This window comes from Sphaerotilus hippei (genome assembly GCF_003201595.1).
GTDB classification, from domain to species: domain Bacteria; phylum Pseudomonadota; class Gammaproteobacteria; order Burkholderiales; family Burkholderiaceae_C; genus Sphaerotilus; species Sphaerotilus hippei.
The window spans coordinates 1-56,824 of sequence record NZ_QJJS01000009.1 but is presented as its reverse complement, the minus strand read 5'-3'; the positions used below and the strand labels follow the sequence as shown (position 1 = coordinate 56,824).

The window sequence follows — 56,824 nt, the reverse complement described above, 5'->3', positions numbered from 1 at the left end:
GCCTGGCCACCGGCATCCCGCTGCAGACCTCGACCTGGCGCTCGAGCGAATCGATGCCGGTCGAGGCCATCGTGCCGGCCTGAGCCGGCCTTCAGGACGAGCCGGACCTCCAGATCACCCTCGACGCGGTTGAAGGGGCCTGTGATCCGTCGGGTCATGGGGGAGTTCTTCCAGAAGGTACCATCCACGCCAGCAGTGACCCTGGGCCCCGATCCTTCATGCCGCTCCGCCTTTTCCGCTCCGCCCTGTGCCGCCTGACCTGGCCGGCCCTCGTCGGGCTGTCCGTGCTCGGGGGCTGTTCGTCGACCAACAAGGCTTCGGTCTACCAGCAGGAGTCGTTCGACTCGGACACCTACTCGCGCAGTTTCCTGTCCCCGTCGCCCGACACCTGCGAGGCCGCGCGGCGCGCGCTGCTCAGCCAGGGCTACGTGATCGACCGGGCCACGCCCGAGCTGGTCAACGGCCGCAAGAGCTTCCAGCCCGGCGGGGACGCCCATGTGCAGATCCAGTTCTACGTGGTCTGCACGCCGGCCAGCCGCAGCGGTGTCTCGACCATCCTGTTCGTCAACGCGCTGCAGGACCGCTACAGCCTGCGCAAGAGCAACAACTCGGCCACGCTGGGCGTCAGCGCGATCGGCTCGGTGTCGCTGCCGGTCAGCTCCAGCGACGATTCGCTGGTCAAGGTGGCCAGCGAGACCATTCCGGCCGGCGCCTTCTACGACCGCTTCTTCACGCTGGTCGACCGCTACCTGACGCTGCGCGAGCTCGAGGACGCCTCGGACAACGAGGCCCTGTCGCTCAGTCCGCCGCGGGCCTCGGCCGGCAGCACGGCGGTGGCCCCGGCCCCGGTGGTGGTGCCGGTCGCTCCCGCCGCGTCGGGGGTCCGATGAGCGGCGCCTGCTGCACGCGGGATCGCCCCGCGCGGTCGTCCCGGCCGCCGGGCTGGCGGGGCCTGCTCGCCGCCGGCCGGCGCCTGTGCGCGGTCCTGCTGCCGGTCCTGCTGATGTTCGTGGTCGCCGTGCCGGCGTCGGCGGCCGAGGAGTTCCTCAGCCCGGACGATGCCTTCCGGCTCAGCGTGCGGGCCGCCGACAGCGCCACCCTCGAGCTGCGCTGGGAGATCGCGCCGGGTTACTACCTCTACCGCGAGCGCCTGGAGTTCGCCGCCGCACCGGCCGGCGTCACGCTGGGCGCGCCGCGCCTGCCCACCGGCGATCGCAAGTACGACGAGACCTTCCAGAAGGAGCTCGAGGTCTACCACCGCGAGCTGCGGGTGCCGCTGCCGGTCGAGCGGGCCCCGGCGCTGTTCCGGCTGAAGGTGCTCAGCCAGGGCTGCGCCGATGCCGGCCTGTGTTATTCGCCGCGTGAGCAGTTCGTGCGCGTCGAGGTGGCCGACGGCGCGATCCGGCGCGTGCGCCTGCTGGGCGACGACGAGGGCGCGGCCTGGCAGCCCCCGGCCGCCGAGGACATGGCCCTGCGCGCGGACGGCCCCGCGCCGGCGGCTGAGGCGCAGCCGGGGCGCCGAGCGGCGCCCGGCAGCGTCGCCGGCTTCGAGCAGGCGCTGGGTTCGGGCAGCCTGTGGACGGTGGCGGCGGTGTTCCTGCTGGCCGGGCTGCTGCTGTCCTTCACGCCCTGCGTGCTGCCGATGCTGCCCATCCTGTCGTCCATCGTGGTCGGGCAGGGGGGTGAGGCCTCGCGTTCGCGCGGGCTGCTGCTGTCGCTGGCCTACTCGCTGGGCATGGCCGTGGTCTACACCGCCCTGGGCGTGGCCGCCGGCCTGGCCGGCGAGGGGCTGGCCGCGCTGCTGCAGAACGCCTGGGTGCTGGGCGCCTTCGCGCTGCTGCTGCTGGCGCTGTCGCTGTCGATGTTCGGCCTCTACGAGCTGCAGCTGCCCGCGGCGCTGCAGACCCGGCTGAGCGAGCGCAGCGCACGCCTGCCGGGCGGGCGCTTCGGGGCGGTGATGCTGATGGGCGGGGTCTCCGCGCTGATCGTCGGGCCGTGCGTGGCCGCGCCGCTGGCCGGTGCGCTGCTGTTCATCGGCCGCACCGGCGACGTCGTGCTGGGCGGGCTGGCGCTGTTCTCGATGGCCGCTGGCATGAGCGTGCCGCTGGTGCTGGTGGGCGCCTCGGCCGGCGCGCTGCTGCCGCGTGCCGGCGCCTGGATGGAAGGCGTCAAGCGCTGCTTCGGCGTGCTGCTGGTGGCCGTGGCCCTCTGGATGGTCAGCCCCGTGCTGCCGACCTGGGCGGTGATGGGGGCCTGGGGCAGCCTGGCGCTGCTGTGTGCGGTCGGCCTGCGGCTGCTCGACCCGCTCGCGCCCGCGGCGGGCTTCTGGCCGCGGCTGGGCAAGGGCCTGGGCCTGCTGCTGGCGCTGGTCGGGCTGGCGCAGTGGGTGGGGCTGCTGTCGGGCGGGCGTGACCTGCTGCAGCCGCTCGCCCACCTGGGGGTGGCGCGTTCTGCGACGGCGGCGCCGGCCGCCCATGCGCTGCCGTTCCGGCGCATCCGCTCGACGGCCGAGCTCGACGAGGTGCTGCGCAGCGCCGGCCGGCCGGTGATGCTCGACTTCTACGCCGACTGGTGCGTGTCCTGCGTCGAGTACGAACGTTTCACCTTTACCGACGCGCGGGTGCGCGCCCGGCTCGCCGCTGCCGTGCTGCTGCAGGTCGACGTGACGGCCAACGACGAGCAGGACCGCGCGCTGCTCAAGCGCTTCGGCCTGTTCGGCCCGCCCGGCATCCTGTTCTTCGACGCCGGGGGGCGTGAGCAGGCCGAGCACCGGGTCATCGGCTTCCAGGATGCCGACGAGTTCCTGGCCAGCCTGGGTGCGGCCGGGCTCTGAGCCGGCGGGCCTGTCACCCGCGTTTCACCCGGGTGCGCCAGCATGGGCGTCTCGGAAACAGGGGGTCCCGACGATGTGCAGACGTGTCTTGTCGTGGTGCCCGGCCACGGTGCTGAGTGCCGGGCTGCTGGCCGCCTGCGGCTCGACCGACGAGTCGGCGGCCGTGGCCCGCTACCCGGCGATCGAGCTCGACATCGCCCACATCAACGACCACCACTCCCGGCTGGAGGCCACCTCCGGCGTCGAGCTGACGCTCGACGGCCAGGCCACCCAGGTGGAGCTGGGGGGATTCGCCCGCCTGACGACGCTGTTCAACGCCCAGTCCGGCCGCCGCAACCTGCTCAAGCTGCACGCCGGTGACGCGCTGACCGGTTCGCTCCACTACACCTTCTTCAAGGGCGAGGCCGACGCGAAGCTGATGAACACCATCTGCTTCGATGCCTTCACGCTCGGCAACCACGAGTTCGACGACGGTGACCAGGCCACGCGCGACTTCATCGACCAGCTGCACGCCGGCCGCTGCCAGACGCCGGTGCTCGCCGCCAACGTGCTGCCCGCCCACGGCACGCCGCTCCACCCGGACGGCACGTCCCTGGTCCAGCCCTACGTCACGAAGACCTTCGACGGCGTGCCGGTGGGCATCATCGGCATCGACGTCGCGGGCAAGACCGCCCACTCCTCGCGCCCGCTGGCGACGACGCAGTTCCTCGACGAGACCACGACCGCACAGAAGTACATCGACGAGCTCAAGGCCCGGGGCGTGCGCCACATCGTGCTGCTGACCCACCAGGGCCACGACCGCGACCGGGCGATGGCCGCCCGCCTGAGCGACGTGGACGCGATCATCGGCGCCGATTCGCACACGCTGCTGGGCCGCTTCGCCGACCTGGGGCTGAGCAGCTCCGGGGCCTACCCGACGGTGACGAGGAACAAGGACGGCGACCCCGTCTGCATCGGCCAGGCCTGGGAGTACGGCAAGGCCTTCGGCCTGATGAACATCCGCTTCGACCGCCGGGGCGCGGTGTCGAGCTGCACGGGCCAGGCCTCGCTGGTGATCGGCGACAGCTTCAAGCGCAAGGACAGCAGCGGCACCTTCGTCACCGTGGATGCCGCCACCCGGACGGCGCTGGTCGACAGGCTCTCGACCGACACGCGCCTCCGGGTGACGACGCCGGACGCCGGGGCGGCGACGCTGCTGTCGGGCTACACCGCCCGGGTCGCGGCGGAGAAGGACCGGGTGATCGGTGCGGCCAGCGAGTCGCTGTGCCTGGTGCGGGTGCCGGGCGAGCCGGGCACCCGCTCGGGCGGCATCGGCGGCTGCGAGGCCGGCCACACGCTGGCCCGGGGCAGCGACGCGGCCCAGGTCGTGGCCGCCGCCTTCCTGAACGCCAGCCCGCGGGCCCACTTCGCGCTGCAGAACGCCGGGGGCGTGCGCATCGCCGTGCCCGCGGGCCCGATCACGATGGACACCGCCTTCACGCTGCTGCCCTTCAGCAACGTGCTGGTCGAGGTCGAGGTCACCGGGGCGCAGATGGTCGCGGCGCTGGAGGACGGGGTGGCCCACCACCTCGATGCGGCCGGGTCCGGCGGCTCCCATCCTTATGCGGCCGGCCTGCGCTGGAACCTGGACCTGAGTCAGGCCCGGGGCAGCCGGTTCAGCCAGGTGCAGGTCAAGGACCGCACGACCGGCGCCTGGGCGGCGATCGACCCGGTCAGGACCTATGTGCTGGTGACCAACGACTTCGTCGCGGCCGGCAAGGACGGCTACGGCACGCTCGGCCCGATCCACGCGACCGGCGCCTGGGTGGACACCTACCTGCTCTACACCCAGACCTTCGCCGACCACGTGACGTCGCTGGGCACGGTGGGCCGGCCCGCGCGCAGCGAGTATTCGCACCAGACGGTGATCACGAAGGCCGGGGTCATGCTGCCCTGAACCGGCCGTCCTGATGGGTTCCTGATGTCCGCCTTGTTATGGTGGGCACATGTCGATCCTTCTGCCCCGCCTTGCCTCCGCACGCACACGGGTGCTGTTGCCGCTGCTGGCATGGCTGCTGGCCGGCCTGGTGATGGGCGCTCTGGATGGTCAAGTGGCCGTGCCCAGCCTGGCGCTGTTGCTGGTGCTCGCCGGTGCCGTCACGGCGGTGTGGTGGCCGCTGCCTGCATCGATGCTGGCCAGCGCCTTGGCGCTGCTGGCCTTCAACTGGACCTTCGTGCCTCCCCGCCAGACGTTTTCCATCGATCTGCGCCAGGATGCGGTCCTGCTGCTCGTGCTTCTGGCCGTCAACTGGATCATCGCCGCGCTGATGGCACTCCTGCGCCGGCAGGTCGATCTGGCCGAACAAGCGACCCACCAGATCGGCCAGTTGCATGCACTGGGTGGCCGCTTGCGGGAGGCCGATGATCCGCGGGGCGAAGCGCCGTTGCTGGGTACTCAGCTCGAGGCCGTGTTCGACGGTGCTTCGGGGGGACGGGTGGCGCTGATGATGCTGGGTGACGAAGATTGGCCGAAGAACAACGATGACGCTGCCGTCCGATGGCAGGGCAGCCCCGATGCGGACCAGCGTGCCGGGCTGTGGCTGTGTCTGCGGGAAGGCCGGGCCATGGGGCCCGGCACCGGCTGGTACGAGGGCCTGTCGGCCTGGTATCTGCCGATGCGTGCGCATGGTGCCTGTGCCGGGGCCGCGCTCATCGCCTGGACGGATGCCGGAGCACCCCTGTCCCACTGGCGTCTGCATGCCCAGGCGCTGTGTGACCAGGTCGGACTGGCGCTGCATCGCCATCGTGCGCTGCGGGCGCAGCAGCGGGCCCAGGCCCAGGCACAGGCTCAATCCATGCGCAGCAACCTGCTCGCATCGATCGCCCACGACCATCGCACGCCGCTGTCGACCATCCTGGGTGCGGCCTCGGCCCTGCTGGAGCAGTCGGATCGCCTGGACCCTCACCAGCAGCGACAGCTGGCCCAGGTCATCGTCGAGCAGGCGCAGCAGCTGAATCGCCTGACCGACAACACGCTGCAGCTGGCACGCCTGGGTGGTCCGGCGGCCGTGCTTCGGCCGGACTGGGAGTCGGTCGAGGAGATCGTCGGTGCAGCCCTGGGGCGTACGCGACCACGCGATCCCTTGCGGCGGGTGCGCGCGCGCCTGGATCCCGATCTGCCGCTGGTACGCGCCGAAGCCGTGCTCATGGCGCAGCTGCTCGACAACCTGATCGACAACGCGCTCAAGTACAGCCCGCCTGGATCCCCGGTGGAGATCCGGGCATGCGGTCGGGGACCCTGGCTGGTGCTGGCTGTGCGTGACCGTGGCGCTGGGGTGCCACCCGCCTGGCGTGAACGCATCTTCGAGGTGTTCGAGCGCGGAGAGGCTCCGCAACCCGGCACTGGAGCGGGTGTCGGGCTGGCTGTGTGTCGTGCCATCGTGCAGGCCCACTGCGGTGAACTGCGTCTGCGGGCCCGTGGCCACGGCGGCAGCAGCTTCGAGTGCTGGCTGCCCCTGCCGCGTGAACTGCCCCCTGCGTGGCCGGGCGAGGCCGGACTTCCACCCCAGGAGGCCCCATGAGCTTGCGCGTCCTGCTGGTCGAGGACGATCGTGACCTCTGCGCCCTGCTCTGCCAGACCTTGCGGGTCGAGGGCTACGACGTGCTGAGCGCGGCGAGCTTGGCCGAGGCACAGGCGCTGCTGGCGCATGCCGGGCGTCCGGGTGGTGCAGCCGGCCCGGCGATCTTCGACCTGCTCGTGCTCGACCTGGGCTTGCCCGACGGTGATGGGCGCGAGCTGTTGCGCACCGTTCGTCGGCGGCAGACGATGCCGGTGCTGATCATTTCGGCCCGCCATGACGATCGACAGAAGATCATGCTGCTCGACGACGGGGCGGACGACTATCTGGTCAAGCCCTTCAGCATCGGCGAACTGCTGGCGCGCATGCGGGTGGCATGGCGCCACCGAGGTCGTTCCAGCGAAGCGGCCGTGACCCTTTATCGGCGCGCGGGCGTGCACATCGACCTGCACCTGCAGCAGGTGAGTCGCGACGACCGGCTCCTGCACCTGACCCCCACGGAGTACCGCCTGCTGGCGCGGCTGGTCCGCAGTGCCGGCCGGGTGGTCACGCACCGGCAGTTGCTGGTCGATGTCTGGGGCCCTGACTGCAGCGAGCAGACCCAGTACTTGAGGCTCTACATGGGCCAGTTGCGTGCCAAGCTCGAGGCCGATCCGGCCGAGCCACGGTTGCTTCTCACCGAGCCTGGAACCGGCTACCGGCTGGCTCCGCCTGAAGACGATGACATCCATATGCGTTCCTGATGTCCGACGGCGCACGCTGCATACCCGTTCCACTTCCGGTTTCCAGCATGCACGACCGTCCTTCGGGCACCCTCGCCGCGGCAGGCTCGTCCGCCACCTTCTCCGTCGACGCGGGGTCGCGCCACGGCCCTGCGCGCCAGGGTCTGGCCGCTCTCACCCTGGCTGCCCTGGGGGTGGTCTACGGAGACATCGGCACCAGCCCGCTCTACACCGTCAAGGAGATCTTCGCACCAGCCACCGGGGTGTCGCTGACGCCGGAACACCTGATCGGTGCCGTGTCGACCATCATCTGGGCCCTGATGCTGGTGGTGACGCTGAAGTACGTGATCCTCATCCTGCGTGCCGACAACCGGGGCGAAGGCGGCGGCCTGGCCTTGACTGCGCTGGCGGCCGAGGCCGTCCGGTCGCGGCCGATGCTGCGCCACGGCCTGCTGCTGCTCGGGGTGGCCGGAGCCACTCTGTTCTACGGTGACAGCATCATCACGCCAGCCATTTCAGTCCTGGGGGCGATGGAGGGCCTGAAGGTGGTGGCGCCCGGGCTGGAGCGCTGGATCCTGCCGCTGTCGCTGCTGGTGCTGGTGGGTCTGTTCGTGGTGCAGCGCCTGGGCACGGCGGTCGTGGGGCGCCTGTTCGGGCCGGTCATCCTGCTCTGGTTCGTGACGCTGGGGGTGACCGGTGTGCTGCAGATCCTGCAGCAGCCCGCCATCCTTGCCGCACTCGATCCCCGGCAGGCCTGGGTGTTCATGAGCGGGCGCGGGCCGATGGCACTTGCCACGGTCGGCGCGGTCGTGCTGGCGCTGACCGGCGCCGAGGCGCTGTATGCCGACATGGGTCATTTCGGACGCCGGCCCATCCAGCTGGCCTGGTCGGTCCTGGTGCTGCCTTCGCTGGCGTTGAACTACATGGGGCAGGGCGCCCTGTTGATGGCGGATCCTGCCTCGCTCGAGAACCCGTTCTTCCGCCTGTTCCCCGATGAGTTGCTGCTGCCTGCCGTCGGGCTGGCGACCCTGGCGGCCATCATCGCCTCGCAGGCGGTGATCTCGGGTGCCTACTCGATGACGCAGCAGGCGATGCAACTCGGGTTCCTGCCACGGATGCGCGTGCTCCACACATCCGCGCGCGAGGCCGGACAGATCTACATGCCGGCCGTGAACCTGCTGCTGCTGCTGGGTGTGGTGGCGGCTGTGCTGTCCTTCCGGAGTTCTTCCGCACTGGCATCGGCCTATGGCATCGCGGTCACCGTGACGATGCTGATCACGACGCTGCTCACGTATTTTGTCGTCCGGCATGCCTGGAGCCTGCCCGCCTGGCTGTCGATCGGTGCGACGGCACTGTTCCTGGCTCTGGACGTGGTGCTGGTCGCCGGCTGTGCCGTCAAGTTGCTGGACGGCGGCTGGTTCCCGCTGTTGATGGGGGGGCTGCTCTTCCTCGTGATGACGACCTGGTTCCGGGGGCGTCGCCTGATGGTCGAGCGCATCCGCGAGGACGGAGTGCCGCTGGCCGACTTCATCGATCAGCTCGATGCCGCGCACCTCCCGCGCGTGGCGCGCACGGCCGTCTATGCCGTCGCCGATCCCCGGACAGCACCGCAGGCTCTGTTGCACAACCTCAAGCACAACCAGGTGCTGCATGAGCGCAACGTGATCCTGACCGTGCATTTCCGCCCGGTGCCATGGCTGCGTGATGACGAGCGCGTCGAGATCCGCTCGCTGGGTCGCGAGTTCTGGCAGGTCACCGCCGCCTTCGGTTTCATGGAGACACCGGATGTGCCGGCCGCGCTCGTGCGGTGTCGGGAGCAGGGCCTGGGCATTCCAGTGTTCGAGACCAGCTACTTCCTCAGTCGCGAGACGGTGGTGCCCGCACCCGGCTCCGGCATGAGCCATTGGCGCGAGGTCCTGTTTGCCGTGATGAGTCGAAATGCCGGAGGTGTGGCCGGCTTCTTCCGACTGCCTGACAACGCGGTGATCGAACTGGGTACCCGGGTGCAGATCTGACCCGGTCGCACCATTCCATCACTTCAGCCGGGTGCGCCCGCGTGCCCAGGGCGGATGGCTGTTCGGCGCTGGCTTTGAAATCGTAGTACCCGTTGCGGGTGCAACCGTGGTGCATCAGTTGGTCGGCGTAGAGGCGCGGGCGGGTCAGCGCGTCGAGGTCGTCCGGCCCGAACAGGTCGGCGACCAGCGCCATCAGCGTGTCGAGCACCCAGCCCGGATGGGTCGGACAGCCGGCGATGTTGACCACCGGCTATGGCCCGCCCGAGCCGCTCCTTGCCGGTGCCCGACCGCAGCGGGCCACCTGCGCGGCCATCTCGCGGACCGCGTCCAGCGGGCTGCCGCTGGCGCGCTCGATGCGGTCGAAGCCGGATGCCGATCGTACCTGGGCGAGCCGGTCGCCGCGGCGAGCACGCAGCACCGAGGTGCCCGCGCGCAGCTCCAGGCGGCTCAGGCCCCGCTGCAGCGTGCGGCGCATCGCGTCCTGCGAGCGCACCTCGTCGTCGACCACCAGCACCAGCGGCAGGTCGTCGGCGGGCAGGGTGTCGGGGTCGGGGTCGGGTCCATGGGGCCATCGCAGGCGCCGATCGTGCCTTCGCCCCGTCGTCCAGGGGCGGCCGGGTCTGCAGGCCGAGGGTCTTCCCCGGGGGTGTGAGTGTTGTATATGTGTTTACTAAACACATCCGGCTTCCTAGACTCGCCGCATGTGCGCCGCATCGTCTCCCCCGTCCTTCCTTTCCCGTCCGGGGGCCGCATGACGGTCACCATCCGCGACATCGCCGAGGTGGCCGGCGTCTCGATCGGCACCGTCTCGCGGGCGCTGAAGAACCAGCGCGGCCTGTCCGACGAGACCCGGCGCCAGGTGCGCCAGGTCGCCCGCGAGCTCGGCTACGACCCGACCCGCCTGCGTGCGGGCAAGGCCCGCCGGCTGGTGTTCATGGTGCACCGCCAGCACAGCAGCTTCTCGCAGCACCCGTTCTTCGCCCAGGTGATGCACGGCGTGGAGGAGGCCTGCCGCGGCTTCGGCGTGGTGCCGACCGTGCTGAGCGCCGGTCCGGCCGATCCGGTGCGCGAGCTGCTGCGGCTGCACGAGCCCGACGCGCTGATGGCCGCGGGTTATTTCGAGACCGAGCTGGTCGACGTGCTGCGCGGCATGGAGCTGCCGCTGGCGCTGGTCGACCTGTGGCAGCCGGGCTGCCCGAGCGTCAATCCGGACAACGAGCAGGGTGGCTACCTCGCCACCCGCCACCTGCTGGGCCGCGGCCACCGGCGCATCGCCTACCTGGCGGGCTCGCTGGCGCACTTCAGCATCCGCGAGCGGGAGCGGGGCTACCGTCGGGCGCTCTACGACGCCGGCATGCTGGCCGACCCCGACCTGGAGGTGACCTCGCCGCCGGGCATGAGCACGGCCGACGGCGCCGAAGCCGCGATGCGCCAGCTGCTCAAGCTGCGCCGCCGCCCCGATGCGGTGTTCGCCTACAACGACACCGCCGCGCTGGCGGCCATCCGCGTCTGCCAGCAGGCCGGCCTGCGCGTGCCCGAGGACATCGCCTTCGTCGGCTTCGACGACATCCCCGAGGCCGCCTACGGCGCCATCGGCCTGACGACGCTGCGGGTCGACAAGGAGGCGCTGGGTCGCACGGGGGTCGAGCTGGTCATGCAGGGCGAGCAGATGCCGCAGGAGCTGGTGCTGCCGGTCGAGCTGGTGCTGCGCGCGAGTGCGCCGGCCGCGGGGGCCGGTGGCTGAAGCCCGGCCTGCTTCGCCCGGCCTGTTTCGTCCGGCACGTCGAGTGCCGGGCGGGATAGCCCTCTGACGCGGGCCGCCCCCACGAACTAGCCTGTGCGGCCGGGCGATCTTCTTTCCACGCCACGGGGCGCGCGTGCATCGCGGCGCGTCCTGCACCGAACCCTCCCCCGGACCGAACCGATGACCGCCACGCCCGACTTCCGCTCGCCCGAGTTCCTGCTCGGCCACATCCGCCACACGATGGCCTTCTACGAGGGCCGCTGCCTCGATCCGTCCGGGGGCTTCTTCCACTTCTTCAAGGACGACGGCACGGTCTACGACCGCCGCACCCGCCATCTGGTCAGCAGCACCCGCTTCATCTTCAACCATGCGATGGCCTGGCGCCGCTTCGGCGATCCGGCCCACCAGGCCGCGGCGCGCCACGGCCTGCGTTTCCTGCGGACCGCCCATGCGCAGCCGCAGGGCGGCTACGCCTGGCAGATCGACTGGGATGGCGAGCGCCAGGTGGCCACGGTGCAGGACGGCACGAACCACTGCTACGGCCTGGCCTTCGTGCTGCTGGCCCACGCCCACGCGCTGATGGCCGGGCTCGAGGAGGCCCGCGACGGCCTGGCCGCGACCTTCGAGCTGATGGAGGCCCGTTTCTGGGAGCCGGCCCACGGCCTCTATGCCGACGAGGCCACGCCCGACTGGCAGGTCGGCCCCTACCGCGGCCAGAACGCCAACATGCATGCCTGCGAGGCGATGATCGCGGCCTGGGACGCGACGCGGGAGCCCCGCTACCTCGACCGCGCGCTGACGCTGGCCACCTCGATCACGCAGCGCCAGGCCGGGCGGGCGGGCGGCCTGGTCTGGGAGCACCACCACGCCGACTGGTCGGTCGACTGGGACTACAACCGCGATGACCGGACCAACATCTTCCGCCCCTGGGGCTACCAGACCGGCCACCTCACCGAGTGGACCAAGCTGCTGCTGCAGCTGGAGACCCACCTGCCGGCCGAGCGGCGTCCGGACTGGCTGCTGCCGACCGCGCGGCATTTCTTCGACACCGCGATGCAGCGGGGCTGGGATCCGGTGCACGGCGGTCTGGTCTACGGCTTCGGCCCCGACGGGGTGGTCTGCGACGGCGACAAGTACTTCTGGGTCCAGGCCGAGAGCCTGGCCGCGGCCGCGCTGCTGGCGCTGCGCACCGGCGACCCCGAATGCTGGGCCTGGCACGACCGGCTGTGGGCCTACAGCTGGGCGCATCTGGTGGACCACGTCCACGGCGCCTGGTACCGCATCCTCACGCCCGACAACCGCCGCATCAGCGACGAGAAGAGCCCCGCGGGCAAGACCGACTACCACACCATGGGGGCCTGCCACGACGTGCTGCGTGGCCTGGGCGCCTGAGCGGGCGGCGGTGCGATGAAGACCACGTCCCGTCCGCGGCTCAACGCGATCGCCGGCCCCATCCTGGGCGAGTTCCTGATCGGCATGACGGTGGCCATGGCCGGGCTCTGGCTCGCGTCCAAGACCTCGGACGCCGCCGCCGGCGCCTTCGGCATGATCAACCAGGTGCTCGAGACGCTGATGGTGCTGTTCCGGGTGCTGGCCATCGGCGTGGGCGTGGTCATCACGCAGAGCCTGGGCGGCGCCCGTCCGCAGGCCGCGCGCCAGACCGCGCTGGTCGGGCTGGGGGCGAGCACCTGGGCCGGCCTGGTGGCCGCGCTGTGGGTGCTGCTGGCCAACGACTGGACGCTCGACGTGCTCAACGCGCCCGACGCCGTCAGCGCGCTGGCCAGCCCCTATGTGCAGACGCTGGCGCTGGCGCTGCTGCTCGAGGCCTACAACCTGACGATGGCCGCCATCCTGCGGGCCCACCTGCACGCGCGCGACACGCTGATGGTGATGCTGGTGATGCACGGCATCCACCTGCTGCTGGCCTTCGTGCTGATGCGTGGCGTGGGCGACTGGGACGGCCTGGGCCTGTTCGGCTACGCGGCGGCGTTCACCGTCAGCCGCGCGGTGGGGCTGGGCCTGCACCTGTGGCTGTGGCGCCGCCGCATGCAGCTGGCCCCGCGTGCCCGCGACTGGTGGGTCTGCCCGCTGCCGGCGCTGATGCCGGTGCTGCGCATCGGCGTGCCCGGCGCGGCGCTGGAGATGGCCTACCGCATCGCCTTCATGATGTCGCTGGCCGCGGCCGCCCGCCTCGGCGTGGCCGCGCTGGCCACGCAGGCCTACACGCTGCAGACCCTGAAGTACGTGCTGCTCGTCAGCATGGCCATCGGCTGGGCCTGCGAGATCATGGTCGGCCACCTGATCGGCGCGGGCGAGTTCCGCACCGCCCACCGGCTGGTGCGCAAGGGCCTGCGCAACGGCCTGCTCGCCTCGGGCAGCCTGGCGCTGGTGGCCGCGGCCGCGGCGCCGTGGCTGATGCAGGCCTTCACCCGCGACCCGGGCGTGATCGCGGCCGCGCAGACGCTGCTGTGGCTGTCTTTCGCGCTCGAGACCGGGCGGGTGGCCAACCTGGTCGTGCTTGGCGCGCTGCGCTCGACCGGCGACGCGGTCTACCCGGTGGCCGCCAGCATCACCTCGATCGTGCTGGTGCTGGGCGTGGGCTCGGTCGTGCTGGGCCGCCATTTCGGCCTGCCTGGCATCTGGGTCGCCTACGCCGCCGACGAATGGATCCGCGGCATGCTGCTGCTGCGCCGCTGGGACACCCACGGCTGGGTGCAGCACGCCCGGCAGATCTACCACCGGCTGCGCCCGCCCGGCGCGGAAACCCGCTTCTGAGGCCGCAGGCCCGCCGCCGCGGCCTCAGGGCCGCGCGTCGACGAGCAGCCGGGCGTCGAGCTCGCGGATGCGCTCGTCCTGGTAATAACCGCCGTACTCGGTGTAGCGCAGGAAGGGCCGGGCGCACGCGGTGCAGCGCCACGCCTCGCAGCGGTTGTACGGGAAGAAGGCCGGTGCGATCGGCGCATCGACCGACCAGGCGTGCGTGCCGTCCGGGTGGTGCTCGACCAGCGTCGGCTCCTCGTCGTCGGGCCGCTGCAGCGTGCCCACCCGCTGCAGCCGGGCGCGGTCGAAGTCGCCGGGCAGCGACTCCCAGCCCGGGCACACCAGCGGCGCGCAGGCTTGGCAGGCGCCGGCCGGCCGGACCGCGGCCAGCGGCCGCAGCGATTCGAGGTTCAGCAGGGGGAGGGGGGTCGATGCCATGCCGCCATTGTCGCGGCGCCCTGCTCGGGCGGGTGGTCTGCCATCACGAAGCGGTGGCCCAGGACGACGCCACGTCCAACGATGACGCACAGTTCAGTAGCAATTTGATACAAAATGACCGTTCCAGAAACCGGAAAAGTGGTGACGTGTGACCGAAGCCGATCTTGTGTCCGTCGACCGGCAGGCCCAGCTGCGGGTGCGGGTGGTGTCGCAGCAGCAGTTCGGCGAGGCCGAGCGGCAGGCCTGGCTGGCGCTGGAGGCGCGTGCGCTCGAGCCGCACCCCGGCCTGTCGCCGCATTTCCTGCTGCCGGCGCTGCAGCACCTCGAGGCGTCGCGGCGCGGCCTGTTCCTGATGATCGAGCGCCAGACCGGCCACGGCCGTGAGCTGGTGGGCCTGGCGCTGTGCCACGGGCGCACCGCGTCGGCCGTCATGCCCGCACCGCACCTGGCGCTGGACCTGCCCCGGCACGCGGCGCAGGGCGGCCTGCTGGTCGACGGCCGCTGGCTGCCCGAGGTGGCGGTGCAGCTGCTGAGCAGCCTGCCGAGGAACAAGGGCCTGGTGCTGGAGGGCCTGGTCGACGGTGGCGGGCTGCAGCAGGCCCTGGTGGCGGCGGCCGGCGCGCTCGGCCGGCACGTCGAGCAGCGCCCGCCGGTGCCGCAGGGCACCTGCCGGGTGCCCTGGGCGACGCTGCCGTTCGCCCGCACCGTGCCGGCCCGCTCCGAGCCGGCGCAGCGCTGCCACCAGGCGCTGGCCCGGCTCGGCCGGCTCGACTGGCGGCTGCACCAGGGCCCGATCCCTGCGGCCGTGGTCGATGCCTTCCTGCGCCTGGAGCACGAGGGGCCGCACCGCCTGGCCGGCACGTCGCTGCTGTCCAGCCCCGCGGACGAGGCCTTCTTCCGCGACGTGGTGGCCCGCTTCTCGACCGAAGCCCGGGTGGTGTTCGCCGAGCTGACGCTCGACGGCGACCCCGTCGCCTCGCTGTGCCTGTTCGGCTCGGCCGGGCGGCTGCATGCCTTCCGCGCCGGATCCCGCCGTGACCTGACGGCCCGGGGGGCCGAGCTGCTCAACGAGGTCGAGCTGGCCCGTCGCCTGCCGATGCTGCCGGGCGACTGGCAGCTCGCCGAGCCGGCCTCCGGCCAGCCGGTCCCGGCCACCGTGTCGCTGGTGCTGCCGGTCGGGCCCTGGCAGCAGGCGGCGGCCTGGGCCTCGCGGCGGGTGCGCGAGGTCATCGAGCGTGTCGGGGCCGATCGCCCGGCGGATTTCACGCCGGTGGCCGGCGAGCGGGCCCCGGCCGCGGACCCGCCGGCGCGGCGCGGCTGAGGCCGGTTCAGGGCCTGGAGGGTTCGGGGCTGAGCACGGCCATCAGGCGGGAGCCCTGCTGTTTCAGCAGGCTGAGCGTCAGCGCGCCGCGCGGCTCGCCGGGCACGCTGATGCGCAGGCCTTCGCAGACCACGCCCGAGGCGGCCTGCAGGGCCTGCGTGCGTGTGCGCAGCTGCGGCGCCACGCCTTGCAGCACCTGGAACAGGTTGTCGAGCCGGCCATCGGGCGACAGCGGCATCAGCAGGTTGGCGGCCATCGGGTTGAGCATCTCGATGCGCCCGTCGAGGCCGGTCTGCAGCAGGCCGATGGGGGTGCGGTAGAGAAAGCCCAGCAGGTTGTCGAAGGCCTCGTCGCCGGGGCGCTGGGGGCGCTCCCTGCTGAAGGGGTCGGCACGCCGCTCGACGTCCAGCCTGACCTCGATGGCCGTGCCCGCGGCCGGCGCGCTGTCCACCTGCAGGTCACCCCCCAGCGCGTGCACCCGCTCGTGCATGCCCAGCAGGCCGAAGGTGTCGGGCTTGCGCCAGTCCTCGATGGCGATGCCGCGGCCGTCGTCGTGGATGTGCATCACGAGCTGCCTGTCCGCATCACGCCGCAACCGGATGTCCACCTGCCGTGCCCCGGCGTGCCGGGCCACGTTGTCCAGCGCCTCCTCGGCCACGCGGTAGAGGCCGTGGGCCAGGTCCAGCGGCAGTGGCTCGGTGGGGCTCCAGGCGTCGCCGGCCTCGAGGCGGCAGGGGATGCCGGTGTCGCGGGAGAACCGGTCCGACAGCGCCTCCAGCGCCGCCGCCAGGCCGAGGTCCTCCAGCACCGGCGGGCGCAGGTCGTTGACGATGCGCCGGGTCGACGCCATGGCGGTCAGCGCGAGCTGGCTCACGTGGTGCAGCAGCGCCACCGCGCTGGTGGCATCGGCCGGTGCGTTGACCAGGCGCTCGCCCATGGCCGCCAGCTCCAGCCGCATGCCCGCCAGGGTCTGCTGCAGCTCGTCATGCAGCTCGCGGGCGATGCGCCAGCGCTCGTTCTGCTGCGTGCTGTCCTGCGCGGCGGCCCAGCGCCGCAGGTCGGCCTGGGTGCGCAGCAGCGCGGCCTGCGTCAGCTGCAGCTCGGTCAGGTCCGCCCCGGCGACCCAGCCGCCCGCATCCGGCGCGGCAGCCTCCGCAACGTTCGGCCGGGCGGGAGGCAAGGGGCTCATGAGCGCAGCAGCAGCAGGTAACACGTCGGCACGTCCGGCGCGCTGAGCAGGCGCAGGCGCACCGGCGTGGGCCGCATGCGCCAGGTCAGCACGTAGTCGAGGGTCGTGTCCAGCACCGTGCCCCGGGCCATCGCGTCCTCGAAGCGTGAGGCCACCAGGTAGTTGTTCATGCACTGGGCCACCTCGGTGAACAGCGGCAGGCCGACGACCCGGGCCACCGCCAGCCCGCTCAGGCGCGACTCCGTGCTGTTGTAGCGGCTGACGGTGCCATCCGCACCGAAGCCGATCACGCCGAAAGGCAGGCGGTCCAGCGCCGCGTCGTCCAGCGCATGCAGGGCCGGCAGCAGGTCGGGCTGGTCAAAGGACAGTGCGTGGGTCGGTTCCATCGGGCGATCGCCGTTCTCGGGCACACGACGCATCGTGTGCGAGGTGGTGGACAGGGGTGGATGATTCGGTGGCCGTGGTGATGTTAATGCCTCGACGTCGGCCGGCCCCGCTTCGCGAAGCGCCCCGGATCCCGACGCGTCAGGCCGGCTCGTCGCCGGGGTCCGCCATCCGGCGCAGCACCGTGATGAAGGCCTGCGCGGCCGGGGTCGGCGGCTCGTCCAGGCGGGTGATCAGGCCGTAGTCGGGCATGCGGTCGGGCAGCTCCACGGGGATGCGGCTCAGCAGGCCCTTGTGGACGTACTTGTCGACCAGGGCCGCCGGCTGCAGCGACAGCATGTCGGTGATCTGCATCAGCTCCAGCGCGAACAGGAAGGAGGGCGTCTCGACCACGCCGGACGTGGGCGCCAGGCCGGTGCTGCCGAAGATGTCGTCGCAGACCTTGCGCACCGCCGTCGAGGCCGGGTAGAGGATCCACGGCCAGCGTGTCAGCTGGGTCAGCTCCAGATCGTGCGCGCCCCGCAGCGGGTGGTGCAGCCCGGCGACCACCTGCAGCTGTTCGCTCGACAGCCGCTCGTAGCTGAACTGGGCGCGCTGCGACTCGTCGGTGAAGCGTCCGATCATCAGGTCGATGCGGCGCTCGGCCAGCCAGCTGATGAGCTGGTCGCTGCTCTGCTCCAGGATCTTGATCACCAGCAGCGGGCGCAGGCGCTGGATCTCCACCACCGAGGCCGTCAGCAGGCGGGCCGCCGAGCCCGTGATCGCGCCGATGGCCAGGTGGCCATGGCCGCCTTGTTTCAGCGCATTGAATTCGTCGACGAACTTGCGCTGCCCCGCCAGCGCGGCCTCGGCATAACGCAGCGTGAACAGGCCCAGCTCGTTGGGCCGCATGCCCCGGGGCAGCCGGTCGAACAGGCGGGCCTCCAGGATCTGCTCGATGTCCATCAGGATCTTGGTGGCCGCCGGCTGCGTGAGGTGCATCTGCTCGGCGGCCAGCCTCAGGTTGCGCGTCTGGCCGAGCAGGTCCAGCAGCTGCAGATGCCTGAACCTCAGGCGTGCGCAGGCCTGTGCCAGCGACAAGGGTCTACCCGTAGAAAGCTCTGAAGTCATAACGATATGGAATCGATCCTAGCAAAAAAGTCAGTGGACTGATGGGGTCGGCAGACCTAATCTGCGCCTGCGTCGAGACGGTTCCCGCAGAGGACGGACGAGACGCCGAGGGGCAGGACCCTCGTGACAGATCATTCCAACGGAGACATGCATGAAGCTGAAATCCCTCGCCGTGCTCACCACGGTCCTGGCGGCGCTGGCCGGCCCGGCGTCCGCGCAGATCAAGGAACACGTCTTCAAGGTCGGCATCGGCCTGAGCGAAGACCATCCCCAGGCGCTGGCCGTCAAGCACTTCGGCGAACAGCTCGCGGCCCGCAGCGGCGGCAAGATGAACGCCAAGCTGTTCGCCAGCGGCTCGCTGGGCAATGACGTGACCATGACCTCGGCGCTGCGCGGCGGCACGCTGGAGATGACGGTGCCCGACAGCTCCACGCTGGTCTCCATGGTCAAGCCCTTCGGCGTGATCAACCTGCCGCTGACCTTCAACAGCGAGCAGGAGGCCGATGCCGTGCTCGACGGCCCGCTGGGCCAGAAGCTGCTGGCCAAGCTGCCCGAGAAGGGCCTGGTCGGCCTGGGCTACTGGGAGAACGGCTTTCGCCACGTGACCAACTCGCGTCGCCCGATCACCAAGGCCGATGACCTCGCCGGCCTGAAGCTGCGCGTGATCCAGAACCCGCTGTTCCTGGAGACCTTCAGCGCGCTGGGCACCAACGCCACGCCGATGCCCTTCACCGAGCTGTATTCGGCGATGGAGCAGGCCGCCGTCGACGGCCAGGAGAACCCGCCGGCCACCATCCTGGCCAGCAAGTTCTACGAGGTGCAGAAGCACCTGGTGCTGTCGCGCCACATGTACAGCGCCTGGGTGCTGCTGATGTCCAAGAAGACCTGGGACGGCCTGTCGGCGCAGGAGCAGAAGATCGTGCAGGAGGCCGCCCGCGAGGCCACGCTGTTCGAGCGCAGGACCATCCGCGCCTTCGGCGACAAGGCGCTGGGCGAGCTGAAGAAGGTCGGCATGCAGGTCACCGAGCTGCCGGCGGCCGAGCAGGCCAAGCTGCGCGCCAAGCTGCAGCCGGTGCTGGCCAAGTTCGGCAAGGAGTTCGGCGAGGACACCACCGCCGAGCTGATGAGCGAGCTGGCCAAGGTGCGCGGCACCGCCAAGTGAGGCCGCGGGCCGGTCCGGGGTGGCGTCATGCTGCCCGGGCCGGCCCGTGTTCCCAGCGTCTTCCGCGGTGCCTGTGCCCGCTTCTCCGCTTCTGCCTGAGTGGTCCCCGACATGGACAAGCAACCCCGCCGCCCCTTCCGCTCGCGCGACTGGTTCGCCGACCCCGAGCGCTCGGACATGACCGCGCTCTACCTCGAGCGCTTCATGAACTACGGGCTCACGCCCGAGGAGCTGCGCTCGGGCCGGCCCATCATCGGCATCGCGCAGACCGGCAGCGACCTGTCGCCCTGCAACCGCATCCACCTGGACCTGGCCAAGCGGGTGCGCGACGGCATCCGCGACGCCGGCGGCATCCCGATGGAGTTCCCGGTCCACCCGATCTTCGAGAACTGCCGCCGCCCGACCGCCGCACTCGACCGCAACCTGGCCTACCTGGGCCTGGTCGAGATCCTCTACGGCTACCCGATCGACGCGGTGGTGCTGACCACCGGCTGCGACAAGACCACGCCCGCCGGCGTGATGGCCGCATCCACCGTCGACATCCCGGCCATCGTGCTGTCGGGCGGGCCGATGCTCGACGGCTGGCATGACGGCGAGCTGGTCGGCTCGGGCACGGTGATCTGGCGCAGCCGCCGCCAGCTGGCGGCCGGCGAGATCGACGAGGAAGAGTTCCTGCAGCGCGCCTGCAGCAGCGCGCCCTCGGCCGGCCACTGCAACACCATGGGCACGGCCTCGACGATGAACGCGGTGGCCGAGGCGCTGGGCCTGTCGCTGCCGGGCTGCGCGGCCATTCCGGCGCCTTATCGCGAACGTGGCCAGATGGCCTACGAGACCGGCCGGCGCATCGTCGAGATGGCCTACGAGGACCTGCGCCCGTCGCGCATCCTGACGCGCGAGAGCTTCCTGAACGCGCTGTCGGTGCTCAGCTGCGCGGGCGGCTCCAGCAACGCGCAGGTGCACATCATGGCGATGGCCCGCCACGCCGGCGTCGAGCTGCACCCCGAGGACTGGACCACCCACGGCTACGAGCTGCCGCTGCTGCTGGACATGCAGCCGGCCGGTCGCTTCCTGGGCGAGCGTTTCCACCGCGCCGGCGGCGTGCCGGCGCTGATGTGGGAGCTGCTGCAGGCCGGCCGCCTGCATGGCGACTGCCTGAGCGTGACCGGCCGCCGCGTGGCCGACAACCTGCAGGGCCGCGAGACCCGCGACCGCGAGATGATCCGCCGCTTCGACGAGCCGCTGCTCGACAAGGCCGGTTTCCTGGTGCTCAGCGGCAACCTGTTCGACTTCGGCATCATGAAGACCTCGGTGATCTCCGCGCGCTTCCGCGAGCGTTACCTGAGCCAGCCGGGTGCCGAGGGCATCTTCGAGGCCCGCGCCGTCGTCTTCGAAGGCTCCGACGACTACCACCACCGCATCAACGACCCGGCGCTGGACATCGACGAAGGCTGCATCCTGGTGATGCGCGGCGCCGGCCCGATCGGCTGGCCGGGCTCGGCCGAGGTGGTCAACATGCAGCCGCCCGACGCGCTGATCCAGCGCGGCATCACCACCTTGCCCACGCTGGGCGACGGCCGCCAGTCCGGCACCGCCGACAGCCCGTCGATCCTGAACTGCTCGCCCGAGAGCGCGGTGGGTGGCGGCCTGAGCTGGCTGCAGAGTGGCGACCGGATCCGCATCGACCTCGACGCCGGCCGCTGCGATGCGCTGGTCGCGCCCGAGGAGATCGAGCGCCGCCGCCGCGAGCTGCCCGCGCCGCCGATCCCCAAGAGCCATTCGCCCTGGGAGGCGCTGTACCGCGAGAAGACCGGCCAGCTCGTCGACGGCGCCACGCTGGACTTCGCGCTCGACTACCGGCGCATCTCGGAAACCACGCCGCGTCACAACCACTGAGCCCGGCCCTGCCGGCGCGCCCGCCGTCCCTGGCGCAGCCGCTGCATGGCCAGCCGCCTGAAACCTCGAAGGAAATCTCATGAGCAAAACAGCAGCAGCTGCCTCGTCGGCCGGTGCCATGACGCCAGGCCAGGTCCTGCCCGACGACGGCCTGGCCGGCACCCTGGTGGGCCGGGTCTGGATGGTCGGCCCCGTGCCCGGGCCGGCCGTGGTGGCCCTGCGGCCCGACGGCGTGTTCGACCTGAGCGCGCACTACCCGACCATGAGCACGCTGCTCGACGCCGCGCAGCCCGCCGAGGCCGTGCGTGCGGCCGCCGGCCAGCGCCTGTGCAGCGTCGACGAGCTGCTGGCCAACAGCCTGGCCGGCGACCGCAGCGAGGCGCTGCCCTGGCTGCTGGCGCCCTGCGACCTGCAGGTGGTCAAGGCCGCCGGCGTGACCTTCGCGGCCAGCCTGATCGAGCGCGTGATCGAAGAGCAGGCGCGCGGCGACGCCAGCCGCGCCCAGGGCCTGCGCGAGCAGGTCACCGGGCTGATCGGCGCGAGCCTGGCCGACATCCGTCCCGGCTCGCCGCAGGCCATGGCGCTCAAGGCCTTGCTGCAGCAGCAGGGCCTGTGGTCGCAGTACCTGGAGGTGGGGATCGGCCCCGACGCCGAGGTCTTCACCAAGGCGCCGGTGCTGGCCTCGGTGGGCTGCGGCGAGCCGATCGGCATCCGCAGCGATTCGGCCTGGAACAACCCCGAGCCCGAGGTGGTGCTGGCGGTCAACGGCCGTGGCGACATCGTCGGCGCGACGCTGGGCAACGACGTCAACCTGCGTGACATCGAAGGCCGCAGCGCGCTGCTGCTGGGCAAGGCCAAGGACAACAACGCCTCGTGCGCGATCGGCCCCTTCATCCGGCTGTTCGACGCGGGCTTCAGCCTCGATGACGTGCGCCGCGAGACCGTGCACCTGCGCGTCACCGGCGAGGACGGCTTCGAGCTGCGTGGCATCAACACCATGGCCAGCATCAGCCGCGACCCGGCCGACCTGGTGGCCCAGACCCTGGTCGCGCACCAGTACCCGGACGGCTTCATGCTGTTCCTGGGCACGTTGTTCGCGCCCATCGAGGACCGCGACCAGCCCGGCGGCGGCTTCACCCACAAGCTCGGCGACGTGGTCACCATCCACAGCGCCTGGCTGGGCGGCCTGCACAACCGCGTCACCCACAGCGAGACCGCGCCGCCGTGGCGCTTCGGCCTGCGCGCCTTCATCGGCAACCTGGCCGCCCGCGGGCTGCTCAACGGCCTGGCGCTCTGAGCCGGCCTCGACCGCGTCACCGGTCCGCATGACCGATCCGCATGACTGATCCTCGATTCATCTCGACGCCCGCCATGAACCCGACCCTTGCGCCCTCTGCCGTCATCGAGGCCCTGCGGGCCGAACTCGGCCCGCAGGCCGTGCGGGCCGGCGCCGACCTGCCGGTGCGCCACCACAACGATGCCAGCGGCCTGCCGGCCAGCGTGCCGCTGGTGGTGGTGCGCCCGGCCGACACCGCCGGCGTGGCCGCGGCGATGCGCATCTGCCATGCCCACGGCGTGGCGGTGGTGCCGCAAGGCGGCCTGACCGGCCTGTGTGGTGGCGCCCGCGCCGCGCCGGATCAGGTGGCGCTGTCGCTGGAGCGGCTGGTGGGCATCGAGGAGATCGACCCCGCCGCCGCCACGCTGACGGTGCGCGCCGGCACGCCGCTGGAGACGGTGCAGCAGGCCGCGGCCGACGCCGGCTTCTTCTGCCCGCTCGACCTGGGCGCACGCGGCTCGTGCGCGATCGGCGGCAACCTGGCGACCAACGCCGGCGGCAACCGCGTGATCCGCTACGGCATGGCGCGCGAGATGGTGCTGGGCCTCGAGGTGGTGCTGCCCGACGGCGGCGTGGTCACCAGCCTCAACAAGATGATCAAGAACAACGCGGGCTTCGACCTGAAGCACCTGTTCATCGGCAGCGAAGGCACGCTGGGCATCATCACCCGCGTGGTGCTGCGCCTGTACCCCAAGCCGGCCTCGACGCTGGTGGCGCTGTGCGCGGTCAACGGTTACGACGACGTGCTGACGCTGCTGGCCTCCGCCCGCCAGAACCTGGGCCCGCTGCTGTCGGCCTTCGAGGTGATGTGGCCGGAGTTCTGGCAGTTCGCCAACACCCACGCGCCACGCGCCCGCAACCCGCTGGCCGACGACGCCACGCCCTACGGCGCCTACGTGCTGGTCGAGGCCCTGGGCACCGACGAGGCGATGGACACGCCGCGCTTCGAGGCCTGGCTGGGCCAGCTGCTCGAAGACGGCGTGGTGCCCAACGCAGCCATCGCCCAGTCGCTGGCCGACGCCAGGGCCTTCTGGGCGCTGCGTGACGCCAGCGGCGAGTTCCACCCGCTGTGGCCGGGCCACCTGGCCTACGACGTGGGCCTGCCGGTGGCGCGCATGGAGGACTGCGTGATCCGCTGCCGCGCCGCGCTGGCCGAGGCCTTTCCGGGCATCGACAGCTTCTACTACGGCCACATCGGCGACGGCAACCTGCACCTCATCGTCCACCTGCCGGGCGTGCCCAAGCAGCCCAAGGACGCCGTCAACGCCATCGTCTACGGCCTGGTGCGCGAGTTCGGCGGCACGGTGTCGGCCGAGCACGGCATCGGCACGCTCAAGCGCCCATGGCTGGGCCACGCCCGCTCGCCCGAGGAGATCGCGCTGATGCGGGTCATCAAGAACGCGCTCGATCCGCTCGGCCTGCTGAACCCCGGCAAGGTGCTCTGACCCGCCCGCAGCCGCCCCCGCACGCCACCTCGTCGACCCCCCCCCCGAAAGATTCCCATGACACTGCGACTCGCCGGCAAGACCGCCTTCATCACCGCCGCCGGACAGGGCATCGGCCGCGCCACGGCCATCGCCTTCGCCGCCGAGGGCGCGCGCGTGATCGCCACCGACATCAACGCCGAGGCGCTCGACTCGCTGCGCGCCGAGACCGGCTGCACCACCCACCGCCTCGACGTCACCGACGCGGCCGCCGTCAGCGCGCTGGCCGAGGCCACCGGCGCGATCCAGGTGCTGTTCAACGGCGCGGGCATCGTGCACGCCGGCACGGTGCTCGACAGCACCGACGCCGAATGGGACCTCGCCTTCGACCTCAACGTGCGCTCGCAGTACCGCCTGATCAAGGCCTTCCTGCCCGGCATGCTGGCCCAGGGCGGCGGCTCGATCATCAACGTGGCCTCGATCGTCGGTGCGCTCAAGGGCGCGCCGAATCGCTTCATCTACATGGCCACCAAGGCCGCGGTGGTGGGGCTGACCAAGTCGGTGGCCGCCGACTACGTGACCCGCGGCATCCGCTGCAACGCGATCTGCCCGGGCACGGTGATGTCGCCCTCGCTGCAGCAGCGCATGGCCGAGCAGGCGCAGGCCGGCGGCCAGACCATCGAGGCGGTGCAGGCCGCCTTCATGGCCCGTCAGCCGATGGGCCGGCTGGGCCGCGCCGAGGAGATCGCCGCGCTGGCCGTCTACCTCGCCAGCGACGAATCGTCCTTCACCACCGGCACGACCCAGCTGATCGACGGCGGCTGGGCGATCTGATCCTGCCGTGGCCGCCGCGCCGTTGCGGCGCGGTCGGGCCTGCGCTTGCGCTTCTGTCATCGCACGTTCGTGCGCATCCTCACCGACCCGACTGGAACCTCCGATGAAACTCCTCCGCCACGGCCCCAAGGGCCAGGAAAAGCCCGCCCTGCTGCACAGCGACGGCACGGTGCGTGACCTCAGCCCGCTGCTGGCCGACATCGGCCCGGCCCAGCTCTCGCCCGCCGGCCTGGCCGCGCTGGCCAGCGTCGATCCCGCCACGCTGGCCGTGGTGCCGCAGGGCCGCCTGGCCGTGCCCTGGGCCGGCCTGGGCAAGTTCATCGCCATCGGCCTGAACTACGCCGACCACGCCGCCGAAGCCGGCATGGCCGCGCCGGCCGAGCCGGTGGTCTTCACCAAGGCCGCGAGCTGCGCCGTGGGCTGCGAGCACCCGGTGGTGCTGCCGCAGGGCTCGGTCAAGTCCGACTGGGAGGTGGAACTGGGCGTGGTGATCGGCAGCCGCGCGCGCTGCGTCAGCGAGGCCGACGCGCTCCGGCACGTGGCCGGCTACTGCACCATCAACGACCTGTCCGAGCGTGAGTACCAGCTCGAGCGTGGCGGCAGCTGGGACAAGGGCAAGGGCTGCGACACCTTCGGCCCGATCGGCCCGTGGCTGGTGACCGCCGACGAGGTGGGCGACCCGCAGAACCTGGCCATGTGGCTGGACGTCAACGGCGTGCGCAAGCAGACCGGCAACACCCGCACGATGATCTTCACGGTGGCGCAGATCGTGAGCTACCTGAGCCGTTTCATGACGCTGGAGCCGGGTGACGTGATCACCACCGGCACGCCGCCGGGCGTGGGCATGGGCCGCAAGCCCGCGCCCGAGTTCCTGCGGGCCGGCGACGTCATCACGCTGGGCATCGAGAAGCTGGGCGACCAGCGGCAGACGGTGTTCGCCTGGGATCCGGCGCTGATCGACGCCTGATCCACGCCCGATCTGCCGCTCAGCGATCGGCCCAGCGCTCGCGGATCACCAGCGCGGCGGGCAGGTTGGCGATGAAGTGGCGCACCACCTCGGGGTCGAAGTGGCGGCCCGACTGCTCCTGCAGCAGCGCCACGGCGCGCTCGATCTCCCAGGCCGGCTTGTAGGGCCGCACGCTGGTGAGCGCGTCGAACACGTCGGCCAGCGCGACGATGCGCGCCTCGAGCGGGATGTCGGTGCCGGCCAGGCCCTGCGGGTAGCCGCTGCCGTCCCATTTCTCGTGGTGGCACAGGGCCACGCGGCGGGCCATCTGCAGCATGGCGTCGGGGTGCTCGCCGATGATCTCGGCACCCATGGCCGGATGGCGCCGCATGTGGGCCCATTCGGCCTCGTCGAGCGCTCCGGGCTTGAGCAGGATGGCGTCGGGAATGCCGATCTTGCCGACGTCGTGCAGCGCGGCGGCGTTGAGCAGGTCGTCCGCCTGGCTGTCGCTCATGCCCATGGCGCGGCCCACCAGCTGCGCGAAGTGGCTCATGCGCATCACGTGCAGGCCGGTCTCGTTGTCGCGGTATTCCCCCGCGCGCCCGAGGCACTGCACGATGGCCAGCCGGCTGGCGCGCAGCGCCTCCGCGGCCACCAGCGACAGGTGGTTGCGCACCCGGGCCAGCACGATCGGGCCGCTGACCGGCTTGGTGATGTAGTCGACCGCGCCGGCGTCGAAGCCCTCGGCCTCGTGCTGCGGGTCGGACAGCGCGGTCACGAAGATCACCGGCACATGCCGCGTGGCGGCCTGCGCGCGCAGCTGGCGGCACACGTCCAGCCCGCTCAGGCCGGGCATCATCACGTCCAGCAGCACCAGGTCCGGCGGTTCCTGCGCGGCCAGCTCCAGCGCCTTCTCGCCGTCGCGCGCGAAGGCCAGCCGGTAGTCCTTCTGCAGGATCAGGCGCAGCACCTGCAGATTGGCCGGCTCGTCGTCCACCAGCAGCAGGCGAGGGCGCAGGTCCACGGACGGGCGGTCCGCTGGCGAAGTGGGGGGCGTGGTCATGCCATCTCCTGTGCGTGGCGCGTGATCAGGGTCCGCGCCGTGTCGAAATCAAAACCGTCGAGGGCCTCGCGCAGGCGCTCGCGCAGCGGGCCGGGCAGGGCCTCGAGCACCTGGCCACAGGCCGCCTCGGGCAGCTCGCCACGTGCCAGGGCCTCGATCAGGGTCGCGGCCGCGGCGCCGGGCCAGGCGGGCACGGCGTCGGCGGGCTCGGGCGTGGCCACCGGCGCCGGCATGGCGACCTGCAGGGCCGCCAGCCGGGCGTGCAGCGCCTGCCAGGCCCGCGCGTCCGGCGTGTGCTCGTGCTCCAGCGCCGTGCAGGCGGCGGCCAGGTCCACCAGGGCAAAATTCGCGCAGGCGCCCCGCAGCCGGTGGGCGAAGGCCGCGTCCGGGGCCGTCGCTGCCCAGGCCTGCAGCGTGGTGGCCAGGAAGCGCCGCAACTGGTCGCTCCACAGGCCTGCATCGCCCCAGCGGGCGAGCATCTGCGGCCCGTCCACCGCCTCGGGCAGCGGGGGCGTGGCCGGGTCGGCCGTGGCCGGCATGGCGCCATCGACGGGCTCGACCGTCACCCCCAGCACCCGCGCCATCTCGCCCAGCAGCACCGGCCAGTCGATCGGCTTGACCACGAAGCCGTCCATGCCGGCGTCGCCGGTCAGCGACCGGTCGTCGTCGCTGGCGCTGGCGGTGAGCGCGATCACGGGCAGGCGCGTGCTGGCGTGGGCCGCCTCGTGGTCCCTGAACAGCCGGCAGGCCTGCAGGCCGTCGAGGTGGGGCATCTGCACGTCCAGCAGGGCCAGGTCGAAGCCGCCGGCCTTCAGGCGCTCCAGCGCCTCGCGGCCGTCGCGCGCGACCTCGATCGTGTGGCCCATCGCCCCCAGCCGCAGCTCCAGCAGGCTCAGGTTCTCGGGCACGTCATCGGCGGCCAGGATGCGCAGCGGCGGCAGCGCCGCGGCCGCCACGGCCATGGCGGTGCCGCTGCCGCGGGCCGGCGGCCGGCCCTCGGCCAGCGGCAGCTGGATCCAGAAGCGGCTGCCCTGGCCGGGCGTGCTGGTCACGCCGATCCCGCCGCCCATCAGCTCCACCAGCTGGCGGGCGATGGTGGTGCCCAGGCCGGTGCCGCCGAAGCGGCGGGTCATCGAGGCATCCGCCTGCGCGAACGGGTCGAAGATGCGCTCGATGCGGTCGGCCGCGATGCCGATGCCGGTGTCCTGCACCGACAGCTCCAGCGCGCCGCCGTCCAGCGCCCGCGCCGCGAGCGTGACCGAGCCCCGCTCGGTGAACTTGACCGCGTTGCCCACCAGGTTGAGCAGGATCTGCTGCAGGCGCAGCGGGTCGCCGCGGTGGAAGGCGGGCACGGCCTCGTCGATCTCGAGCGACAGCAGCAGGCCCTTGCGTTCGGCACCGATGCGCATCGTTGCCAGCACGTCGCCGCACAGCTGGCGCAGCGAGAAGTCGCGCTGCTCCAGCTCCACCGCGCCGTGGTCGAGCTTGGCGGTGTCGAGGATGTCGTTGAGCAGGCCCAGCAGCGAGCGTGCCGAGCGGTGGATGATCTGCAGGTGCTGGCGCGCGTCGGCGTCGAGCCGGCCCTCGAGCGCCACCTCGCTGAAGCCGATGATGGCGTTCATCGGCGTGCGGATCTCGTGGCTCATGTTGGCCAGGAAGGTGCTCTTGGCCGCCGCGGCCTGCTCGGCGCGGCCCTTGGCCTGGCGCAGGTCCTGCTCCATCGCGTGGCGTCCGGTCAGGTCGTTGATGAACTTGACGATGCGCAGCGGCCGCCCGTCGGCGTCGAGGATGGGGTTGTAGGTGGCGTGGATCCAGATGTGCCGGCCGTCGCGGCCCACCCGCTCGAAGTCGCCGGTGCGGAACTCGCCGCGGCGCAGCGCGGCCCAGTGCTCGGCATAGGCGTCGCTCGCGGCTTCCGGCTCGAGGCAGAGCATGCGGTGGTGCCGGCCGATCAGGGACTCGGTCGTGTGACCCGTCAGCGCCAGGAAGGCCTCGTTGGCGCTCAGGATGTGGCCGTCCAGGTCGAACTCGACCACCACCAGCGCCCGCTGGATGGCCGCCTGCACGCCCTCGATCTCGGCCTGGCGGCGCCGCGCTTCGGTGATGTCGGTCACGAACGCCACGCTCTGCCGTTCCCCGTCCAGGTCGCTGTGGCCGATGGCCAGCCGCAGCATCATCTTCTGGCCGTCGCTGCGGCGGGCACAGCATTCGATCACGCCGGCGAAATGCTCGGCCTGCTGCGCCAGCGCCGGCACCAGCCCGGCCAGGGCCTGACCCACCAGCGCCGACTGCGCGGGGCCGAAGATCAGTTCGGCCGCATGGTTGGCCGCCACGATCACGCCCGCGCCATCCATGCGCACCACGCCGTCGACCGCGGTGTCGACCAGCGCCTGCAGTCGCACCTCGCTGCGCACCCGGTCGCGCTGGAGCTGGCGCTGCACCAGCGCGGCGTTCAGCCCCACGGCCGTGACGCTCACCACCAGCGCGATCAGCGCGACGCCCACGGCCAGCTCCACATGCATCGGCGCCCGTGCCTGCGCGTCGGCGAAGCCGATGAAACGTGCCGCGCCCATCGCGGTGTAGTGCATGCCGCTGATCGCGCCGCCCAGGATGGCGGCCGTCAGCAGCGTGCGCACGCGGTGGTCCAGGCGCAGGTCGCGCCTGAGCGCATGGTGCAGGAACAGCGCCAGCATGGACAGCGCCACCGCCACCACGAGGGACGCCACGAACCAGGCCGGGTCGTAGCGCAGCTGCGCCGACGAGCGCACCGCGGCCATGCCGCCGTAGTGCATCAGGCCGATGCCCACGCCCATCCACACCCCGCCCAGCATCAGCTTGCGCACCGACACCCGCCGGCGGGTGAGCCCGCGCAGCGCCTCCCAGGCCGCGCCCAGCGAAGGCAGCATCGAGCCCAGCGTCCACAGCGGGTCGTAGTCCACCCGGTTGCAGAACTGGAAGGCCAGCATGCCGATGAAGTGCATGGTCCAGACCCCGCCGCCCAGGCTGAGCGCCCCGGCCGCCAGCGCCGCCACGCGCAGCTGGCGGTTCGGCGTCTCGCGGGCCCGGTCCGACAGCGACAGCGCCACGTAGGACGTGATCACCGCCATCAGCACCGACAGCCCCACCAGCCACGGATCGTGGGTGCTGTCGAGCAGCAGGTCGGGCGAGGAGCGGTCGAGCAGAAAAAAGGAGGCCAGCAGGTCCATGAATCAGCGAACGTCAAGCCTCGGGATCGAGGCGTCGGCGCGAAAGTCGCCCGACGGCGCGCCGATCCATGGCGTGTGGCCAGTGTCCGCCGTGACCGGGGGCCGTGATGGCTCGATCATCCCGGCGGAAAGGCCGCTTTCCTGGATCACGGTGGGCTGACGTGGTGCTGACCATCCTTCGTCGGGCAGCGGCGCGGTGGGCGTCGCCCGGTGAGGCTGCCTCCGTGCGCGCCGATCAGTACAGCGCCGCGAACTTCTCGATCAGCGGCGTCGGCCCGGCCAGGATCAGGTGGTCGCCGGGCTTGATCTCGGTCTCGGGCTTGGCGTAGATGAAGTCCTGGTGTCGGCGCTTGATGCCCACCACCGTGATGCCGTGCTTGCTGCGCACGTTCGACGCGGCCAGGCTCTTGTGGTGCGTCTCCATCGGCGCGCGCGTCTTGGCGATGGCAAAACCGTCGTCGAACTCGATGAAGTCCATCATCTTGCCCGTCACCAGGTGCGCCACGCGCTCGCCCATGTCCGCCTCGGGGTAGACCACGTGGTGCGCGCCCACCCGCTCGGCGATGCGCCCGTGCTGCGGGCTGTTGGCCTTGGCCCAGATGTCCTTCATGCCCATCTGCGCCAGGTTCAGCACCGTCAGCACGCTGCACTCCAGGTTGGCGCCGATGCTCACCACCGCGTGCGAGAAGTCCGTCACCGACAGCTGTTGCAGCGCCTGCAGATCGGTCGAATCGGCCCTGACCACGTGGGGCAATTCATGCGCCAGCTCCTGCACCACCGCCTCGTCGGCGTCCATGGCCAGCACCTCGTGCCCTGCGGCCACCAGCGCGCGCGCCACGGCGGCGCCGAAGCGCCCCAGGCCGATCACGACCACGCTGTCGCTCTTCTTCAGATGGGACTTATCCAACAATCGGTTTCTCCTCGGGATATCGGTACGCCCTGGGTACCTGGTTGACCGCCAGCGCCAGCGCCAGCGTGACCACGCCGACGCGGCCGGCGTACATGAGCGCGATCAGCACGCCCTGGGCGGCGGGCGGCAGCTCGGCCGTGATGCCGGCGGACAGGCCCACCGTGGCAAAGGCCGACACCACCTCGAACATCAGTTTCTCCAGCGGCAGGTGGTCGGCCATCGGGATGATGAGCAGCATCCCCAGCGACACCGCCGCGCCGCTGAGCACCAGGATGGACAGCGCCTGGCGCTGCACCTGCGTGCCGATGCGCCGACCGCGCAGCTCCACGTCGGCCTGGCCGCGGATCTCGCTCCAGACGATCAGCAGCAGCAGGAACACCGTGGTCACCTTCACGCCGCCGGCCGTGCCCGCGCTGCCCCCGCCGATGAACATCAGCACGCAATGCAGCACCAGCGACTCCATCTCCAGCGCGGCGATGTCCACCGCGTTGAAGCCCGCCGTGCGCGCCGAGACCGAGGTGAACAGCGCCGCCAGCCACTGGTCCGCCCAACCCAGCGCACCCAGGGTCTTGGGGTTGTCGCGCTCCACCAGCCACAGCGCCAGCGTGCCCCCCACCACCAGCACCACCGAGCCCCACACCGTGAGCGTGGTGTGGATCGACCAGCGCGCGTGCCGCTTGCGCCGGTGGGCCCACAGCTCGGTGATGACCGGAAACCCCAGCCCGCCCACCACGATGGCCAGCATCAGCGGCGCCAGCACCCAGCCGTCCGTCACGTGGCGCATCACGTTGTCGGGCCAGGTCGAGAACCCCGCGTTGTTGTAGGCCGACACCGAGTGGAACGCACCCTGCCACAGCGCCTCGCGCCAGCCCAGACCCATCGTCGTGGCGAAGCGGGCCGCCAGCCACAGCGCCACCACGCCCTCCACCAGCACCGTCACCACCAGCACCATGCGCGCCACCGAGCGCACGTCGCCCAGCGAGAGCGCGTGGGTTTCCGACTGCAGCAGCAAGCGCGTGCGCAGCTTCATGTGCCCGCCGATCAGCAGGCCCATCAGCGTGGCCGAGGTCATCATCCCGAAGCCGCCCAGCTGGAACAGCGCCATCACCAGCCCCTGGCCCAGCGGGCTCCAGTAGGTGCCGGTGTCCACCACCACCAGCCCGGTCACGCACACCGCCGAGGTGGCCGTGAACAGCGCCGTGAGCCACGGTGCGCTCTGGCCGCTGGCGCTGGCCCAGGGCAGCATCAGCAGCGCCGTGCCCACCGCGATGGTGGCCAGAAACGCCAGGGCCAGCACGGCAGCCGGGTGGGTGGGAATGCGGTTCTTCATGGACAGGAGCACGGGCTGCGGGGCGCCAGTCTAGCCAGTGTCTGATGCAGGGATGTCCGCTTGGCAAGCCTGAACCGCCCCGGTTTCTGTGAATCGCCGCTGTCGGGGCGTTGCCTGACCGCCGTACCGGCATTGGCCGCTTCAGGCTGGCTGCTGTCGCTCGAACTTGCCAGTTGAACGTTCGCTATCGATGTGACCGGTCATTCCAAGCGTCAGTCAACCTGCAACTGAGCCGGGAAACACGAGGCAGAAAGTGGTGATGCCGTTGCTCGAACTGGCTGTCACGGCACCGCCATGGGCCGCCATGATGGCTTGGGTAATCGACAAGCCCAGGCCGGCACCGTCGGAGTCCGGGTGGCTGCGTGATTTGTCCACCCGGAAGAAGCGGTCGAACAGCCTCGGCAGCACCTCGGGCGAAATGGTGACCCCTTGGTTGGTGAGGCTCAGCGTGGTGTTCGCACCCTGCTGCTCGATCATCACCGCCACCTCGGCATCGGTCGGTGAGTGCCGCAGCGCATTGGACAGCAGGTTGCCGATCGCACGCCGCAACATCAGCCGGTCGCCCATGACCACCGCTTGGCCGGTGAGTGATAGCCGGATACGCTTTTCATCAGCCACCGCATCGTAGAACTCGAACAGCGCCTGTGTTTCCTGGTCCAGCGATATCGCTTCCGGGTTGGGCAATTCGATGCCGTGTTCCGTCTTGGCCAGAAACAGCATGTCGGACACCATGCGGGCCAGCCGCTGGAACTCTTCGGCGTTGGAGGCGAGGATGTCCTGATAGGCGTTCGCATCCCGTTTCTGGGCCAGTGACACCTGGGTCTGGGTCAGCAGATTGTTGATGGGGGTACGCAGTTCGTGCGCCAGGTCGCTGGAAAACTCCTGCAGCCGCGCGAAGTCGGATTGCAGGCGCTCCAGCATGTTGTTCAGGCTCTGCGCCAGGTCGGCGAACTCCGCCGGCACCGCTTGCACCGGCATTCGCTGGTCCAGCTTCTGAGCCGTGACGGTCATGGCGCGCTCCTTCATCACCCGCAGCGGCGCCAGCCCTCGGCGCGCCGCCCACCAGCCCAGCAGGCCACTGACCAGGATGGCGCCCAGCAGGTACAGCATCAGCGTCTGACGCAGCGCCTGCAGGAAGTGCGCATGGTGTGCCGTGTCCACTGCGATCCTGAGCTGCATCGTCGCTTGCGAGGCGACGTCGGGCAGCGCAGGGGCCTCGGCCTGAGCCGACAGCCCTCTGAGCGTTTGAGGCCCCACTGACCAGTCCACCGGATCGGCCCCCGAGTCCGCGGTGGGCAGGCCCTTGGGAAAGCTGGCAGCCTCCTGTCCATACACCAGCCGATCACCTTGTCGCAGATCGACAAAAAGCCCATGGTGGCTGTTCAGCAGCTCATCCAGCCGGCCGGACAGTTCGACCTGCGAAGGCGACTCCCGGACGATCTTCTGGACCAGTCCGATCTTGTCTTTGAGGTAGTCGTGATCCAGTTCGACAAAGTGCCGCTCGGTGGCCAACGACACCAGGACGCCCATGCCGACCAACACCGCCGCGGACACCAGGGTATAGAACGCGGTCAGCCGCGCGGTGAGCGAGAGCCGCCCCGGCATCAACGTGCGCCCTCGGGGGCTTCCAGCACATACCCCATGCCACGAACGGTCTGTATCAACCGCGGCTCGAACGGGTCGTCCACCTTGGCCCGCAGGCGGCGCATGGCGACCTCGATCACGTTGGTGTCGCTGTCGAAGTTCATGTCCCAGACCTGGGACGCGATCAGGGAGCGGGGCAGCACCTCGCCCTGCCGACGCATCAGCAGCTCCAGCAGGCCGAACTCCTTGGCGGTGAGGTCGATGCGCTTGCCGGATCGGCTCACGCGTCGGCGCAGCAGGTCCAGTTCCAAGTCGGCCACCTGCAGTGTGGTGGCCTCCATGCCCGATCGGCCTCGGCGCAGGATGGTGCGCACCCGCGCCAGTAGTTCGGCGAACGAAAACGGTTTGACCAGGTAGTCGTCTGCGCCCAGTTCCAGCCCCTTGACGCGGTCCTCGACCTGATCGCGTGCCGTGAGGAACAGCACGGGCATTTGCCGTCCCTGGCTGCGCAGGTTCTTGAGCACCTGCCACCCGTCCATGCCTGGCAGCATGACATCCAGGATCACCAGATCGTGGTCCCCCTCCAGGCCATGGTGCAGACCGTCCACACCGTTGGTGACGAGTTCCACGGCAAAGCCGGCCTCGCGCAGGCCTTGTCTGAGGTAGTCACCCGCTTTGGGCTCATCTTCGACGATCAGAATTTTCACGTTCACGTTCTCCTGACCTCGAGTTTGCCCGTATCGAGGCGGGCGCGACAAAAGCTGACATTTTTGTAATCTGACCGACAGGGAAGTGACGAACTCGCCTCGCCAGAATCCGCACCACTTGATCCGCATCAAAAGGAGCGATTGCAGTGAAACCTTTGTTCAGTTATCGAGCCACAAGCCAGCTGCTGGTGGCAGGCCTGTTGGTCGTCCCATTCGCGCTGGCTGCGCAGACGGCCAGCCCGACGCAGGAGGCCGACTGGCGCCGTGCCAATGACGCAGTGGGAGTGTTCAAGCGCGGCCATGCCGACGTACTCAAGTGGGAGCAGACCAACGTGAGCGTCGCCGCCGTTACGCCGAGCAGCACCATGGGAGTTGCCATCCCCACCGCAGAGGTAGCGGTTCGCATGGCCTGGATGGTGCATCGCGATCTGGCCCGTGCGTTGGCTCGGTTGGGTCCTAAGCACGAGCAACTGATCGCTGAGGGCCGTTGGACGGAACTCGACCCCAGCCTGCAGCGCCGCGTCGAAGATACCGGCGAGGTGCTGGAGGTGGCTGCGGCGGGGCGCAAAGCCTGGATTGACGCTGTGGCCGCCCAGCAGGTCCTGAAGCATCAGCGTGACATGCTGGAGGCTGCCCAGGCGGCCTATGAGCTGGGGCAGCGTATGGTGACGGTGGGCAACTGGAGCAAGCTGCAACTGTCTCCCGTACAACTGGCCGCCTCCAACGCACGCATGAATATGAGGCGAGCGCAGCAAGCCGCCGCCCAGGCGCAGGCCAATCTGGTCAAGACGATGGGGCAAACGGGTCTTCAGGATGGCTTTGTGTTGCCAGACCAGTTGCCTGCCATCCCGGCGCAACCCATGGCGGCAGCGGACCTGCAAAAGCGCGGTGATGCTGTTCGCAACCAGTTGCCAGATGCAGAAAGCCTGCGCAACCGTGCGCTATCGAAGTCAGCCATGAACGTTTATTGGGCCGCCCACACCTTGGCGCAGGACAGCCAGGGCGACATCCTGAAGACCCGTGAGTTCATCACCGAAGAGACTGTGCTGCACTACAACGGCATGCTCAAGAGTGTCTGGGACCTGCTGGACGAGGTGCGCAACCAGTCTCAGGCCACTGTGGATGCAATCGGTGCACAGCGCGACTTCTGGCTGGCCGAGGCCGATCTGCAGTGGGTCTTGCAGGGCGGAGAGCCCGACAGTTTTGTGAATCTGGGCGGCGCCGGTGGCGAGGCTCCGGCAGCAGCAGCGCATTGAAAGGACACATCACATGACCAACACCCCTACCAACTCCAGACGACAGTTCTTCGCCGGTGCCGCCGCCTCCGTGGCCGGCCTGGCCGTGGCCCGCTCTGCTTTGGCTGGCTTGCCCGAGCCGGTCATCCAGACTTCGGTCGACACCGCGCCGCCGCTGGTGCCACAGTCCGGCCGACCCTACAACCCGGTGGTCACGCTCAACGGCTGGACGCTGCCCTGGCGCATGAACAAAGGCGTCAAGGAATTCCACCTGGTGGCCGAGCCGGTGGTGCGCGAGGTCTCGCCGGGCTTCAAGGTCAACATGTGGGGCTACAACGGTCAGAGCCCAGGCCCGACCATCGAGGTGGTGGAGGGCGACCGCGTGCGCATCTTCGTGACCAACAAGCTGCCCGAGCACACCACCATCCACTGGCACGGCCAGCGCCTGCCCAGCGGCATGGACGGCGTGGGGGGGTTGAATCAGCGCGCCATTCCAGTGGGCAAGACTTATGTCTACGAGTTCGAGGCTCGGCGCCCTGGCACCTTCATGTACCACCCGCACGCCGACGAGATGGTGCAGATGGCCATGGGCATGATGGGCATGTGGGTGACCCACCCCAAGGCCAAACACCCGCACATCAGCGAGGTGGACCGCGACTTCTGCTTCCTGCTCAACGCCTTCGACGTGGAGCCTGGCAGCAAGACGCCCAAGGTCAACACCATGACCGACTTCAACATCTGGTGCTGGAACAGCCGGGTGTTCCCAGCCATCGACACGCTCAACGTGCGCCTGAACGACCGCGTGCGCATCCGGGTGGGCAACCTCACCATGACCAACCACCCGATCCACCTGCACGGCCACGAGTTCCTGGTCACAGGCACCGACGGCGGACCGACCCCACCCAGCACCCGCTGGTACGAAGTCACCACCGACGTGGCCGTGGGGCAGATGCGCCAGATCGAGCTGATCGCCGACGAAGAAGGCGACTGGGCCATGCACTGCCACAAGAGCCACCACACCATGAACGCCATGGGCCACGATGTGCCGACCATGATCGGCGTGGACCACCGGGGTCTGGTCAAGAAGATCCAGAAGGTCGCGCCCGACTACATGCTCATGGGTGAACGCGGCATGGCCGACATGGGCGAAATGCAGATGCCGATTCCCGACAACACAGCGCCCATGATGACCGGCACCGGCCAGTTCGGCCCGCTGGAAATGGGCGGCATGTTCACGGTCTTCAAGGTGCGCAAGGACCAGAAACCAGGTGACTACGAAGACCCGGGGCCGTACAAGTTCCCGGAGGGCACCGTGGCCTACGAATGGAACGGAGCACTACCCCCGACGCCGCGCCCTGCGGCCAGCGCTGACACGACACCGGCTGCCGCCACCGCGATCAAACCCACCGCCAAGGGCATGTCCCACTGAAATGCGCCATTGCACGCCTCACCACTGTTTTCCCTCAACCGGTTCCCCAACCAAAACCCAAAGGACAACCATGAAATCCCTCAAGTTCAACTTCGCTTCCCGCGCCGGCTCCGTTTTCGCTGTTGCAGCATTGGCCGCATCGGCCGCTTTCGCTGGTGGCACCCATGGCGGTGGGCACGATGAATCGCCTATCGGTGAACCGGGCGTTGCAGCCAATGTCACGCGCACGATCGAGGTGGACGCCGCAGACAGTATGCGGTTTACGCCGTCGAATGTGTCGGTGAAGAAAGGCGAAACCATCCGTTTTGTCATCAAGAATTCCGGCAAGGTGCCGCACGAGTTCAGCCTCGGCACGGAAAAGGAACTCAAGGAGCACTACGAAGTCATGAAGAAGTTTCCGACCATGGAGCACGAAGAAGCCAACAAGATCTCGCTCAAGCCTGGCAAACAGGGTGAAGTGATCTGGCGCTTCACCAAGCCCGGTGTGGTGAACTTCGCCTGCTTGCATGTGGGTCACTACGAGGCCGGTATGAAAGGCCAGGTCAAGGTGGCTGTCAAGTAACTGGATTTCGATCAAGCACAGCATTTGCTTCACCCACTCAAGGAGTAACAATGAATTTGAAACTGGTTCTGAGCACCACCGCATTGGCCATCTCGGCCCTGACCGGCAATCCTGTGTTTGCGCAGATGAACATGGACCACGGGAAAATGGGCATGGCGGCAGCACCCGGCATGACCGACGGCGAGGTGCGCAAGATCGACAAGGACGCCGGCAAGATCACCATCAAGCATGGAGACATCAAGCACATGGATATGCCCGGCATGACCATGGTCTTCGTGGCCAAGGACAAGGCCTTGTTGGACAAGACCAGCGTCGGCGCCAAGATCCAGTTCATGGCCACCAACGAAAACGGTCAGATGACGGTGACCGACATCCAGCCAGCGAAGTGATTCTTCAGCGCGTAGGTTTCCTCCGTTCAACTGCGGTCGTCCTGGCACTCGCCGGGACGACCGCAGCCTTTCTATGGTGGCGATCTGCGGACCGCTTCCAGCCAGTTCCTGTCGGGATGCTTCGCATGGATGACGCCGCGATGCTCAAACAGGGGGCGCTGATTTATCAGGCCCGCTGCGCGAGCTGCCACGGCGTCCATCTGGAGGGGCAAGCCAACTGGCGCGAAAGAGGCGCCGATGGGCGATTGCCTGCACCTCCCCACGATGCAAGCGGCCACACCTGGCACCACCCGGACGATGTGCTGATTCGCATCACCAAGGAAGGGGTGGCGAAGGCCGTTGGCATGCCCGACTACGCCACCAACATGCCCGCCTTTGGCGATTCGCTCAGCGATGCCGACATCGTGGCCGTGCTGTCCTGGATCAAGTCCCAGTGGCCTTCCGAAATCCGGTCCCAGCACGACGAGCTCAACCGCCAGGCGAGCCAGCGTTCGCAACGCTGAACCTGACTTTTTTGTCATCTCCGGGTCATCTTGGCGACCCGGGCCGATTCCTACAGTGACGCCATGGCATTTCGCTATGCGTTCTGTCACGAAAGGAAATCGACATGTCCGCCTTGATCCGAACCCTTCTGTCCGTGGCTGTCGCCGGTGCGGCGTTCTCGGCCGCAGCGCAGCAACCAGCCGACCACGCCCAGCACCACCCTTCCACCCCGGCGGCCAGCACCGCAACCCAGCCGGCCACACCCCAGGCAAGCATGCCCATGGGCATGTCGTCGATGCCGCAGATGCAGCAACACATGCAAGAGCACATGGCCACGATGCAGTCGTTGCGCACAAAGATGGCGGCCACCAAGACACCGGCCGAACGCGAGGCGCTGATGGCCGAGCACATGAAGGCCATGCAAGAGGGCATGGACATGATGAAGGCCATGAAGCCCATGGGCGGTATGGCTGGCATGTCGGGCATGCATGGAATGGGTGCCCCGGGCGCGGCCACGCCGGACCTGACACAGCGTCATCAAATGATGGAGATGCGCATGGACATGATGCAAAACATGATGGAAATGATGATGCAGCGCATGCCGCCATCGCCCGCCAAACCCGGCGCCCAGTGATCGCGCCGACGTTCTGACGCTGTTCCTGTTTTCGTATTCAGTTCAGGAGATTGTGTGATGTCGATTTCTTCACGGCGGCAGTTTCTGGGCGGCATGGGCGCGCTGGGGGCAGCAGCAGCCTGCCCGGGCGCCTGGGCCGCCTCAGCCACGCCGTCAGGCCTTTCTACCGACGAGGTCCTGCGCCTTGAAGCGCAGGCGACGGGCTTCTCCAACCCCTTGCGCCTGCCGGGCACCAGTGGCCTCTTCGGGGTGCTGCCCGTGACGGACTTCAAGGAGGTCCATGTGGTCCGCAGCGAGATCGAGGTGCTGCCGGGGCAGCGCACCCCCGTCCTGGCCTATGCCGTGGAGTCGGGCGGCAAGAAATTCCTCAACCCGGCGCTGCTGGCCCGACAGGGCGATCAGATGCGGGTCAAGCTGATCAACCGCATCGATCAGCCCACCGTCGTTCACTGGCACGGCCTGAGCGTGGATTCGCGCAACGACGGCAACGGGCTCCACGTGGTGGCACCGGGTCAGCAGATGGACTACGCCTTCACCGTGCAGGACCGGTCCTCGATGTACTGGTACCACCCCCATGCGCACGGCTTCATTCCCCGGCAGGCTTACCACGGGCTGGCCAGCCTGTTCTTCGTCGAGGACGACGACGAGGCCGCCCTGCGCAAGGAACTGGCGCTGGCGCTGGGTGAGTCCGAGATCCCGCTGGTGCTGCAGGACAAGGAATTCGATGCACAGGGACGTCTCCAGTACGCGCCCAGCGCCGCCCAGTCTTTTGGTGGCTGGGTGGGCAGCCGGCTGATGGTCAACCTGACCGAGCGTCCGGTGCTCAAGGCGGGGCGCCGCATCGTGCGCTTTCGCATCCTTAACGGCAGCAACGCGCGCAGCTACCGGCTGGCGTTCCTGCAACAAGGCCGAGCCCTGGGCTTTTACTTGGCGGGCACGGACGGTGGATTGCTGGCCCAGCCCGTGCGCATCGAACAGACCTTCCTTTCGCCCGGTCAGCGGCTGGATGTGCTGGTGGACTTCCGGGAAGCCGAAGGCGGTCGGCCGGTGACCCTGGCCTCGCTGCCTTTCGACCCGATGCACCAGGAGGGTGGACACGATATGGCGGCGATGGACCACAGCCAGCACGGCGCGGCCCTCGGTGCCGCCGCGCCCGCCGCCATGGCGATGGAAGGCGATGCGAGGGCACTGATGCGTATTGACCTGGCGGCAGCCGGAGTGCCCTATGACCGGCGCATGCCCTCCCGGCTGTCCAGCCTCGCCACACCGGTCGAACCGGCGGGCACGCCGCGCCGCATGCGGCTGGGTCACGACGGCCAGGGCCACTGGACCATCAATGGCGGGGTGTTCGACCACGCGACCGTGGCGTTGACCGTGCAGCGGGGCGCGCGCGAGACCTGGTTGATCGAGAACGCCGAACGCAGCATGCCGCACCCCATGCACCTGCACGGCTTTTCGTTCCGGGTGCTTGAACGCCGGGGCAGCCCGGCACAGATCCGCCCCCTGGCCGGCGCTCGCGGCCTGCTGCCGCAAGACCTGGGGGTGGTGGACACCCTGCAGGTCTGGCCGGGCGAGTCGGTGAAGGTCGCCATCGACTTCTCGCACCCCCACGCCGGCGATCAGGACTATGTCTTTCACTGCCACACGCTGGAACACGCCGAAGCGGGAATGATGCTTCGCTACCAGGTCAAGGCTTGAGGAACCCACATGAACATCCGAAACTATCCCATGCGATTCACCCTGTTGTCCGCCTGCCTCGCCCTGGGCGGGATCTCCGCCGCCCTGGCCGCGCCCAAGGTGTACGTCGCAAATGAAACCGACGGCACGGTCAGCGTGATCGCGACCGACACCCGCCAGACCGTGCGCACCGTCACCGTCGGCGCAGGCGCGCACAACGTCCAGGCCACCGCCGACGGGCAGCGGGTCTGGGTGACCAACAACGGAACGCCACCGGCCGACGCCGGCCACGCGGGCCACCAGGGGATGTCGGGCGCCGCACACGCCGCCATGACCACTCCTGGGGAGGTCTGGGCCATCGACACCGCCACCGACACGGTGGTTGGCAAGGTGCCGGTCGGCAAGCATCCCGCGCACGTGGTGGTGTCCCCGGACGGCCGCTGGGTCTACGTGGCCAACGGTAGTGACAACACCGTCAGCGTGGTGGACGCCGCGGCGATGAAGGAGGTGGCCACCATCGCCACCGGGGCGTTCCCGCATGGCATCCGGCTGAGCCCGGACGGGCGGCAGGCCTATGTGGCCAACCTCAAGGGCGGCACCGTGTCCGTCATCGACACGGCCAGTCGCCAGCAGGTCGCGAGCATTCCCGTGGGCCGGGGGCCGGCCCAGGTGGGGTTCACCGGCGACGGGCGCCTGGCGTTCGTGTCGCTGTCGCAGGAGGACCGGGTGGCCGTCATCGACCCGAAGACCCACGAAGTGGTGCGCAAGGTCCCCGTCGGAGACGGTCCCATCCAGCTGTTTGCGACCCCGGACAGCCAGCGCCTGTTGGTGGCGAACCAGGGCAGCCGCAAGAACCCCGGGCGGACGGTGAGCGTGATCGACTTGACCTCCTTCAAGGTCACCGCCAGCATCCGCACTGGACGGGGTGCGCACGGGGTCGTGGTCGATGCGGACGGTCGGCAGGCCTATGTGAGCAACCTGTACGACAACACGGTCACCGTGATCGACCTGGTCGCGCACAAGCCGGTCGCCACCGTGCCGGTGGGTGCCGGCCCCAACGGCATCAGCGTGACCCCATAGGAGCAGGCCCATGCATGCGCCGCACCACCACCACCCGGTCGCCGATTCGCACGCAGCGGCGCCTGCGGTGCCCCTGCCAGCGGGCACGGTCTACACCTGCCCCATGCATCCCGAGATCCGCCAGCCGCACCCGGGCAACTGCCCCAAGTGCGGCATGACGCTGGAACCGGTGATGCCGGAGGCCGAGGAACAGGACAACCCGGAACTCGCGGATTTCCAGCGCCGGTTCTGGGCCACCCTGCCGCTCACGGTGGTGGTCACGGTGCTGGCGATGGCCGGGCACCGGCTGGGCTGGTTCGACATGGCGGTGCAGAGCTGGGTCGAGCTGGTGCTGAGCGCGCCGATCGTCCTGTGGGCGGGCTGGCCCTTCTTCGTGCGGGGGTGGCAGTCGGTGGTGCACCGCAGCCCCAACATGTGGACCCTGATCGGCCTGGGCACGGGGGCCGCGTTCGTCTACAGCGTCGCGGCCACGGTCGCACCGCAGGCCTTCCCTGCCTCGTTCCAGTCCATGGGGCGGGTGGCGGTGTACTTCGAGGCCGCGGCGGTGATCATCTCGCTCACGCTGCTGGGTCAGGTGCTGGAGCTCAAGGCTCGCTCCCAGACCTCGGCCGCCATCCGTTCCCTGCTGGGGCTGGCGCCCAAGACGGCGCGGCGGATCGGCTCCGACGCGAAGGAAGAGGACGTGCCGCTGGCGCATGTGCACGTCGGCGACCTGTTGCGGGTGCGCCCGGGCGAGAAAGTGCCGGTGGATGGCGTGGTGGTGGAAGGCCGCAGCGCCCTCGACGAATCCATGCTCACCGGCGAGCCGCTGCCGGTCAGCAAGCAGGTGGGGGACAAGCTGATCGGTGCCACGCTCAACACCAGCGGGGCCCTTGTCATGCGCTCGGAGCGCGTGGGATCGGCCACCGTGCTGTCCCAGATCGTGCAGATGGTGGCCATGGCCCAACGTTCGCGCGCGCCGATGCAGCGCATGGCCGACCAGGTGGCGGGCACCTTCGTGCTGGCCGTGGTGGGCATCGCGGCGCTCACCTTCCTGGGCTGGGGCTGGCTGGGACCGGAGCCCAGCTGGGTCTATGCGTTGATCAATGCGGTGGCGGTGCTCATCATCGCCTGTCCCTGTGCGCTGGGCCTGGCCACGCCCATGTCGATCATGGTGGCCACCGGCCGCGGCGCCGGCCACGGCGTGCTGTTCCGCGACGCGGCGGCCATCGAGAACCTGCGCAAGGTCGACACCCTGATCGTGGACAAGACCGGCACCCTGACGGAAGGACGGCCCACCTTCGAGCGCGCCCTAGGCGTGGCGGACTACACGGATGCGGAGGTGCTGCGGCTGGCGGCCAGCCTGGACCAGGGCAGCGAACATCCGCTGGCGGCCGCCATCGTCGCGGCGGCCAGGCAGCAGGGGCTGGTGCTGGAGAAGCCCGCGCAGTTCGACTCGGCGTCGGGCATTGGCGTGCACGGTGTGGTGGGCGAACGGGCGCTGGCCTTGGGCAACACGGCCCTGATGGATCAACTGGGTGTGGACGCCGCAGCACTGGCGAAAGAGGCAGAGTCTCTGCGCAGCCAGGGCGCCAGCGTCATGTACCTGGCCGTGGACCGGCAACTGGCGGGCCTGCTGGCGGTGTCGGACCCGGTCAAGGCCACCACCGCCGAGGCCCTGGCATCGCTGCGCAAGGCAGGCATCCGCGTTGTGATGGCCACGGGCGACGGTCTGACCACGGCGCATGCGGTGGGCCATCGCCTGGGCATCGACGAGGTGCACGGCGAGGTCCAGCCGGCCGACAAGCTCCGGCTCGTGGAACGGCTGCAGGCCGAGGGCCGCGTGGTGGCCATGGCGGGGGATGGCATCAACGACGCGCCGGCGCTGGCCCGCGCCGATGTGGGCATTGCCATGGGCACCGGCACCGACGTGGCCATGAACAGCGCCCAGCTCACGCTGGTCAAGGGGGATCTGCGCGGCATCGCCACCGCGCGCGAACTCTCGGTGGCCACCGTGGCCAACATGAAGCAGAACCTGGGGTTCGCCTTCGTCTACAACGCCCTGGGCATTCCATTGGCCGCCGGGCTGCTGTATCCCTTCACCGGCTCGCTGCTCTCGCCCATGATCGCCGCGCTGGCCATGAGCCTGAGTTCGGTGTCTGTCATCGGCAATGCGCTGCGCCTGCGCAACCGATAAAGGACAGATTCATCACCCAGGAGGGCACACGCCATGGACATCCTTGCGCACGGACTGTGGGCGGGCCTGGGCGCCGCGGCCTGGCACCAGCGCCGGCCGCTGGACCGCCGCACCGTCGGGCTGGCGGTGGGGCTGGCGGTGCTGCCTGATCTGCCCCAGTTCGCACCACTGCTCGCACTGGCGTTGTCGTCGATGGATGGCTGGCGTGTGCTGCTGGCCTACGCCAATGCACTGCCCGGGTACGAGCCACCGCTATCACCGATGCTCGCCGGCCTGACCCACCACCTGCACTGCGTGATGCACAGCGCGTTGGTGGCGGGCGCAGTCACATGGGGTCTCTGGCTCTGGTTGGGCCGCTTCTGGCTGCCGCTGTGGGGCTGGTGGTCCCATGTGCTGATCGACGTGTTCACGCACTCGGCCGATTTCTATCCATCACCGGTTTTCTATCCGGTGACCTACTGGGGGTTGGATGGCGTCGCTTGGAACACCCCGAGGTTCATGGTCACCAACTACCTTGCCATCGCCGTGGCAGCCATGGTTGTCTTTCATCGGAGGTCTCGAACACGATAAGCGGTCCTGAAAGCCATCAACCGTTCTGGCGCGGTGTCGTACCCAGCTCACAGCGGGAAAAGACTTTGACACGCGGCAAAGTCTTCAAGACTTGTGGCCCACGGAAAGAGAACCCCGGGCCAACCCGACCGCCTGATGCACTTCTTGAGGCCGGAGCCCTACGTCCGTGGGGCGATAGTCCCGTCGACGCCAGCGTCAAATTTCTGTCTGTTCGGATATTTCAAGGGCGTCATCGACTTCGATACCCAGATACCGCACGGTGGACTCCAGCTTGGCATGCCCAAGCAGCAACTGCACAGCTCGAAGGTTTTTGGTGCGCCGATAGATCAGCGTCGCCTTCGTCCTTCGTATGGAATGCGTCCCATAGTCGGCTCGGTCAAGCCCCAGTTCGTCAACCCAGTGCCCCAGAATTCGCGCGTACTGCCGCGTGCCCAAATGGGGCGATTCATGAAGCCTGCTGGGAAACAGGAAGTCATCTGATTTCAATGAGGCCTGCTTGATCCAGTTCTGCAGGGCATCACGGGTGCCCGCCGTGATTTCGAACTGCACTGGTCGCTGTGTTTTGTGTTGCATGACGATGGCTCGCGTGGCCATCTGGTCGCCGTGGCGCACATCACGGACCTTGAGTGTCACCAGGTCGCAACCACGCAGCTTGCTGTCTATGCCAAGATTGAAGAGCGCCAGTTCGCGAACCCTGCCTTCAAGCTGCAGGCGCACGCGCAACGCCCAGATATCTTTCAACTTGAAGGGAGCCTTCTGGCCAACGATCTTGCCCTTGTTCCATGGTGCATGTTGAACAGCGGAGCCTGAGGTTTCCATGATGGACTCCCATCAAGTTGAGGGTCACAGAGCATGCGCCGGCTCAAGTTCAGGGTGTTGCGTTAGGGACGCTCTGCAGAAATCGCCACCCAGCGTGCTTGACCGCTGAACCCAAGGCCATGTGATGCCACGAACGCTGGAAACGGGTATCGGAGGTGGCCTTTGCCACCCGGTGCGCCGTTTCCGGACGCACTCATGCCCCGACTCCTGCCAATTGGCGCCGCGCCATCCACAGATTGGCCAGCGCAAACAGCGTGTGCAACTGAGCGGTGTTCTTCGCCAGTCCGCGGTAGCGCACCTTCACATGCCCGAACTGGCGCTTGATCACCCGGAACGGGTGCTCGACCTTGGCCCGGATGCTGGCCTTGAGTTGCTCGATGCGCTCGGTCAAGGCGTCGATCGGCTGGCTCGGGTTGAGCGTCTTGCGCTTGCCCGGGCGCATCGCCACATGCCAGGTCACTTCCGGTTTGGCATCGGCCCGCTTGTGAGCGCCCTGGTATCCGGCATCGCCGAACGCCACGGTTTCCTCGCCTTGCAGCAGGCTGTTGGCCTCGACCACGTCGCCCACACTGCCCGCCGTGCCGCGCACGGTGTGCACCAGGCCCGACTCGGCGTCCACGCCGATGTGGCACTTCATCCCGAAGTACCACTGCTGACCTTTCCTGCTTTGCTTCATCTCCGGATCGCGTTCGCCGTTGGCGTTCTTGGTCGAACTGGGTGCCGCGATCAGCGTGGCGTCGACCACCGTGCCCTGCTTGAGCAGCAGGCCCCGGGCGCCGAGCAGGTCGTTGACGGTCTGCAGGATCTGGGTGGCCAGCTTGTGCTTCTCCAGCGCGTGACGAAACCTCAGGATGGTCGATTCGTCGGGCACGCGGTCGTCCCAGCCGCCCAGCCCGGCGAAGTCGCGAAACAGCGGCACGTCGTGCAGCGCATCTTCCATCGCCGGGTCCGACAGGTTGAACCACTGCTGCATGAAGTGGATGCGCAGCATCGCCTCCACGGGAAACGGCGGGCGACCGCGCCGACCTTCGGGCAGATGCGGCGACACCAGCGCCACCAGATCCGCCCACGGCACGACCTGCTCCATCTCGCCGAGGAACTCCCGCCGGCGCGTGCGTTTGGTGGACTGGCCCAGGCCGAGGCTTTGTTGTTTCATGGGGGCAATCGTCTCAGGCGTTCACGACAGGAGCAAGCACGTCGGATGGCGATTTATGCAGACCATCCTTAGGTCAAGTTCGAACTCGTCTGTCCACTCATGGTTCTGGGACTGTGTACGCCATTTGTGTCGGAGTGAATGACTGTTCTACGGACAACAGCGGGTATTCGGATCAGTGCAGCGAGGGACGGCAATCGCTGCCAAGCAGCCATCACCAGCGGCACGATCAGCGGCCACAGCGGGTCGAACCCAACCATCTTCACCTCTCCCAGTCACTTCACCTTGATGGACGCTGACCGGCGCCGATGGCATCGTCGATGCATGACTCGCTCCGGTCTTTGCAGTCCGCGCGAGCTTCATCGGCTGCGAGCTGGCAGCCAGCGCATGCGGTCGCTGAACGGCACTTTTTCGCATTTTGGGTTGCCGGGCGCTCCAAGCGGATCCCGCCCGGCAAGAATGGCGAGATTCCAAAAATGTGCTGTCGGGGAGAGCGCCATGTCCAGACGTCGCAAGTCGAGTCTGCTTGAAGGTCTGCTGGGGCTGGTGGCCTTGTTGCCCTGGTGGTTTGGCACGCGGGTGGCCGATGGACGCGGGGAGCGGCAGTGACGTTGCCCGAAGGCCTTTACGAGTTGCTGCTGACCGAGCGTCAGCTGGCCGGTCTGGATGCCGCGCAGTCCGATGTGGCGGCCTACGACGGTGGGCGTTTTGAGCTGGTGCTCGATGCGTTGACGCGGCAGCTCTCCGGCACGCTGGCCGATGCAGGCGGGCAGGATGGGGCGGCGGTGCTGCGCCAGGTCGAGATCGTCAACGCGCTGCTGGGCTTGCTGCGCCAGCGCCTGCAGGCGCAGCGGCCTGCGGATGCCGAAGCGGTCGAGATGATCGCGACGCCACCGCAGGTCCTGCGCTCGATCCGGCATGACCGGCAGTTCCCGCAGGCGCCGGAGCTGGGTTTGGCCGTGCCCTGGCTCTTCACGGCGGGCAAGGGGTCGCCGTCCTTGCTGCAGGAGATCCGCAAGGAGCTGGCGTCGGCGGATCAGGTGGACATCCTGGTCAGCTTCATCACGGTGTCGGGCGTGCGCAAGCTGCAGGACGTGCTGCAGCAGATCACCGCCAGCGACGCCCGAGGCGGGCTGTCGACCCGTTTGCGCATCCTGACCACCACCTACACCGGTGCCACGGAGGCGCGTGCGCTGGACGAGCTGGCCCGGCTGCCGGGTTGTGAGGTGCGGGTGTCACTGGATGGCCGGCGCACCCGGCTGCATGCCAAGGCCTGGCTGTTTCACCGCCGCAGCGGGTTCGGCTCGGCCTACGTCGGAAGCGCCAATCTGTCGGGGGCGGCCCTCACCGGTGGCCTGGAGTGGACGGTGAAGCTGACGCAGCGCGCCCAGCAGGTGCTGTTCGATCGGGCCTCGGCTCACTTCGAAACGCTGTGGGCGGACAGCGAATTCCAGCACTACGACCCCGATGACGCCGGTCATCGACAGGCGCTGGTGGCCGCGCTGGGCCGGGAGACTTTTGGCAGCGAAGGGCCGGTGGCCCTGTCGTTCTTTGATCTGCAGCCCAAGACCTACCAGCAGGACATGCTGGAGCAGCTGGCCATGGAGCGGGCGCACGGGCGGTGTCGCAACCTGGTCGTGGCGGCCACGGGCACGGGCAAGACCGTCGTGGCGGCGTTCGACTACCGGCGCACCTGCACCCAGGAAGGCGGTCGCCCGCGCCTGCTGTTTGTGGCCCATCGCGACGAGATCCTGCGCCAGGCCTTGCGGACCTACCGTGAGGTGCTGCGCGACCCCGAGTTTGGTGAACTGCTGTCGGGTGGGGTGCAGCCTGAACGCCTGGACCACCTGTTCGCGACGATCGACAGCATCACCAGCCGCCAGCTGATCGATCGCATGGGGCCGGAGCACTGGCACACCATCGTCATCGACGAGTGCCACCGTGTGGCGGCCGAGCGATTTCACGCCCTGGCCACCGAGGTCCGCCCTCGGGTGCTGCTGGGTTTGACCGCCACGCCCGAGCGCAGCGATGGCCAACCGATCGCCCCGTATTTCGACATGCGCCCGGACGGCGCGCCCGCCGTGGAACTGCGCCTGTGGCATGCGCTGGATCTGCAGTTGCTGGCACCGTTCGAGTACTACGCCTGCGACGACGCCACCGACTTCTCGGCCGTGCCGTGGAGCCGACCGGGTGAACGGGAGGTCATCGACCAGCTGGTGACGGGCAACGACATCCGTGCCCGGCTGGTGATGAACGAGTGGCGACGGCTGGCGTCGGACGCGCGTCGCTGTCGAGCGCTGATGTTCTGCGTGTCCGTGGCTCACGCGCAGTTCATGACCGATCGTCTGAATCGAGCGGGATTGCCCGCGGCCTGTGTTGTCGGGGAGACGCCGCTCGATGAGCGCCGGCGGGCACCACAACGCCTGGCCAGCGGTGAGCTGTGTGTGCTGGTCACCGTCGACCTCTACAACGAGGGCGTGGACATGCCGGCCGTGGACACCTTGCTGCTGCTGCGGCCGACACAGAGCGCCGTGCTGTTCCAGCAGCAGATCGGCCGTGGCTTGCGGCTGGCGCCCGGCAAGGAGAGTTGCCTGGTGCTGGACTTTGTCGGCCAGCACCGTGCCGACTTCCGCTTCGACCGTTTGTTGTCCGGCCTGACGGGCCTGTCGCGCCGGGAGCTGCTGGCGGGTGTGGAACAGGGCTTTGGCAGCCTGCCGCCGGGCTGCCACATCCATCTGCAGCGACAGACACGTGAACAGGTGCTGCAGGGGTTGCGTGCGCTGACCGTGCAGAACTGGCGGCGCCTGAAGACCGAGCTGCAGGCTCATGTGGCGCTGCGTGGGCGCACGGCGGTCACGCTGGCCGGTTTTCTCCAGGACCAGGCGCTGGAACTGGACGATGTCTACCGCGCGTCGACCGGTTCCGGGCGCAGTGGCTGGACCAACCTGAAGCGTGAGGCTGGTTTGCTGGCCGCGGAACCCGGGCCTGAGGATGAGTATTTCAGTCGCCGCTTCGCGGACCTGCTGCACGTTGACGACCCACGCCGTCTGGGGGTCATCGAAGCCGTGGCCACGGACCTGGCGGGCGCACGACGGGCCGTGGCCGAGGCCCCCGGCGCGGTGCAGATGCTGGCCTACCAGATCGATGGCCGCCAGGAGCAGCGGGGCCATGCGGCGGAGTTTGTCGAGCGGCTGCATGCGCAGCCCGGCATCGCCGAAGAATTGCGTGAACTGACCGCCTGGCTGCAGGCCCGCTCGACATTGCCCGATGCGGCGCTGCCCGGCCTGGAGGACACCACGCTGGTCCTGCATGCGGGCTACGGGATCCGCGAGATCCTGACGGCGGTGGGCTGGCTCACTGCCGAGCGGCGGAGCCCGTTCCAGGCCGGTGTGCTGGTGCTGGCGGCCCGACGCACCGAGCTGCTCTTCGTGACACTGGACAAGAGCGAGGGCTACCACGACCGCATCGCCTATCACGACTACGCGATCAGCGCCGAGCGCTTCCACTGGCAGACCCAGAACAGCGCCGGACCAGACACCACCGCCGGGCGCCGCTACCTTCATGGTGCCGAAGACGGATGGCAGTTCCAGCTCTTTGTCCGCGCGCGCAAGGGTGATGCCTATCGCGCCTGTGGGCCGGTGGTGCTGGAGTCGGCCGAGGGAGACCGCCCGATGACCATCCACTGGCGCCTGGTCCGGCCGATGCCCGCCAGGCTGTTCCGCGAGTTCAGCGTGCTGCGGGGGGTGTAGCCATCGGGTGGCTCAGGTGACGCGCCGCATGTCTGTCTGTCGCGGTGCCAGCAAGGGCCGGCCGTGGTGCCGCAGTGCGAACTCGAGTTCACCGCCAGCGAGCAACCGGTCAGCACAGGTCCGGGTGGCGGCGGCACGCGACACTGCGCGCTTCACGCAGGTGCTGAGCTCCTTGAGCCGACGACCGGCGTTGCTCGCGGTAAAGGAATGGGGCCAGCACCAGCTTCAGAACGCCCGCTGCGGCCAGGATCCACAGGGCCGGCACGAAGCTGTGCGTACGGTCGCTCACCAGCCCGAGGGTCAGTGGGCCGAGCGCCCCCAGGCCATAACCGACCGCCAGCACGAAGGACGTCCACGAGTTGGCGTGGTCGGCGTCGGCGGCGTTGTCCAGCGGCAGTGTCATTCCCAGCGAGAACGATCCGCCGATGCCCAGCGCCAGAAGCGCGATGGGCAGCCAGCCTTGCGCATGTGGCGCGGCGATCAGCCAGCCGATGCCCAGCAGGAAGGCACCGGCAAACCCGGCGATCTGCCAGCGGCGGTCGGGGCCCGTGCGCCAGAGCGCCGGCATCGGATTGGCCAGCATGAAGACGGTGGTGAAGCCGGCCAGCATCCATCCTGCCTGGGCTGCAGAGGCGCCGAACGACTGGCTCATCGGCACCAGCCAGGCGAGCAGGCCGAAGAACAGGAAGTTGTTGGCTGCAAAGTACAGCGCCACCAGCCAGCCCCTGAGCAAGCGCGCGGGGTGCCGGTTCGCGGGGTCGGGTCTTGCCCGTTCAGGCCGCGGTTGCGCATCTTCAGAGCGCGATGCATGAAGCCAGGTCGCGATGGCGACCAGACCGGGCACGGCCCAGATGGCGGTCGCCGCGCGCCATCCACCGCTGAGCGCAGCGACGGGCCCTGTCAGGGCGGCGGTGACCGTGCTGCCCAGGCCCAGCGACGCCGCATACACGCCCATCAGCAGCGCCGCGCGGCCCGGGTGGTGGGCCTTGACGAAGCCGGCCATCAGCGCGCCGGCGATGGCAATGCCCGCGCCGACACCCGCCGTGCTGACGAACAGCCAGCCCGGGGACGCGGCAGCGGCGCGCAGCAGCGTGGCCAGACTCAGCACCACGAGCGCTGACAGCACCACGCGGCGGCGCCCGAAGCGTCTGGACAACCAAGGCGTCGGGATGGCCAGCAAGCCCATCAGCAGCGTCGGGATCGCGGTCAGCAGCGAGGCCTGCGCGTTGCTGAGGTGGAACTCGCCGCGAAGCTGTCCGAGCACCGGGCCCATGGACACGATGCCCGGGCGAAGGCTGGTGGCGACCAGCACCAGGACGACGATGGCCGCCGGGAGGCTGAGGCCGGCCGGGGTGGCGGCGCTTCGGCTTTGCGCGCGCCGCGCATGGGAAAGGGGCAACGCCGGCGGCGTCGCCATCAGAGCGGGCATGAGGCTGTCCTTTGCCGACCGACTACTAGACCGGTCGTCTATGAAGTGGGATGAAAAGAAGGCGCTTCGCGGGAAGCGCCTGGCATCGGGGCTCAGCCCGGCAGTTGCAGCAGCCGACGTGTGGTGGCCATGGCCACATCGAAGGGCTGGGCATTGCGCGCCACCTTCGCCAGCACACTCGCCCCCATCCAGAGCTGGTACAGGCTTTCCGCCAGCTCCGCCGGGTCCGCGTCCACGGTGAGCGACCGGTCTGCCTGCCCTGCCTGGATCGCCCGGGCCAGACGGGCCACGATGCCGGAGGTGCCCAGTTGCATGGCCGTGCGCATGGTCTCGGACAGGTCCGCCACCTCGGCGCCGAGCTTCACGGCCAGGCATTTGCCCTGGCAATCCTGATGCGACTGGCCGTCACGCCAATCGCCAAAGTAGGCCAGCAGGCGCTGTGCGTTGGACGATCCGGTGCGGCCGAGCGTGCGATCCATCTCCGCCAGGTACTGGTCGAAGTAGGTGGTGAGCAGGGCCTGGCCGAACGCGTCCTTGGACGCGAAGTAGTGATAGAAGGAGCCTTTGGGGACGCTGGCGGTCGTCAGGATCTCGTTGATGCCGACCCCGGAAAAGCCCTTGCTCGCCATGATCCGTTGACCGACGGCGAGGATGCCGTCGCGGACGTCCGAAGATTCGTGTGTGCTGCTGGCCATGGTCACATCCTAGTCGAGATTAGACCGGTCGTCTAAATGAGGGGCCTGACACCCGATGGCCAGGCCCATGCCGCCTCACTGGTGGCCGGTGCGGGCGACGGGGTGTGGCGTGGCCATGGGGAATCCTTCGAGCGTGGACTGGGGCGGGGTGGCGTCAGACGGCCGCAGCGAGCTGGGTGAGCAGCACCTGGGCCGCCTCGGCCGACGAGCCGGGGTTCTGGCCCGTGATCAGCAGGCCATCGGTGACGACGTAAGACCCCCAGTCGGCGCCCTTGGAGTAGGTGCCGCCCTGGGCGATGAGCATGTCCTCGACCAGGAAGGGCACCACATCGGTCAGGCCCACGCCATCTTCCTCGGTGTTGGCAAAGCCGGTGACCCGCTTGCCTTCCACCAGGGGGCGGCCGTCGGGCGCCTTGACGTCGCGCAGCACGCCAGGGGCGTGGCAGACCAGCCCGACCGGCTTGCCCGCGGCGATGAAGGACTCGATCAGCGCGATGGAGTGCGTGTCCACCACCAGGTCCCACAGCGGGCCATGGCCACCGGGGTAGAAGACCGTGTCGAAATCGGCTTGGGTGACGCTGTCGAGGCGCACGGTGCTCGCCAGTTGCGCGGTGGCGTCGGCATCCTGCTCGAAGCGGCGGGTCAGTTCGGTCTGGAACATCGGCTCGTTGCTCTTCGGGTCCAGCGGCGGCTGTCCACCCAGGGGCGAGGCCAGCACGATTTCAGCGCCCGCGTCCTTGAAGGCGTAGTACGGAGCGGCCAGCTCTTCGAGCCAGAAGCCGGTCTTGCGGCCGGTGTTGCCGAGTTGGTCGTGCGAGGTGAGAACCATCAGAACTTTCATTGCTTACTCCACTTGATAAAGAATAGACCGGTCGGCTAGTAACCGGTTTCAAAAAAAGCACTCCATGGGAAGTGCGGAAAGATCCTGCTGTCAGACCGACTTTGCGGCCCGTCTCTGACAAGGCATGGTGCAACTATATGTCGAATTAGACCGGTCGTCTAGTCATGTTTGCAAATACAGGTTTGTGCTTGCTGCGCCGCAGCGACGCGCTTCCAACCTGGGACAGCTCAGCATCGGGACGGGCGTGACCATCAACGTGATCGCTCGCAGGACCGGTGTGTCGCATGGTGCAACCCACCGGTCCCGCCAGAGCCGCCAAGCCTGCAGCGGCAGTTCCCATCAACCGGGCTCGCGCTGCCACTTCTGGGTTCTTCCGAAAAGGGACACGCCGAGATACCCGCGAACCGCCAGCGTCTTTCCATCATCTTCCAGCGCGAAGCTGCAGCGGTACACGGAGCCCGTGTTCGGGTCCAGGATGTCCCCTCCGCCGTACTTGCCATGGTCGAGCCGGACGTTGCGCATCAGCACCAGACCGACGAAGGGCTGATCCTTGCGCTCATCCGTGCAGGCGGTGCACTTGCGGCCGTTCTCGCTTGCCGTGAGGCTGCGCTCGATGCGCGCGGAATATCCACCATCGGCTTGATAGACACGAACGATGCCGCGAGGCTGTCCGGTCTTGTCATCGATGGTCCGCCACAGGCCGATCGGAGAAGACACCTTTTCGGTACTCTGGGCCTGTGCCGTGGTGAGCAGCAGAGCTGCGGTGATGGGCGTGACAAATCTGCGCATGGGTTGCTCCTGGTTCCTGGTGTGAAGGGATGGAAGATCACGCCGTACCTGCTGGTGGGTGGGCGGGCGGAATGTCGTGGTGTCGATGGGACGCAGCCTGAGGCTTGCACTTGCGCTGCGGTTCGGCGGCTCAAGCGCCTCCCATGTCCCTGAGTCCTTGCGCCCGGGTCATGACGGGCCGGTACCCGAGTTCCCGCTGCGCCTTGGTGATGTCCAGCGTGAAGGGCTCACCGATGAGTCGCAGCATCTGACGCGTGATGGGCGGCTCGCCCTTGCGCGAGAAGGTCCTCCAGATCCATTCCATGACCGTCGCCATGAGCCAGGCAACTGGCAGCGGCGCCGACGCCTGCGGCGGATCGATGCCACGGGTCATCAGCAGCCCGCTGATGACCTCCTTGAGCGTGCTGTCAGCGTCATCGCTCACGAAATACGCTTCGCCGCCGCGACCCTTCGTGATCGCCAGTTCCAGCGCATGGCAGACGTTCTCGACGTGGGCGGTGGACATGGCCTGAGATCCATCTCCCACCCACCGGAACTGGCCCGCTTTCACGGTCTCGGCCATGTGCTCCAGGGTTGGCATTCCGGCCCCCCAGATCATGGGCGGACGCACGACGACCGTCTCGAAGACGTCAGGACGATTCGCACCCAGCACCATGGCCTCGCTGCGGGCCTTGGACACGCTGTAGGGCGCCCACCCTCGCTCCTGGCGTGGAAGCGACTCGTTGGCTCGCAGCATCGGCGTCGGGTCGCCCATCACCACGGCCGCCGCACCCAGTTGCATGAATCGCTTGACGGATGTGGCGGCAGCCGCTTGCAGCAGATTGGCCGTGCCCTTGACGTTGGACCGTTCGAACTCGGCAGGGTCACCCCACAACTTGAAGTGCGCCGCCACATGGATGACCACGTCACAGCCGCGGCAAGCGTTCGTGAGCGAAGCCGCGTCGTCCAGGGAACCGGTCACGGCTTGCGCACCTCGCCTCTCTACAATTCGCGCGGCATCTGAGCTGCGTGCCAGTGCACGAACCTGCCAACCTTGAGTGATCAGACGTTCGATCAACCGGCTTCCGACGAACCCGGAGCCGCCTGTGACCATGCATGTGGATGCCATGAAGTGCCTATCTGTATCGTTGATATACAGATCTTATATCGATGATACAGATGGGTCAAGCGATCCAGAATTCCAGAGATGACGATGAACAACGAAACTGCAATCCTGGACGCTGCCCTGACGGTGCTTGAGGCGCAAGGCCCTGGTGGCTTGACCACGCGTGCGATCTGCGAGGCGGCGGGTGTCAAGTCTCCGACGCTCTACCACTACTTCGGCGACAAGGACGGTCTGGAGCAAGCGCTCGTCCGTCGGGGGCTGGCTGACTTCATGCGGCGCAAACAACAGTCCACCGCCGTAGAGGACCCTTTGGAACAACTCCGCGCAGGCTGGGATGTCGCGCTTGAGTTCGCGCTCAAGCGCCCGGCGCTCTATGCGCTGCTCTCACTGCATGTGCGAAGTCAACCGGCGCTGGTTGCCGAGGCCTATGCGCTGATGCAATCACGGGTTCAGCGTCTGGTGGATATGGGCCGCCTGCAAGGGCCGGTCGACGCTACGGCGCGTGCCGTCTGGGCGGCTTCCCAGGGGGCGCTCTCCTTGGTGCACCTGGGTGCCTCGCGCAAGGAAATTGAAGCAGTCAGCGACTTGCTGTTCAAGTCGGTGATGAAAGGGCTTTCACCAGCCGCTCCGTGAGTGGATCGTCCCGGATTTGCAGTGGCCCCGGGGCGGTTCACCACCGCCAACGGCCCATTGCGTCGAGATATTCCGCCGTCGGCGGGATAGCGATAACACCCCGCTCACCATGAGCAGCCGCGAGATTGCCGAGCTGACCGGGAAGCGCCACGACCACGTCCTGCGGGACATCCGCGAGATGCTGGATGACCTCGGCGGAGATGTCCCCAGTTTTGGGGGCATCTCCCAGGACGCCTATGGCCGCCCGCTCAAGGTCTTCAACCTCCCGCACCGCGAGACCATGATCCTGGTCACGGGCTACTCGGTGGTCCTGCGCGCCAAGGTCGTCGACCGCTGGCAGGAGCTGGAAGCTAAGGTGGCCGCCCCGGCCGCCCCCGAAGCGCTACGATCCAAGCCGGACCCTCGGTCGGTAAGGCTCAGGTAAACGACGCACCGCAATGGGGCGTCAGTGCATACAATCCGGCCGCTTCTCTAAGCAGTTAAAGGAAGATGCGATGCAAGCTGACGGCAAGGTGAAAGTTTTCTATTACTGGGAACACAAGTCCGGCGACATGTACCCCCGTCCCTCCGTCCTGAGGGCGCCCCTGGATGTCATCCGGGACGTCATCAAGGCCGAGCCCATCGCGGATGTCTGCTTCGAGGTGTCGGCGGAAGAGCTGGACGAGAACCGCATGTACAAGCGCAAGGCGACAGCCTGGGGTGGATAGGCGGCCGGCAAGGTGGCCGCTCCCAAATTTTGGGGAACGGTGAGCCGGGCTTCGTGGCGAAGGACGCGGCGCGCCTGGACGATGACGAAAAAGCGGATGTGGTCATTAGAGCGTGTTATGAACTTTCCCCCGGGCCGTGGTGGGCCAGAGCTAGCCTGAAATCGTGACCAGAAAACCCTACCCGAGCGACATCAGCGAAGA

At 68.9% G+C, this 56,824-nt stretch carries 49 protein-coding genes and 1 pseudogene (1 of these 50 cut by a window edge); 31 read left to right on the top strand and 19 right to left on the bottom strand.

From position 1 onward, the window contains the following. The 7 genes from C7444_RS11045 to C7444_RS11015 all read left to right on the top strand — a co-directional run. Positions 1-83, top strand: the 3' end of a protein-coding gene (locus C7444_RS11045) for an EAL domain-containing protein (protein ID WP_110400920.1). Its footprint begins 2,992 nt before the window's first position; the window shows 83 of its 3,075 coding nt (coding positions 2,993-3,075); its start codon lies off the left edge, out of view; the stop codon is at positions 81-83. A 135-nt stretch (positions 84-218) separates the two neighbouring features. After that, complete coding sequence (locus tag C7444_RS11040; RefSeq protein WP_110400919.1) at positions 219-890, top strand: DUF2242 domain-containing protein; 672 nt, start codon at positions 219-221, stop codon at positions 888-890. Further along, on the top strand, positions 887-2,833 hold the full coding sequence (gene dsbD, locus C7444_RS11035) for a protein-disulfide reductase DsbD (protein ID WP_110400918.1): 1,947 nt from the start codon (positions 887-889) through the stop codon (positions 2,831-2,833). Before C7444_RS11040 ends, dsbD begins: the two co-directional genes overlap by 4 nt. Positions 2,834-2,906: 73 nt before the next feature. Beyond that, positions 2,907-4,769 (top strand): bifunctional metallophosphatase/5'-nucleotidase, encoded by a 1,863-nt coding sequence (locus tag C7444_RS11030; RefSeq protein WP_110400917.1) that lies wholly within the window; start codon positions 2,907-2,909, stop codon positions 4,767-4,769. A 49-nt stretch (positions 4,770-4,818) separates the two neighbouring features. Continuing rightward, entirely contained in the window at positions 4,819-6,393 is a 1,575-nt protein-coding gene (locus C7444_RS11025) for a sensor histidine kinase (protein WP_110400916.1), read from the top strand. Next, on the top strand, positions 6,390-7,133 hold the full coding sequence (locus tag C7444_RS11020; protein ID WP_110400915.1) for a response regulator: 744 nt from the start codon (positions 6,390-6,392) through the stop codon (positions 7,131-7,133). Before C7444_RS11025 ends, C7444_RS11020 begins: the two co-directional genes overlap by 4 nt. A 47-nt stretch (positions 7,134-7,180) precedes the next feature. Next, positions 7,181-9,127 carry a potassium transporter Kup gene (locus C7444_RS11015; RefSeq protein ID WP_110400914.1) on the top strand — a complete coding sequence of 649 codons (1,947 nt, stop codon included), beginning with the start codon at positions 7,181-7,183 and terminating at the stop codon, positions 9,125-9,127. Between the two features lie 43 nt (positions 9,128-9,170). On the opposite strand, the pseudogene C7444_RS20590 reads toward C7444_RS11015, so the two are convergent. Next, positions 9,171-9,377 (bottom strand): annotated as a pseudogene (locus tag C7444_RS20590) (NADH-quinone oxidoreductase subunit B family protein); the annotation flags it as partial. Then, positions 9,378-9,641: a hypothetical protein gene (locus C7444_RS11005; protein ID WP_211317529.1), complete on the bottom strand. Its 264-nt coding sequence runs from the start codon at positions 9,639-9,641 to the stop codon at positions 9,378-9,380. A 237-nt stretch (positions 9,642-9,878) separates the two neighbouring features. Here C7444_RS11005 and C7444_RS11000 point away from each other — a divergent pair, with 237 nt between their 5' ends. The 3 genes from C7444_RS11000 (at position 9,879) to C7444_RS10990 (ending at position 13,646) form a co-directional block, all read left to right on the top strand. Then, on the top strand, positions 9,879-10,871 hold the full coding sequence (locus C7444_RS11000; RefSeq protein ID WP_110400913.1) for a LacI family DNA-binding transcriptional regulator: 993 nt from the start codon (positions 9,879-9,881) through the stop codon (positions 10,869-10,871). A gap of 180 nt (positions 10,872-11,051) precedes the next feature. Beyond that, positions 11,052-12,263, top strand: a complete 1,212-nt coding sequence (locus C7444_RS10995; protein ID WP_110400912.1) for an AGE family epimerase/isomerase — start codon at positions 11,052-11,054, stop codon at positions 12,261-12,263. 15 nt (positions 12,264-12,278) lie between these two features. Continuing rightward, positions 12,279-13,646, top strand: a complete 1,368-nt coding sequence (locus C7444_RS10990; protein ID WP_110400911.1) for an MATE family efflux transporter — start codon at positions 12,279-12,281, stop codon at positions 13,644-13,646. A 24-nt stretch (positions 13,647-13,670) separates the two neighbouring features. Here the strand turns inward: C7444_RS10990 and C7444_RS10985 are convergent, their stop codons facing one another. Further along, positions 13,671-14,069, bottom strand: a complete 399-nt coding sequence (locus tag C7444_RS10985; RefSeq protein WP_110400910.1) for a hypothetical protein — start codon at positions 14,067-14,069, stop codon at positions 13,671-13,673. Between the two features lie 166 nt (positions 14,070-14,235). On the opposite strand from C7444_RS10985, the gene C7444_RS10980 reads away from it, so the two are divergent. Further along, positions 14,236-15,390, top strand: coding sequence for a GNAT family N-acetyltransferase (locus tag C7444_RS10980; protein WP_110400909.1), 1,155 nt, complete (start codon positions 14,236-14,238; stop codon positions 15,388-15,390). Between the two features lie 7 nt (positions 15,391-15,397). Here C7444_RS10980 and C7444_RS10975 read toward each other — a convergent pair whose 3' ends face one another. The 3 genes from C7444_RS10975 to C7444_RS10965 form a co-directional block, all read right to left on the bottom strand. Next, complete coding sequence (locus tag C7444_RS10975; protein WP_110400908.1) at positions 15,398-16,579, bottom strand: sensor histidine kinase; 1,182 nt, start codon at positions 16,577-16,579, stop codon at positions 15,398-15,400. Further along, positions 16,576-16,965, bottom strand: coding sequence for a PAS domain-containing protein (locus C7444_RS10970; protein ID WP_110401019.1), 390 nt, complete (start codon positions 16,963-16,965; stop codon positions 16,576-16,578). The genes C7444_RS10975 and C7444_RS10970 overlap by 4 nt, the downstream gene beginning before the upstream one ends. Positions 16,966-17,104: 139 nt before the next feature. Then, a complete protein-coding gene (locus tag C7444_RS10965; RefSeq protein WP_110400907.1) occupies positions 17,105-18,073 on the bottom strand; it encodes a LysR substrate-binding domain-containing protein in 969 nt (322 codons plus the stop codon). A gap of 151 nt (positions 18,074-18,224) precedes the next feature. Between C7444_RS10965 and C7444_RS10960 the strand changes: the two genes are divergently transcribed. The 6 genes from C7444_RS10960 (at position 18,225) to C7444_RS10935 (ending at position 25,689) form a co-directional block, all read left to right on the top strand. Continuing rightward, positions 18,225-19,235: a TRAP transporter substrate-binding protein gene (locus C7444_RS10960; RefSeq protein WP_110400906.1), complete on the top strand. Its 1,011-nt coding sequence runs from the start codon at positions 18,225-18,227 to the stop codon at positions 19,233-19,235. A gap of 111 nt (positions 19,236-19,346) precedes the next feature. Next, positions 19,347-21,128, top strand: a complete 1,782-nt coding sequence (locus C7444_RS10955; RefSeq protein WP_110400905.1) for an IlvD/Edd family dehydratase — start codon at positions 19,347-19,349, stop codon at positions 21,126-21,128. Positions 21,129-21,207: 79 nt separating this feature from the next. Further along, entirely contained in the window at positions 21,208-22,425 is a 1,218-nt protein-coding gene (locus tag C7444_RS10950; RefSeq protein ID WP_211317528.1) for a fumarylacetoacetate hydrolase family protein, read from the top strand. Between the two features lie 41 nt (positions 22,426-22,466). Beyond that, the gene (locus C7444_RS10945; protein ID WP_245909514.1) at positions 22,467-23,909 is read left to right on the top strand and encodes an FAD-binding oxidoreductase; all 1,443 of its coding nucleotides are present in this window, start codon (positions 22,467-22,469) and stop codon (positions 23,907-23,909) included. A gap of 57 nt (positions 23,910-23,966) precedes the next feature. Beyond that, the gene (locus tag C7444_RS10940; RefSeq protein WP_110400902.1) at positions 23,967-24,722 is read left to right on the top strand and encodes an SDR family oxidoreductase; all 756 of its coding nucleotides are present in this window, start codon (positions 23,967-23,969) and stop codon (positions 24,720-24,722) included. A 103-nt stretch (positions 24,723-24,825) separates the two neighbouring features. Further along, positions 24,826-25,689 (top strand): fumarylacetoacetate hydrolase family protein, encoded by an 864-nt coding sequence (locus C7444_RS10935; protein WP_110400901.1) that lies wholly within the window; start codon positions 24,826-24,828, stop codon positions 25,687-25,689. A 19-nt stretch (positions 25,690-25,708) separates the two neighbouring features. On the opposite strand, the gene C7444_RS10930 is transcribed toward C7444_RS10935, so the two are convergent. From C7444_RS10930 to C7444_RS10905, 6 genes are all read right to left on the bottom strand, one after another. Next, positions 25,709-26,731, bottom strand: coding sequence for an HD-GYP domain-containing protein (locus tag C7444_RS10930; protein ID WP_110400900.1), 1,023 nt, complete (start codon positions 26,729-26,731; stop codon positions 25,709-25,711). Next, positions 26,728-29,937 carry an MHYT domain-containing protein gene (locus C7444_RS10925; RefSeq protein WP_110400899.1) on the bottom strand — a complete coding sequence of 1,070 codons (3,210 nt, stop codon included), beginning with the start codon at positions 29,935-29,937 and terminating at the stop codon, positions 26,728-26,730. Before C7444_RS10925 ends, C7444_RS10930 begins: the two co-directional genes overlap by 4 nt. 235 nt (positions 29,938-30,172) lie before the next feature. Further along, positions 30,173-30,844 carry a potassium channel family protein gene (locus C7444_RS10920; protein WP_245909513.1) on the bottom strand — a complete coding sequence of 224 codons (672 nt, stop codon included), beginning with the start codon at positions 30,842-30,844 and terminating at the stop codon, positions 30,173-30,175. Continuing rightward, complete coding sequence (locus C7444_RS10915) at positions 30,837-32,177, bottom strand: TrkH family potassium uptake protein (RefSeq protein ID WP_110400897.1); 1,341 nt, start codon at positions 32,175-32,177, stop codon at positions 30,837-30,839. The genes C7444_RS10920 and C7444_RS10915 overlap by 8 nt, the downstream gene beginning before the upstream one ends. Positions 32,178-32,393: 216 nt before the next feature. Beyond that, positions 32,394-33,782 carry a heavy metal sensor histidine kinase gene (locus C7444_RS10910; protein ID WP_110400896.1) on the bottom strand — a complete coding sequence of 463 codons (1,389 nt, stop codon included), beginning with the start codon at positions 33,780-33,782 and terminating at the stop codon, positions 32,394-32,396. Further along, entirely contained in the window at positions 33,782-34,468 is a 687-nt protein-coding gene (locus C7444_RS10905) for a heavy metal response regulator transcription factor (protein ID WP_110401018.1), read from the bottom strand. The genes C7444_RS10910 and C7444_RS10905 overlap by 1 nt, the downstream gene beginning before the upstream one ends. Positions 34,469-34,614: 146 nt before the next feature. Here C7444_RS10905 and C7444_RS10900 point away from each other — a divergent pair, with 146 nt between their 5' ends. From C7444_RS10900 to C7444_RS10855, 10 genes are all read left to right on the top strand, one after another. After that, positions 34,615-35,724, top strand: coding sequence for a TolC family protein (locus C7444_RS10900; RefSeq protein WP_146219374.1), 1,110 nt, complete (start codon positions 34,615-34,617; stop codon positions 35,722-35,724). 13 nt (positions 35,725-35,737) lie between these two features. Continuing rightward, complete coding sequence (locus tag C7444_RS10895) at positions 35,738-37,132, top strand: multicopper oxidase family protein (protein WP_110400894.1); 1,395 nt, start codon at positions 35,738-35,740, stop codon at positions 37,130-37,132. A 70-nt stretch (positions 37,133-37,202) separates the two neighbouring features. Continuing rightward, positions 37,203-37,694 (top strand): cupredoxin domain-containing protein, encoded by a 492-nt coding sequence (locus C7444_RS10890; RefSeq protein ID WP_110400893.1) that lies wholly within the window; start codon positions 37,203-37,205, stop codon positions 37,692-37,694. 50 nt (positions 37,695-37,744) lie between these two features. Further along, a complete protein-coding gene (locus C7444_RS10885; protein WP_110400892.1) occupies positions 37,745-38,083 on the top strand; it encodes a copper-binding protein in 339 nt (112 codons plus the stop codon). A 125-nt stretch (positions 38,084-38,208) separates the two neighbouring features. Further along, on the top strand, positions 38,209-38,586 hold the full coding sequence (locus tag C7444_RS10880; RefSeq protein WP_310732628.1) for a c-type cytochrome: 378 nt from the start codon (positions 38,209-38,211) through the stop codon (positions 38,584-38,586). A 104-nt stretch (positions 38,587-38,690) separates the two neighbouring features. Beyond that, a complete protein-coding gene (locus tag C7444_RS10875; protein WP_110400890.1) occupies positions 38,691-39,200 on the top strand; it encodes a hypothetical protein in 510 nt (169 codons plus the stop codon). A 57-nt stretch (positions 39,201-39,257) separates the two neighbouring features. Further along, the gene (locus C7444_RS10870; protein WP_110400889.1) at positions 39,258-40,898 is read left to right on the top strand and encodes a multicopper oxidase family protein; all 1,641 of its coding nucleotides are present in this window, start codon (positions 39,258-39,260) and stop codon (positions 40,896-40,898) included. 9 nt (positions 40,899-40,907) lie between these two features. Beyond that, positions 40,908-41,957, top strand: coding sequence for a YVTN family beta-propeller repeat protein (locus C7444_RS10865; RefSeq protein ID WP_244908973.1), 1,050 nt, complete (start codon positions 40,908-40,910; stop codon positions 41,955-41,957). A gap of 10 nt (positions 41,958-41,967) precedes the next feature. Then, positions 41,968-44,133, top strand: a complete 2,166-nt coding sequence (locus tag C7444_RS10860) for a copper-transporting P-type ATPase (RefSeq protein WP_110400888.1) — start codon at positions 41,968-41,970, stop codon at positions 44,131-44,133. 33 nt (positions 44,134-44,166) lie between these two features. Continuing rightward, a complete protein-coding gene (locus C7444_RS10855; protein WP_110400887.1) occupies positions 44,167-44,703 on the top strand; it encodes a metal-dependent hydrolase in 537 nt (178 codons plus the stop codon). 195 nt (positions 44,704-44,898) lie between these two features. Here the strand turns inward: C7444_RS10855 and C7444_RS10850 are convergent, their stop codons facing one another. Then, positions 44,899-45,522, bottom strand: a complete 624-nt coding sequence (locus tag C7444_RS10850) for a tyrosine-type recombinase/integrase (RefSeq protein WP_110400886.1) — start codon at positions 45,520-45,522, stop codon at positions 44,899-44,901. A gap of 193 nt (positions 45,523-45,715) precedes the next feature. Continuing rightward, positions 45,716-46,678, bottom strand: coding sequence for an IS5 family transposase (locus tag C7444_RS10845; RefSeq protein ID WP_110400885.1), 963 nt, complete (start codon positions 46,676-46,678; stop codon positions 45,716-45,718). A gap of 602 nt (positions 46,679-47,280) precedes the next feature. Between C7444_RS10845 and C7444_RS10840 the strand changes: the two genes are divergently transcribed. Next, on the top strand, positions 47,281-50,424 hold the full coding sequence (locus C7444_RS10840; protein ID WP_110400884.1) for a DEAD/DEAH box helicase: 3,144 nt from the start codon (positions 47,281-47,283) through the stop codon (positions 50,422-50,424). Positions 50,425-50,533: 109 nt separating this feature from the next. Here C7444_RS10840 and C7444_RS10835 read toward each other — a convergent pair whose 3' ends face one another. From C7444_RS10835 to C7444_RS10815, 5 genes are all read right to left on the bottom strand, one after another. Then, on the bottom strand, positions 50,534-51,853 hold the full coding sequence (locus C7444_RS10835; RefSeq protein WP_211317527.1) for an MFS transporter: 1,320 nt from the start codon (positions 51,851-51,853) through the stop codon (positions 50,534-50,536). A 92-nt stretch (positions 51,854-51,945) separates the two neighbouring features. Continuing rightward, positions 51,946-52,548: a TetR/AcrR family transcriptional regulator gene (locus C7444_RS10830; RefSeq protein ID WP_110401016.1), complete on the bottom strand. Its 603-nt coding sequence runs from the start codon at positions 52,546-52,548 to the stop codon at positions 51,946-51,948. Between the two features lie 154 nt (positions 52,549-52,702). Next, the gene (locus C7444_RS10825) at positions 52,703-53,389 is read right to left on the bottom strand and encodes a type 1 glutamine amidotransferase domain-containing protein (protein WP_110400883.1); all 687 of its coding nucleotides are present in this window, start codon (positions 53,387-53,389) and stop codon (positions 52,703-52,705) included. 339 nt (positions 53,390-53,728) lie between these two features. Then, positions 53,729-54,178, bottom strand: coding sequence for a DUF2147 domain-containing protein (locus C7444_RS10820; RefSeq protein WP_110400882.1), 450 nt, complete (start codon positions 54,176-54,178; stop codon positions 53,729-53,731). Between the two features lie 130 nt (positions 54,179-54,308). After that, positions 54,309-55,271: an NAD-dependent epimerase/dehydratase family protein gene (locus C7444_RS10815; protein WP_245909524.1), complete on the bottom strand. Its 963-nt coding sequence runs from the start codon at positions 55,269-55,271 to the stop codon at positions 54,309-54,311. Positions 55,272-55,364: 93 nt separating this feature from the next. On the opposite strand from C7444_RS10815, the gene C7444_RS10810 reads away from it, so the two are divergent. The 3 genes from C7444_RS10810 to C7444_RS10800 all read left to right on the top strand — a co-directional run bounded on the left by C7444_RS10810 (position 55,365) and on the right by C7444_RS10800 (position 56,623). Continuing rightward, the gene (locus tag C7444_RS10810; RefSeq protein WP_110400880.1) at positions 55,365-55,916 is read left to right on the top strand and encodes a TetR/AcrR family transcriptional regulator; all 552 of its coding nucleotides are present in this window, start codon (positions 55,365-55,367) and stop codon (positions 55,914-55,916) included. A gap of 109 nt (positions 55,917-56,025) precedes the next feature. After that, positions 56,026-56,340 (top strand): Rha family transcriptional regulator, encoded by a 315-nt coding sequence (locus C7444_RS10805; RefSeq protein ID WP_110400879.1) that lies wholly within the window; start codon positions 56,026-56,028, stop codon positions 56,338-56,340. Positions 56,341-56,410: 70 nt separating this feature from the next. Beyond that, a complete protein-coding gene (locus C7444_RS10800) occupies positions 56,411-56,623 on the top strand; it encodes a hypothetical protein (protein ID WP_110400878.1) in 213 nt (70 codons plus the stop codon). The last annotated feature ends 201 nt before the right edge of the window (positions 56,624-56,824 follow it).

What these genes read in the sequence shown, in the direction of transcription:
- C7444_RS11030 (WP_110400917.1), top strand. Translation starts at nt 2,907, where the DNA reads ATGTGCAGACGTGTCTTGTCGTGGTGCCCGGCCACGGTGCTGAGTGCC.
- C7444_RS10940 (WP_110400902.1), top strand. Translation starts at nt 23,967, where the DNA reads ATGACACTGCGACTCGCCGGCAAGACCGCCTTCATCACCGCCGCCGGA.
- C7444_RS10945 (WP_245909514.1), top strand. Translation starts at nt 22,467, where the DNA reads ATGACTGATCCTCGATTCATCTCGACGCCCGCCATGAACCCGACCCTT.
- C7444_RS10805 (WP_110400879.1), top strand. Translation starts at nt 56,026, where the DNA reads ATGAGCAGCCGCGAGATTGCCGAGCTGACCGGGAAGCGCCACGACCAC.
- C7444_RS10885 (WP_110400892.1), top strand. Translation starts at nt 37,745, where the DNA reads ATGAATTTGAAACTGGTTCTGAGCACCACCGCATTGGCCATCTCGGCC.
- C7444_RS10835 (WP_211317527.1), bottom strand. Translation starts at nt 51,853, where the DNA reads ATGCCCGCTCTGATGGCGACGCCGCCGGCGTTGCCCCTTTCCCATGCG.
- C7444_RS10815 (WP_245909524.1), bottom strand. Translation starts at nt 55,271, where the DNA reads ATGGTCACAGGCGGCTCCGGGTTCGTCGGAAGCCGGTTGATCGAACGT.
- C7444_RS10950 (WP_211317528.1), top strand. Translation starts at nt 21,208, where the DNA reads ATGAGCAAAACAGCAGCAGCTGCCTCGTCGGCCGGTGCCATGACGCCA.
- C7444_RS10990 (WP_110400911.1), top strand. Translation starts at nt 12,279, where the DNA reads ATGAAGACCACGTCCCGTCCGCGGCTCAACGCGATCGCCGGCCCCATC.
- C7444_RS10915 (WP_110400897.1), bottom strand. Translation starts at nt 32,177, where the DNA reads ATGAAGAACCGCATTCCCACCCACCCGGCTGCCGTGCTGGCCCTGGCG.
- C7444_RS10910 (WP_110400896.1), bottom strand. Translation starts at nt 33,782, where the DNA reads ATGCCGGGGCGGCTCTCGCTCACCGCGCGGCTGACCGCGTTCTATACC.
- C7444_RS10985 (WP_110400910.1), bottom strand. Translation starts at nt 14,069, where the DNA reads ATGGCATCGACCCCCCTCCCCCTGCTGAACCTCGAATCGCTGCGGCCG.
- C7444_RS10935 (WP_110400901.1), top strand. Translation starts at nt 24,826, where the DNA reads ATGAAACTCCTCCGCCACGGCCCCAAGGGCCAGGAAAAGCCCGCCCTG.
- C7444_RS11015 (WP_110400914.1), top strand. Translation starts at nt 7,181, where the DNA reads ATGCACGACCGTCCTTCGGGCACCCTCGCCGCGGCAGGCTCGTCCGCC.
- C7444_RS11020 (WP_110400915.1), top strand. Translation starts at nt 6,390, where the DNA reads ATGAGCTTGCGCGTCCTGCTGGTCGAGGACGATCGTGACCTCTGCGCC.
- C7444_RS11040 (WP_110400919.1), top strand. Translation starts at nt 219, where the DNA reads ATGCCGCTCCGCCTTTTCCGCTCCGCCCTGTGCCGCCTGACCTGGCCG.
- C7444_RS10995 (WP_110400912.1), top strand. Translation starts at nt 11,052, where the DNA reads ATGACCGCCACGCCCGACTTCCGCTCGCCCGAGTTCCTGCTCGGCCAC.
- C7444_RS10870 (WP_110400889.1), top strand. Translation starts at nt 39,258, where the DNA reads ATGTCGATTTCTTCACGGCGGCAGTTTCTGGGCGGCATGGGCGCGCTG.
- C7444_RS10955 (WP_110400905.1), top strand. Translation starts at nt 19,347, where the DNA reads ATGGACAAGCAACCCCGCCGCCCCTTCCGCTCGCGCGACTGGTTCGCC.
- C7444_RS10890 (WP_110400893.1), top strand. Translation starts at nt 37,203, where the DNA reads ATGAAATCCCTCAAGTTCAACTTCGCTTCCCGCGCCGGCTCCGTTTTC.
- dsbD (WP_110400918.1), top strand. Translation starts at nt 887, where the DNA reads ATGAGCGGCGCCTGCTGCACGCGGGATCGCCCCGCGCGGTCGTCCCGG.
- C7444_RS11000 (WP_110400913.1), top strand. Translation starts at nt 9,879, where the DNA reads ATGACGGTCACCATCCGCGACATCGCCGAGGTGGCCGGCGTCTCGATC.
- C7444_RS10965 (WP_110400907.1), bottom strand. Translation starts at nt 18,073, where the DNA reads ATGACTTCAGAGCTTTCTACGGGTAGACCCTTGTCGCTGGCACAGGCC.
- C7444_RS10800 (WP_110400878.1), top strand. Translation starts at nt 56,411, where the DNA reads ATGCAAGCTGACGGCAAGGTGAAAGTTTTCTATTACTGGGAACACAAG.
- C7444_RS10850 (WP_110400886.1), bottom strand. Translation starts at nt 45,522, where the DNA reads ATGGAAACCTCAGGCTCCGCTGTTCAACATGCACCATGGAACAAGGGC.
- C7444_RS10975 (WP_110400908.1), bottom strand. Translation starts at nt 16,579, where the DNA reads ATGAGCCCCTTGCCTCCCGCCCGGCCGAACGTTGCGGAGGCTGCCGCG.
- C7444_RS10855 (WP_110400887.1), top strand. Translation starts at nt 44,167, where the DNA reads ATGGACATCCTTGCGCACGGACTGTGGGCGGGCCTGGGCGCCGCGGCC.
- C7444_RS10810 (WP_110400880.1), top strand. Translation starts at nt 55,365, where the DNA reads ATGACGATGAACAACGAAACTGCAATCCTGGACGCTGCCCTGACGGTG.
- C7444_RS10860 (WP_110400888.1), top strand. Translation starts at nt 41,968, where the DNA reads ATGCATGCGCCGCACCACCACCACCCGGTCGCCGATTCGCACGCAGCG.
- C7444_RS10880 (WP_310732628.1), top strand. Translation starts at nt 38,209, where the DNA reads ATGGATGACGCCGCGATGCTCAAACAGGGGGCGCTGATTTATCAGGCC.
- C7444_RS10895 (WP_110400894.1), top strand. Translation starts at nt 35,738, where the DNA reads ATGACCAACACCCCTACCAACTCCAGACGACAGTTCTTCGCCGGTGCC.
- C7444_RS10930 (WP_110400900.1), bottom strand. Translation starts at nt 26,731, where the DNA reads ATGACCACGCCCCCCACTTCGCCAGCGGACCGCCCGTCCGTGGACCTG.
- C7444_RS10925 (WP_110400899.1), bottom strand. Translation starts at nt 29,937, where the DNA reads ATGGACCTGCTGGCCTCCTTTTTTCTGCTCGACCGCTCCTCGCCCGAC.
- C7444_RS11025 (WP_110400916.1), top strand. Translation starts at nt 4,819, where the DNA reads ATGTCGATCCTTCTGCCCCGCCTTGCCTCCGCACGCACACGGGTGCTG.
- C7444_RS10820 (WP_110400882.1), bottom strand. Translation starts at nt 54,178, where the DNA reads ATGCGCAGATTTGTCACGCCCATCACCGCAGCTCTGCTGCTCACCACG.
- C7444_RS10960 (WP_110400906.1), top strand. Translation starts at nt 18,225, where the DNA reads ATGAAGCTGAAATCCCTCGCCGTGCTCACCACGGTCCTGGCGGCGCTG.
- C7444_RS10875 (WP_110400890.1), top strand. Translation starts at nt 38,691, where the DNA reads ATGTCCGCCTTGATCCGAACCCTTCTGTCCGTGGCTGTCGCCGGTGCG.
- C7444_RS10845 (WP_110400885.1), bottom strand. Translation starts at nt 46,678, where the DNA reads ATGAAACAACAAAGCCTCGGCCTGGGCCAGTCCACCAAACGCACGCGC.
- C7444_RS10830 (WP_110401016.1), bottom strand. Translation starts at nt 52,548, where the DNA reads ATGGCCAGCAGCACACACGAATCTTCGGACGTCCGCGACGGCATCCTC.
- C7444_RS10970 (WP_110401019.1), bottom strand. Translation starts at nt 16,965, where the DNA reads ATGGAACCGACCCACGCACTGTCCTTTGACCAGCCCGACCTGCTGCCG.
- C7444_RS10825 (WP_110400883.1), bottom strand. Translation starts at nt 53,389, where the DNA reads ATGAAAGTTCTGATGGTTCTCACCTCGCACGACCAACTCGGCAACACC.
- C7444_RS10865 (WP_244908973.1), top strand. Translation starts at nt 40,908, where the DNA reads ATGAACATCCGAAACTATCCCATGCGATTCACCCTGTTGTCCGCCTGC.